Source organism: Pseudomonas sp. SMV7 (assembly GCF_052041995.1).
Classification (GTDB): domain Bacteria; phylum Pseudomonadota; class Gammaproteobacteria; order Pseudomonadales; family Pseudomonadaceae; genus Aquipseudomonas.
Genome location: NZ_JBKGGT010000013.1, coordinates 1 through 57,671 on the forward strand (window position 1 = coordinate 1; position 57,671 = coordinate 57,671).

The following is a 57,671-nucleotide window of genomic DNA, read 5'->3' on the forward strand; positions in this document are numbered from 1 at the left end:
CGCGCGCTTAAAAGCAAAAGCAACGGCAACGGCAACGGCAACGGCAACGGCAACGGCAACGGCAACGGCAATTTCCGGGCCTTGCTTAACGCGGTTTCAAGTCCATTCGACGCAGGTGGCAAGTCACTTCCTCACGGTCGTGGTACAGCTGCTTGCAGGCAATCGACACCTTGACCTTGCGCGCCTTGAATGTCGCTTCCATGCGCTCGAGCAACCGCCGTACTTCGGCGTAGCGCTGTTTCATCGGCAATTTCAGGTTGACCACCGCTTCGCGGCATAGCCCCTCGCCCAGCCAGGTTTCGATCAGCGAGGTGGTGCGCGCCGGCTTCTCGACAATGTCACACACCATCCAGTCCACCGGCTGCTTCGGCTGCCAGGTGAAACCATCGGCCATCAGGTGCTGGACCAGCCCGGTATCCATCAGGCTTTCCGCCATCGGCCCATTGTCGATGGCCGTCACCAGCATGCCCCGACGCACCAGCTGGTAGGTCCAGCCTCCCGGCGAGGCCCCCAGGTCGACACCGGTCATGTCATCGCCCAGGCGCTGCGCCCATTGTTCACGAGGAATGAACTGGTGCCAGGCCTCTTCCAGCTTGAGAGTCGAACGGCTGGGCGCCTCGCGGGGAAATTTCAGGCGCGGGATGCCCATCGGCCACAGCGCGCTGTTGTTGCCCGGGGCGACGCCGGCGAACACACGGCGGCCGCTGAGGAAGGTAAGCAGCAGGCGTGGACGGCTGGCGTCGTCTACCAGGCGACCAGCCTTTTCCAGGGCCTTGCGCAGCGGCACCTCGAATTTGCGGCAGAAGGTAGACAATTCCTTGCCTTCGTTGCTGTCCAGCACTTCCAGCCACAGGCTGCCGAACACCGGAAAACCGGCCAGGTGCGCCTGCAGCACACTGATACGGTCGCTTTCCGGCAGTTCGACATAACCGCCACGGGCCCATTGCCGAGGGAAAATCAGCTGGTTGAAGCGCAGTTCCCCCATCAGACGCTCGGCACCGCCCTCCTCGCTGCAGACAAACTCGGCGCTGGCACTGTGCGGCTTGCCCTTGGCATAACCGGCGATGCCCAGGCGCGCGGCATGTTCGCTGATTTCGGCGCAGACCTCGCCCTCGAAACCGGGCCGGCAATGCATGAACAGGGTATTCATTTCTCACTCCACTACGGCGGGCGCACCACAGGCGCCGGCAGGGCGGCGATGATAAAGGAAGATTGGAACCCGCGACACGCCCCGCCGGTCCAGAAAAGGGTCAGGTGGCGCAAAGCGGTCTAACCTGACCTTTCAGCCAGGTCCGCAGCGTGCGGGCCGATACAGAGCGGTGCCCGGCAGGCCTGAGCCATTGCCGGCCACCGGCGCAGAAGGAGTTGGCAATGCCCTCGCTCGATAGCCTGAACACCCTCAAGTCCCTCACGGTGGGTGACCAGACCTACCACTACTTCAGCCTCCCCGAAGCTGCCCGACAGCTGGGCGACCTGCAGCGCCTGCCGATGTCGCTGAAGGTACTGCTGGAAAACCTGCTGCGCTGGGAGGACGGCAAGACGGTCACCGGCGACGACCTGCGTGCCCTTGCCCAATGGCTGGGCGAGCGGCGCTCCGACCGCGAGATCCAGTACCGCCCGGCGCGGGTACTGATGCAGGACTTCACCGGCGTGCCGGCCGTGGTCGACCTGGCCGCCATGCGCGCCGCCATGGCCAAGGCCGGTGGCGACCCGCAGCGAATCAACCCGCTGTCCCCGGTGGACCTGGTGATCGACCACTCGGTGATGGTCGACCGCTACGGCACGCCACAGGCCTTCAGCGAGAACGTCGACATCGAGATGCAGCGCAACGGTGAACGCTATGCGTTCCTGCGCTGGGGCCAGAGCGCCTTCGACAACTTCCGCGTGGTACCACCAGGCACCGGGATCTGCCACCAGGTCAACCTGGAATACCTGGGCCGCACCGTCTGGACCCGTGAGGCCGACGGCCGCACCTACGCTTTCCCGGACACCTTGGTCGGCACCGATTCACACACCACCATGATCAATGGCCTGGGCGTGCTCGGCTGGGGCGTGGGCGGCATCGAAGCGGAGGCGGCCATGCTCGGCCAGCCGGTGTCGATGCTGATCCCGGAAGTGATCGGCTTCAAGCTGACCGGCAAGCTGCGCGAAGGCATCACCGCCACCGACCTGGTGCTGACGGTGACGCAGATGCTGCGCAAGAAGGGCGTGGTCGGCAAGTTCGTCGAGTTCTATGGCGATGGCCTGGCCGAGTTGCCCTTGGCCGACCGCGCGACCATCGCCAACATGGCCCCGGAATACGGTGCCACCTGCGGCTTCTTCCCGGTCGACCAGGTAACCCTGGACTACCTGCGCCTGTCCGGCCGCCCCGAGGCGACCGTGCAACTGGTCGAGCACTATTGCAAAGCCCAGGGCTTGTGGCGGCTGCCAGGGCAGGAGCCGCTGTTCAGCGACAGCCTGGCGCTGGACATGCACGAGGTGGAGGCCAGCCTGGCCGGGCCCAAGCGGCCGCAGGACCGAGTGGCCTTGGGCCAGGTGCGCCAGGCCTTCGACCACTTTATCGAACTGCAACCCAAACCCCTGGCCAAGGAAGTCGGCCGCCTGGAAAGCGAGGGTGGCGGCGGCGTGGCGGTGGGCAACGCCGACCAGGCCGGGGAAATCGACTACAGTCACCAAGGCCAGACCCATACCCTGCGCGATGGCGCGGTGGTGATCGCTGCGATCACCTCCTGCACCAACACCTCCAACCCCAGCGTGATGATGGCCGCCGGGCTGGTGGCAAAAAAGGCCCTGGAAAAAGGCCTGCAACGCAAACCCTGGGTCAAGAGTTCGCTGGCGCCGGGTTCCAAGGTCGTCACCGACTATTTCAAGGCCGCCGGGCTCGACACCTACCTCGACCAACTGGGGTTCGACCTGGTCGGCTATGGCTGCACCACCTGCATCGGCAACTCCGGCCCGCTGGATGAGGCGATCGAAAAGGCCATTGGCAGCGCCGACCTCACCGTAGCCTCGGTATTGTCGGGCAACCGCAACTTCGAAGGCCGCGTGCACCCGCTGGTGAAGACCAACTGGCTGGCCTCGCCGCCGCTGGTGGTAGCCTATGCCCTGGCCGGCACCGTGCGCCTGGACCTGACCAGCGACCCGCTGGGCATCGGCAAGGACGGCCAGCCGGTATACCTGCGCGACATCTGGCCCAGCCAACAGGAAATTGCCGCGGCCGTGGCCAAGGTCGATACGGCGATGTTCCACAAGGAATACGCCGAAGTGTTCGCCGGCGATGCGCAGTGGCAGGCAATCGAAGTACCCCAGGCGGCCACCTATGTGTGGCAGGCCGATTCCACCTATATCCAGCACCCGCCTTTCTTCGACGGCATCGGCGGGCCACCGCCGCAGGTCACGGATATCCGCAACGCACGAATACTGGCGTTGCTGGGCGACTCGGTGACCACCGACCACATTTCCCCGGCCGGCAACATCAAGACCGACAGCCCGGCCGGGCGCTACCTGCGGGAACAGGGCGTGGAACCACGCGATTTCAACTCCTACGGCTCGCGGCGTGGCAACCATGAAGTGATGATGCGTGGCACCTTCGCCAACATCCGTATCCGCAACGAAATGCTGCCGGGCGAAGAAGGTGGCAACACCCTGCACGTGCCCAGTGGCGAGAAACTGTCGATCTACGATGCCGCCATGCGCTACCAGCAAGCAGGCACTGCGCTGGTAGTGATTGCCGGGCAGGAATACGGCACCGGTTCCAGTCGCGACTGGGCGGCCAAGGGCACCAACCTGCTGGGCGTCAAGGCGGTGCTGGCAGAAAGCTTCGAACGCATTCACCGTTCCAACCTGGTGGGCATGGGCGTGCTGCCGCTGCAGTTCAAGGCCGGGCACAACCGCAAGCAACTGGGGCTGACCGGCAAGGAACAGATCGATGTCCTGGGCCTGACCGGTGCAGAGCTCCACCCAGGCATGAGCCTGCCCCTGCGCATCACCCGCGAGGATGGGCAGCAGGAGCAGATCGAGGTGCTGTGCCGGATCGATACCCTGAACGAGGTGGAGTACTTCAAGGCAGGGGGAATCCTGCATTATGTGTTGCGTCAGTTGATCGCCAGCTGAACCGGGTATGCTTGGGCCGCTCCGACAGGCGACGGGTAGCGGCCCGTTTCCATTGACCCGAGAAGGACCACCCGTGCCTCGCCTCCACCTGATCGCGCTCCTGTTTCTGGCCCTCGGTTATACCCTGGCCCTGAGCCACGGCAACCTTGGCATCGCCACCCTGCCCAGCTTCCTCGCCCTGCTTGCCAGCGCCCTGCTTGCTCGTTGCCCGCAGCGCTGGCTACAAACCCTGGGCCATACGGTGTTCATCCTGCTGGCGATCGCCCTGGCACTGCACTGGCTGCCCGGCTTCAACGCAGCCAAGGTCATCGACAGCGCCACCTTCAGCCCCGGCGCCCAGCCCTTCACGATGTACCTGAACCTGGACAAACCGCTGATTGGCGCCTGGCTGCTGCTGGCCTGTCCTTGGCTGATGTTGTGGCGCAGCCAGGGCCTGCCGGCCAGTCTGCTATACGCCCTGCCCCTGACCTTGCTCGCCTGCCTGGGGGGCGCCTGGTCCCTGGGCATGGTCGCATGGGCGCCGAAATGGCCCGAACAGGCGTGGCTGTGGCTGCTGAACAACCTGTTGTTGGTCAGCCTGACCGAAGAGCTGCTGTTTCGCGGTTATCTGCAAGGCAGCCTGCAGCGCTTGCTGCGCCATCAGGGGCTGGCGTTGTTCGCCGCCGCCATGCTGTTCGGCCTGGCCCACCTGGGGGCTGGCTGGCAGTGGGTATACCTGGCCACCCTCGCTGGCGTGGGCTACGGCCTGGCGTACCGCTGGGGCGGCGTGGTGGCTGCCGTGCTCTGCCATTTCGGCCTGAACCTGGTGCATTTCTCGCTGTTCAGCTACCCGATGCTGGCTCTTGGCTAGCTATTCGGTCATCATTTGGCTTCTACGTCATTAATCCGCAGTAAAAACGTAATAATGACGCAAACAAGCTTGAACGTGCCCGGCGACTAACCCAGATTGCATAATGGCCCATTGCCATGGATCAAGCCTTGCAAATATTCACTCAATAAAACCAGGGCCTTGCCGATAGCTTTGGAAAGCCCTGCGGACTATCAACCCATGCGTAACAACCAGCCGATTACCCAGAGAGAAAGGACTTTCCCTGCCCAGCAGCGGTTGATCTCCACCACCAATGCCAAAGGGGTGATCACTTACTGCAACGATGCTTTCATCGAGATAAGTGGTTTCACCCGCGAAGAACTGACCGGTGCGCCGCATAACCTGGTGCGCCACCCGGACGTGCCGCCAGCCGTGTTCGCGCACATGTGGCAAACCCTCAAGCAGGGCCAGCCGTGGATGGGTATCGTCAAGAACCGGTGCAAGTCCGGCGACCACTACTGGGTCAACGCCTACGTCACGCCGATCTTCGACAATAACCAGGTAGTTGGCTTCGAATCGGTGCGGGTCAAACCCACTGCCGAACAGATTCGTCGCGCCGAGGCGCTCTACCAGCGCATCAACCAGGGCAAGCCGCCCGTACCACGCCGCGACAAGTGGCTACCGGTGCTGCAGGACTGGCTGCCGTTCATCCTCATCAGCCAGGTGGGTTTCCTGATCGGCAACTGGCTCGGCCATTCCTGGGGCTTCGCCCTGGCCGCCGGGCTTTCCGTACCCCTGGGCCTGCTCGGCCTGGGCTGGCAGCAGCGCGGCCTCAAGCGCCTGCTGCGCCTGGCCGAGCAGACCACCTCCGACCCGCTGATCGCACAAATGTACACCGACAGCCGCGGGGTACAGGCACGCCTGGAAATGGCCATGCTGAGCCAGGACGCACGCATGAAAACCTGCCTGACCCGCCTGCAGGACAGCGCCGAACACCTCAGCGAACAGGCGCGCCAGTCCGACGCCCTGGCGCACAAGAGTTCTTCGGGGCTGGAACGCCAGCGCGTGGAAACCGAGCAAGTTGCTGCCGCAGTCAACCAGATGGCCGCCACCACCCAGGAAGTGGCCAACCACGTGCAGCGCACCGCCGATGCCACCCAGGAAGCCAACCGCCTGACCAGCCAGGGCCGGCAGATCGCCGGGGAAACCCGCGAAGCCATCGAGCGCCTGTCGGCTGCGGTCGGCGAAACTGGCCAGACGGTCACCCAGCTGGCCAAGGACAGTGACGAGATTGGTGGCGTGGTCGATGTGATCAAGGGCATCGCCGATCAGACCAACCTGTTGGCATTGAACGCAGCCATCGAAGCGGCGCGTGCAGGTGAAATGGGCCGTGGCTTTGCCGTGGTGGCCGACGAAGTGCGCCAGCTGGCACAGCGCACCGCCGAGTCCACCGGGCAGATTCACGGGCTTATTGCCAAGCTGCAACAGACTGCCAGCAATGCCGTCCTGACCATGGAAACCGGCCACCGCCAGGCGCAGGAAGGCGTCGACCGCGTGATGCAGGCCGACGAGGCACTGGTCGGGATCAGCGAAGCGGTGGCCAATATCACCGACATGGCGACCCAGATCGCCGCCGCGACAGAAGAGCAGACGGCGGTAGCCGACGAAATCAGCCGCAACATCAGCACCATTGCCGAGCTTGCCGACCAGACTGCCGAACAGGCTCAGCATTCGGCGCTGCTCAGCGAAGAGCTGACCAGCACAGCGGGTACCCAGTACTCACTGGTGGAGCGTTTCAACCGCTAAGGCGGTTTCCAGGGGTACTGCGTCGGCTTGTAGGAACGGCTTCAGCCGCGATCAGCGGCACAGCCGGCGCAGTCACCAGATTACCAATCCAGGCGCAAGCGGCTCTCGAAATAGCGCGCTTCGCCACTCAGTGGGTCCTCGAAACGCAAGCTTTGCGCCAGCAGTTTCAACGGCCGCTGGTAGTCATCCTCTTCATTGAGCAACTGCGGATAGAACGGATCATTGCTGATCCCCGCACCCAATGCCGCCATGTGCACACGCAACTGGTGGGTCTTGCCGGTGACCGGTGACAACCCATAGCGCCACAGGTCGCCATGCTTCTCCAGCACTTCGGCCCAGGTTTCACTGTTGGCCTCCCCTTCCACTTCGTGCATGCGGAAAAACGGCTCGCCATGCACCAGGCGGCTTTTATGCACCAGCGGAAAATCGTGTTGCGGCATGGCTGCGGCAATCGCCTGGTAGCGCTTTTCGATGCGCCGCTCGGGGAATAGCCGCTGATAGGCACTGCGACTTTGCGGATTGGCAGAAAACAGCACCAGCCCGGCTGTATGCCGATCGATACGGTGCAACGGCACCAGGTGCGGGTTGCCGAGGCGGTGGATCAGGCGGCGCAGCAGGGTCTGCTCGACGTATTCTCCGGTCGGCGTCACCGGCAGGAAATGCGGCTTGTCCGCCACCACCAGGTGCTCATCCACGTGCAACACCGCCTCAAGCACCGGAATCGGCCGCTCGTTCGGCACTTCCCGGAAGTAATGCAAACGCATGCCCCGTTTGTACGGCAGCTCGGCCGCGACAACGCGCCCCTCGGCATCCAGCACCCGCCCGCGGGCAAAGCGATCAAGCCATTGAGCCCGGTCGATGGCCTTGAAATGGTCACACAGGCAATCGAGTACCGTCGCCCAGTTTCCGGGTGGCAGGCACACCGTGCTGGCTTGCTGGCGGGCGGGGTCGAAAGGCGTGCTCATGGCGGGGCTCGAAACATTCACGGTCGCGCATTATCGCCCAAGCCCACGCCCTCAACCAGCCTTGGCCATCGCCTCGCTACGGTCCTTCAGCCAACGCAGTACCTGCACCGGCTCCCAGCGGCCGGGGTCATACAGGGCATACAGCAACCCCTGGTAACCCACCACATCCAGCCCGCGGTGATAGCCGGCACGCTGAAACAAGGCTTCAATTTCTGCAAAGCAGGTATTGAAATGGACCTTGCCGAACGGTGTACGGTCGTCGGTGACCAGGCCTTCGAGGCGCAGTTCCAGAACGGCGTCCGCCACCCGTTCGACGGGCATGCGGTTGACGCTGTACTTGAGTTGCTCGACATTGAGCATGGCTTCACCTCGATACTGTATTTATATACAGCATACGAACATCCCCTTGCCTTCGTCAATGCGCTTCATTGCAGCCCCTCCTCGTAGCCGCTACCTCTGCGAATCGTCAGCACCTGTCGTCTTGGCGTGCCCGGCGTCACCGACAGATGTACCCATTGGTCGAACTCGAGGATCAGCTGGTCGAAGGGAATGGCGCTTTCGCTGATGCGGCGCACGACTTCGCGCGGGCTTGCTTCGACCACCGTAAAGTCGGCGGCCAGCCCTTGCAGATGCTGGCTTGACGGCGCCCCGCCAATGCGGCTGTTGACTGCCGGGCTGCGATAGCCACTGCTGATGATGACCGGCGCGCCGAACAGCGCGCGAACCTGCTCCAGGACATTGCACAACAGTTGCAGGTTGGCACGCGCCTCGGCTGGCGGGTCGTTGTCGAGCCCTTCCCTGGCGGCGAGCTGCGAAAAGGTCATTTCAGCAAGGGTGAAATGGGGGGAAATGAGCATGTTGGAGTCCTGATGATCGGTAGAAAAGGCCGGCCTCAGCATGCCGGCAGAAGATCATCACGACGCAGCGCGCCACATGGAGCAGGGATGCGCCTCCCCTGGTGCCGTCATTGCGCGAGAAACGCCACGACCTGCTCGGCATCGAACGGCCAATGCAGCTCGGCGCCGTTGTCGCAGCGCCGCAGCACTGGAATGATCAGGCCGTAACGCTCGAACATGGCCTCGTTTTCGGCAATATCGACCAGTTCCACCAGCAGGCCGTGATCGACGAAGGGCATCAGCACGGCCTCGGCCACTTCGCACAGGTGGCAGCCGAGGGTGCCGAACAGTTGGCATTCAGGCAGCATGGGGCAGGTTCCGGTTTTGGCATGGAGGGAAGCCTATTCTAGGCCGCTCCTGCCCCATGCGCACCTGAGCAGGTTCAATCCTGACTGGTCGCGCCGATACGGTGCAACGACAGGTCGGCCCCCTGGAACTCCTGCTCATGGCTCAAGCGCAGGCCATGCAACGCGCGGATCGCACCGTACACGGCAAAGCCACCGGCCAGCGCCACCAATACGCCCAGCAGGCTGCCCAGCAACTGGCTGACCAGGCTGACACCGCCCATGCCGCCCAGGGCCGCCTGGCCGAACACACCACAGGCAATGCCGCCCCACACACCACACAGGCCATGCAATGGCCACACGCCCAGGACATCGTCGATCTTCCAGCGGTTCTGTGCCGCGGTGAAGGTCCAGACGAACAGCCCGCCCGCGACCAGCCCGGTGACCAGCGCGCCGATCGGGTGCATCAGGTCGGAACCTGCACACACCGCCACCAGCCCGGCCAGCGGCCCGTTATGCAGGAAGCCCGGGTCGTTACGCCCGGCCAGCAAGGCCGACAGGGTGCCACCGACCATGGCCATCAACGAGTTGATCGCCACCAGGCCACTGATCCCCTGCAGGGTCTGCGCACTCATGACGTTGAAACCGAACCAGCCAATGATCAGGATCCACGACCCCAGCGCCAGGAAGGGAATGCTTGACGGCGCAAACGCCACCAACCGGCCATCGCGATAGCGCCCGCGTCGCGCGCCCAGCAGCAGCACCGCCGCCAAGGCCAGCCAGCCGCCCATGGCATGAACCACCACCGAGCCGGCAAAGTCATGGAACGGCGCGCCAAAGCGGGCCTGCAACCAGGCCTGCAGGCCCAGGTTGCCGTTCCACACCAGCCCTTCGAAGAACGGGTAGACAAACGCCACGATCAGCGCCGTGGCACACAACTGCGGCACGAAGCGCGCCCGCTCGGCAATGCCCCCGGAGATGATCGCCGGGATCGCTGCGGCAAAGGTCAGCAGAAAGAAGCACTTGACCAGCGCATACCCCTGGTCGGCCGCCAGCGCGGCGGCCGGCTGCAGGAAACTGACCCCATAGGCGATCCAGTAGCCGACGAAGAAGTACACCAGCGCCGAAATGGCAAAATCGCTGAGAATCTTCGACAAGGCATTGACCTGGTTCTTGTGGCGCACCGTGCCCACTTCCAGAAACGCGAAGCCGGCATGCATGGCCAGCACCAGAATGGCGCCCATGAGAATGAACAGGGTGTTGGAACCGTGGACCAGAGTGTCCATCGCGCTGTGCGTGTTTTCCATGAAGTAGGCAGACCTGCTGAAAAAGGCACCAGAACAGTTCAAGAACCTGCATCCATGCACCTTGTCGGTGCCAGCCCCTTGCCCTGTTTCGGTGAGCCTGGCGGAGCCTGCGCGGTTTTTTCTTGGGTTTGTCGTGGATTGGGTTAAGGTTTATCGGTAGCCGCTGCGCTGACGCCCTGAATCGGCGCAATACCTGCCTGGAGCGCCCCGCAACGTGGCAAAACCTTAGCAAGGCCCATACCAGCAGCGGCACTTGAACCTTCGGCGTGTGCTATCACTCGAACTACCAACATTCATCGACAGGGAGACACCCATGGCCAGCAAATCGGCAAAGACTGCACAAGAGATATTGATGGCTGACTTCCAGGCGCTGGTGCGCGACACTGAGAAGCTGCTGGCTGACACCGCCAACCTGGCCGGCGACCAGGCGGACGAGTTGCGCGGGCAGATTCACGAGCGCCTGGCCCAGGCCCGCGAAACCCTGCAGTTGACCCAGGACTCGGTGCGCGAGCGCGGCCAGGCAGCGTTGGGCAGCGCCGAGCAGTACGTGCAGGAAAACCCGTGGCAGGCGATCGGCATCGCAGCGGGCGTCGGGCTGTTGATCGGCCTGCTGGCCAACCGCCACTGAGGGGATAACATGGATAACGACGCCAACAGCGCCAGCGCCGCAGGCAAGCGCCTGGGTGCGGCCGCGCTGGGGCTGCTGCACAGCCATATCGAACTGTTCGGCATCGAACTGCAAGAGCAGAAGGGCCGCACCTTGAGCCTGCTGTTGTTCGCCGGCCTGGCCCTGGTGTTCGCCTTGCTGCTGCTGACGGCCCTGTCCGGGCTGCTGCTGGTGCTGCTGTGGGACAGCTATCGCCTGGCTGGCATTATCGGCCTGTGCGTGTTCTACGGGATTGCCGCGCTGTACTGCGGATTGCGCCTGAAAGCTGCGGTGTTCGATGAGTCATCACCCTTCGGTGCCACCCTCGAGGAACTCGCCAAGGACCGGGAGCGCCTGTTGCCATGAGCCTGCCAGAACTGCCAAACACGCGTAACCCGCGTGAATTGCGCAAGGCACTGTTGCGCCTGCGCATGGAAATGCACCGCCAGGAAATCCGCCATGAGTCCGGGCAGTTGCTCGAGCCGCTGCGCCGCGTGCGCGGCATGGGCAACTCTTTGCAGGACGGGCTGGGTATCAAGCATGCACCGTTGTGGGGGATTGGCGCCGTGGTAGCGCTGGGCTTCCTCACCGGCAAGGGCGTTCGCAGCGGTAACCTCGCGCGGCTGTTGCGCCTGGGCAGCACCTTGCTACCGTTGGTGCGCCTGTACCTGCAAGGCAGCCGCCGCCCCTGACGGGGTCAATCTATCCTGTGGCCTCAGCCCCCCGTGGAAGCGGGTTGATTCGCGAATGCGCAGTTCAACCACCGGCGCATTCGCGGATCAGGCCGCTGCCACAGCCCCTGTATGCAACTGCCCCTTGCGCAAGGACGCACGACACAGGAAGCTATCGCCTTCGAAGCACAGGAGACCGCGCCTTGGACTGGCACACCCTGCTCACCCGCGAACGCCTGGGCAAAGCGCTGTACAGCGCCGATGAGCTCGGGCGCAGCCCCTTTCACAAAGACCACGATCGCATCATCTTCTCCGGCGCTTTCCGCCGCCTCGGGCGCAAGACCCAGGTGCATCCGGTTTCCAGCAATGACCATATCCACACACGCCTGACCCACTCGCTGGAGGTCAGCTGCGTGGGACGCTCGCTGGGCATGCGCGTCGGCGAAACCCTGCGTGACTACCTTCCGGACTGGTGCGCCCCGAGCGACCTGGGGATGATCGTGCAATCGGCGTGCCTGGCTCATGACATCGGCAACCCTCCGTTTGGCCACTCCGGCGAAGACGCCATCCGCCACTGGTTCCAGCAGGCCGCCGGACGTGGCTGGCTGGATGACATGAGCGACGACGAACGCGCCGATTTCCTCAACTTCGAAGGCAATGCCCAAGGCTTTCGCGTACTCACCCAGCTTGAGTATCACCAGTTCGACGGCGGTACCCGGCTGACCTATGCCACCCTCGGCACCTACCTGAAATACCCGTGGAGCGCCCGCCACGCCGACGCCCTGGGCTACAAGAAACACAAGTTCGGCAGCTACCAGAGCGAGCTGCCGCTGCTCGAGCAGATCGCCCGCAAGCTTGGCCTGCCGCAACTGGAGCATCAGCGCTGGGCGCGCCACCCGCTGGTGTACCTGATGGAGGCCGCCGATGACATCTGCTATGCGCTGATCGACCTGGAAGACGGCCTGGAAATGGAGCTGCTGCAATACGCCGAAGTCGAAGCGCTGCTGCTCGACCTGGTCGGCGAAGACCTGCCGGAAACCTACCGCCAGCTCGGCCCGGGCGATTCCCGCCGGCGCAAGTTGGCCATCCTGCGCGGCAAGGCCATCGAACATCTGACCAACGCCGCCGCTCGTGCCTTCGTCGAGCAACAGCAGGCCTTGCTGGCCGGCCAGCTGATGGGCGACCTGGTCGAACACATGCATGGCCCGGCCAAACGCTGCGTGCTGCAGGCCAAGGCCATGGCACGCAACAAGATCTTCCAGGACAAGCGCAAGACCTTGCACGAGATCGGCGCCTACACCACCCTGGAAATTCTGCTGAACACCTTCTGTGGCGCCGCCCTCGAGCAACACGGCGGGCGCACGCCCTCGTTCAAGAGCCGCCGCGTGCTGGACCTGATCGGCAACAACGCCCCTGACCCGCACGGTTCTCTGTACAGTGCCTTCCTGCGCATGATCGACTTCATCGCCGGGATGACCGACAGCTATGCCAGCGAAATGGCGCGCGAGATGACCGGGCGTTCCAGCCCGGCCTGAACCGCGCCGCTGCAGCCCGGGCCCTGCCCGGCGCTGCCAGCGCTGGAAACTTCCTACATATACAATCGGCAATATAAACAATGCGATTAAACATTTAAAATTAGTTACCAAACTTGCCTTGACATTCGGCAGAACATCCATATTTCGTAGCCATAGTTGCATAATGGTGTAAGCCATTTCCCATATAGGGCTAATAGCCCTTCCTCGCGTCCCCGATGACTTCCAACTGCGATAAGGTGCCGCCTGTCACCTCAATAACCCGCAGGGAAGTTGAACATGCAATCCATATTTATTGTCGACGACCATCCTGTCATTCGCCTGGCCGTGCGCATGTTGCTGGAAAACCAGAACTACAAGATTGTCGGCGAGTCCGACAACGGCGTGGATGCCATGCAGATGATTCGCGAAACCAACCCCGACCTGGTCATTCTCGACATCAGCATCCCCAAGCTGGACGGGCTGGAGGTGCTTTCCCGCTTTCAGGCCATGGCGTTGCCCCTGAAGGTTCTGGTGTTGACTGCGCAATCACCGGCATTGTTTGCCGTGCGCTGCATGCACTCGGGTGCCGCAGGCTATGTATGCAAGCAGGAAGACCTGAGCGAACTGCTGAGTGCAATCAAGGCCGTGCTGGCCGGTTACAACTATTTCCCCAGCCAAGCCATCAAGCACAACCAGGCAGTGGATGCCGACCTGAAACTTTTCCGACAGGTGAATGACCGTGAACTGATGGTGCTGCAACTGTTCGCCCAGGGGCGCAGCAACAAGGAAATAGCCAAGGGCATGTTTCTCAGCAGCAAGACGGTCAGCACCTACAAGAAGCGCCTCATGCACAAACTTCAGGCCGACACGCTGGTCGACCTGATCGAAATGGCCAAGCGCAACGCTTTGGTCTGAGGTTGCCATGGCGTGTCACATCGCTCGCCTGCTACTCGCCCTGCTGCTGTTCAGCAGCGTGGCACAGGCTACCCCTCCAGGGGCTTCGTCCTACACATTGCTGGCCCGATCAACCGCCCGGCCCGCCCAGCCAGCGCTCACCGCCGAACAACGGCAGTGGCTGGAAACCCGTCAGGAACTGGTGCTGGGCACCTCGGCACCGGACTACCCGCCGTTCGACATCACCAGCGGCGGCCGTGAATACCAGGGCCTGACAGCCGAATACGCCAGCCTTATCGGCAAGGCTCTGGGCTTGCCGGTCAAGGTGCTGCGCTTTTCCAACCGGCAGGCGGCGGTGAAAGCGTTGCGGCGTGGCGACATCGACCTGCTTGGCAGTGCCAATGGCTACGAGGCAGCTGCCGACGGCCTGGCGCTTTCGCTGCCCTATGCCGTCGACCAACCGGTGCTGGTAACACGGGAAGACGAAAGCCGCGCACTCGACAAGGGGCTGCCCGGCATGCGCCTTGGCATGCTCTACCATTACCTGCCCAGGCGGGAGGTGCTCAGTGCCTATCCCCAGGCTGAATTGCTGGCCTTCGGCTCGTCCAGCGAGGCCTTGAACGCGGTTGCGTTCGGCCAGGCCGACGTGTTCATCGGCGATACCATTTCCACCCACTACCAGCTGAACCGCGGCCACTTGCCGCGCCTGCGCATGGCCAGTTTCGGCAAGCACGAGGCCATCGGCTTCGGCTTTGCCCTGCGCCAGCAGGACAAGCTGCTGATGGAGCTGGTGAATGGCGTGCTGGATAGCCAGCCCTCGGCCATACGCGCCAGCATCTTCAAGCGCTGGGGCGCCGGTGGCGATCCGCTGCTGAGCGAGCGCAAGCTGCAACTGACCGAGGCCGAGGAACAGTGGTTGCGGGACCACCCGGTGATGCGCGTGGTGATCGACGATACCGCCGCGCCGTTGTCCTACTTCGATGCTGCGGGCTATTTCCGAGGCATTACCGCCGACCTGCTGGAACTCATTCGCCTGCGTACCGGCCTGCGCTTCGACGTGCAGCGCGCCAGTGGCATAGCCGACATGATTGCCCGCCTGAAGGATGGCCGCGCCGACGTCATCGCCGCACTGACCACTGGCGGCCAGGCCGAGGGCAACCTGCAAATCAGCCGCCCCTACCTGGAAAGCGCCTACGTGCTGGTCAGCCGCAAGGACAACGAAGCGCTGACCTCGCTGGAGCAGATGCAAGGGCGCCGCATTGCCATCAACCGCTACAGCGCCATGGACGCCATGCTGTCGCGCAATTATCCGCAGGTTGGCTGGGTAGAGACAGAAAGTACGTTCTATTCCGTGGCCTTGCTCAACAGTGGCGCGGTCGACGCACTGATCACCCCCCTGGTCGACGCCAACCACGCCCTGGCCAGCAACCCCGAGCTGGTCATCCGCACCACCGTTGGCAGCGAACCGGCCAATTTCGCCATGGCCTCCAACCCCTCCTCCGCGGTGCTGGTATCGATCCTCGACAAGGCACTGATGAGCATCTCGCCAGAGGAGCTGGGGGTGATCAACAACCGCTGGCGCGGCTTCGGCGTGCACGATGACGGCAACGGCCAGGACTACCGTCGGCTCGCAGTGCAACTGGTGCTGGGCGCTGCCGTGCTCTTGTTGCTGGCCTTGCTGTGGAATGCCCGCCTGCGCCTGCAGATCAGTCAACGTCAACGCGCAGAACGTGCGCTGAACGACCAGCTGGCGTTCATGCGTGCCCTGCTCAATGGCACGCCCCATCCCATGTACGTGCGTGACCGCGACGGCTGCCTGCAAAGTTGCAACTCCAGTTACCTGGTAGCTGTGCAGGCCTGCTCCGACGAGGTCATAGGCAAACGCCTGAATGACAGCCTGTTCGCAGAGTACGAGCATGTCCGCCAGATCGAGGCGGATTACCAGAGGGTGATGGCAGCCGGCACCCCGCTGATCATGGACCGGCCGTTACGGATCAAGGGCCGCGAGATGACCATCTATCACTGGATACTTCCGTATCGCGACTCGCTGGGCGAGGTGCAGGGCATCATTGGCGGCTGGATCGACATCAGTGACCGCCGCCAGCTGGTGATGGAGCTGCGCCAGGCCAAGCAGCAGGCCGACGATGCCAACCGCGCCAAGAGTACCTTCCTGGCGACCATCAGCCACGAGATCCGGACCCCGATGAACGCGGTCATCGGCATGCTGGAACTGGCCGTCAAGCGTGCCGACCAGGGCCGGGTGGACCGCAGCGCACTGGAGCTGGCCCACCATTCGGCCAAGGACCTGCTGGGCCTGATCGGCGACATCCTCGATATCGTGCGCATCGAGTCCGGGCACTTGAACCTTGCCCCCGAGGTGGTCGACCTGGCGGGCCTGGTCGAATCGGTGGGGCGCATCTTCGAGGGGCAGGCACGGCAGAAAGGCCTGGCCCTGGAAGTACTGATCGCCCCCGCCGCACGCTGCCATGCACAGCTCGACCCGCTGCGTTTCAAGCAGGTGCTGTCCAACCTGGTGAGCAACGCCATCAAGTTCACCGAACACGGCCAGGTGCGCATCAACGTCAGCCTGGATGAGGCCAGCAGCCCCCCTGTGCTGGAGCTGGAAGTGCGCGACAGTGGCATCGGCATACCGGCTGACGACCTGCAACGCCTGTTCAACCCGTTCATCCAGGCCAACCCGCACAGCCAGGGTGCCCGCGCCGGCACCGGCCTCGGCCTGGCCATCTGCCGCAACCTGTGCGAAATGATGGGCGGCACCCTGAGTATCAGAAGCCTGGAAGATGTCGGCACCCAGGTACGCCTGAAGATGCCGCTGCAGCGGGTCGACGGTGCAGCGCTGGCGGCTCCGCTGCCCGAGGAGCTCGAGGTGCCTGACCCACGGCTGAGCGTGCTGGTGATCGACGACCATCCGGCCAACCTGCAACTGATGGCACAGCAGCTTGGTTACCTGGGCCTGGAACATGCCAGCGCATCCGACGGTCACGAAGGCCTGGCCACCTGGCGGGCGGGCGACTTCGATGTGCTGGTGCTCGACTGCAACATGCCGCACATGAACGGCTATCAACTGGCGTCCGCGGTACGGGCCGAGGAAAGCCACGGCAAACGCCCGCGCTGCACCATTCTCGGCTACACCGCCAACGCGCAGCCCGAGGTACGGCGCAAATGCCTGAACGCCGGCATGGATGACTGCCTGCTCAAGCCCATCAGCCTGAGCACCCTCAGCCAGCGCCTGGCCGGCATTCGCCCGCGCCGTGCGCAGCCACGCCGGCGCAAGCTGTATTACCTGGATGGCCTGGCCGCGGTGGTCGGGCACGACCCCAACGACCGCCAGCGCTTCCTCGAGGCCTTGCGGCAAAGCCTGCAGGCCGACCTGGCCACGTTGATGGCGCTGGATCCGCAGCACGACAGCAGCGCCATCGCCGAACAGGCCCACAAGGTGCTCAGCGCCGCACGCATGCTGGAAGCGCCCGAGCTGATGGCAGCCTGCGAAGCCCTGGAGGCCAGCGGCCTGTCCACCGCCCAGCTGCGCCTGCGACGCCAGGCACTGGCGCGGCACATGGGCCGGGTGGAACGAGCCCTGGCCAGGGAACTGGCCGCAGATACCTGTACACAGGCAGGCAGCCAGGCGTGTTAACTGGTAGACTGCGCGGCGTTATTACCTAAGAGGATTGTTTCATGGCCACAAACCGCTCCCGTCGTCTGCGCAAGAAGCTGTGTGTCGACGAGTTTCAGGAATTGGGCTTCGAGCTGAACCTGGAATTCAAGGAAGATCTGGACGACCAGGCAATCGATGCTTTCCTCGACGCGTTCCTGGCAGAAGCCATGGACGCCAACGGCCTGGACTATGTAGGCGGTGACGATTTCGGCCTGGTGTGCTCGGTCAAACGCGGCTCGGTCAGCGAAGAACAGCGTGCAGCCGTTGCAGCCTGGCTCAAGGGCCGCAGCGAACTGACCAAGATCGAAGTCAGCCCGCTGCTGGACGCCTGGTACCCGGAAAAGCCGATCAACAAGGCCGAGTAATACCGGCCCGATCGCTGAAAAGGCCACCTACGCGGGTGGCCTTTTTTTTTCGGGCCGTGCCTTACCCGGGAGGGTGCTTTTCTGTCGAACCTGGCGCATCGTCGCTGCGCTTGGGGCATAATGCGCATTCTTTCGTCCTGGGGCCATCATCCTGTACAGCCCCAATGCCCTTTCCCCTCGCCGCAGGGTGTTTACTGACCATGATCAAAACGCTTCGTCCCCTCGTACTTGCCGGCCTGCTGCTGCCATTCGCCCTGCCCAGCCAGGCCGCTGCCGTGAATACCACCCTGCCCGCCAAAGTGCAGCAAGCCCTCAAGGCCAGCAAGCTGCAGGACTCGGCGCTGTCGCTGGTGATGCTGCCGCTGGACGGCCCCGGCACACCGACCGTGTTCAATGCCGACGTGTCGGTGAACCCGGCCTCGACCATGAAGCTGGTTACCACCTACGCAGCCCTTGAACTGCTTGGCCCGACCTTCCAGTGGAAGACCGAGTTCTACACCGACGGCACCCTCAGCAATGGGGTGCTCAACGGCAACCTGTACCTCAAAGGCGGTGGCGACCCGAAACTGAACATGGAAAAGCTGTGGCTGTTGATGCGTGACCTGCGCGCCAATGGCGTGCGCACTGTCACCGGCGACCTGGTGCTGGACCGCAGCCACTTCGTGCAACCCAACCTGCCGCAGTTCAACGATGACGGCGGCGACGTGAACAAGCCGTTCCTGGTCAAGCCGGATGCCTTGATGGTCAACCTCAAGGCCCTGCGCTTCGTCGCCCGCAATGACGGCGGCAAGGTCACCGTCGCGGTCGAGCCACCGATTGCCAGTATCCGCATCGACAACCAGGTCAAGGCCGTCGCCTCCAGGCAGTGCTCAGGTGACGTACGCTACAACCCGGTGCAACAGGCCGATGGCATCAGCGTAACGGTCAGCGGCCAGCTGGGTGAGGGCTGCAACTCGCAAACCTACCTGTCGCTGCTTGACCACCCCACCTACGCCGCCGGTGCCGTACGCGCGATCTGGAACGAGCTGGGCGGCAGCATCCAGGGTGGCGATCGTTTCGAGAACGTGCCCAAGAGTGCGCGCCTGCTGGCACGGGCCTTCTCGCCAGACCTGGTGGAAGTAATCCGCGACATCAACAAGTACAGCAACAACACCATGGCCCAGCAGTTGTTCCTCAGCCTCGGCGCGCAGTTCCGCACCGATGCCGATGGCGACGATGCCCGCGCTGCCCAGCGCGTGGTGCGTCAGTGGCTGGCGAAGAAGGGCATTACCGCACCACACCTGGTCATGGAAAACGGCTCCGGCCTGTCGCGTGCCGAACGGGTCAGTACCCGGGAAATGGCCGCCATGCTGCAGGCTGCCTGGAAAAGCCCCTATGCGGCCGAGTTCATCAGCTCGATGCCGCTGGTGGGCATGGACGGCACCATGCGCAAGCGCCTGAAACGCACGGCAATGACGGGTGAAGGGCACATCAAGACCGGCACGCTGAACACCGTGCGGGCGATCGCCGGCTTCAGCCGTGACAGCAACGGCCATACCTGGGCGGTGGCGGCAATCCTCAACGACCCGAAACCATGGGGCGCCTCGCAGGTGCTCGACCAGGTGCTGCTGGACCTGTACCGCCAGCCGAAACTGGCCGACAGCACAGCGGCCAACTGACAGCTAGCCAGTACCGGCCCTTTTGCGGGCTTGCCCGCTCCCACAGGTACTGCACCAGGTTCAATAACGGTGCAGTACCTGTGGGAGCGGGCAAGCCCGCGAAAGGGCCGGCACTGACAACTGACAGCTGTCAGGCCTACTCCCCCTCCACCCGGTCGCGCCCGGCCTGCTTGGCCGCATACACTCCGGCATCGGCGCGCAACAGCAAGGCATCGGCCCCCTCCCCCGGCCGCCACCCCGCCACGCCAAAACTCGCGGTCACCCTGCCCACACCTTCCACCGGCACATTGCGCAGCCCTTGCCACAGCTCCAGCGCCAGCAACCGCGCCTGCTCGGCATCGCTGCCGGGGCACAGCACCATGAATTCCTCGCCACCCAGCCGGCAGAACACGTCGGTACGCCGCAGACGCTGGCTGATGCGCAGGCACAAACTGCGTAGCACGCGGTCGCCGACAGCATGGCCGTAACGATCGTTGACGCGTTTGAAATGATCGATGTCGAGCATGATCACCGCCAGCGCCAGGCCGTCGCGCTGGGCCCGCTCCAGCTCGTATTTCAACCGTTCCTGGAAGTAGCGGCGGTTATGGATACCCGTCAGCGAGTCGGTCACCGACAATCTTCGCAACTCCTCCTCGACGCTTTTCAGGTCAGAGATATCGGTCAGGTAGCCATGCCACAGGGTGCACCCTTGCTCGCCCACTTCCGGCGTCGCCTCGCCACGTACCCAGCGCAGTCCGGCGCGCGGCAGGCAGACCCGATACTCTTCGCGCCAGGGCGACAAGTGCTCGGCCGAATACCGTACAGAACGGCGCACCCGCTCCAGGTCATCGGGGTGGATGCGCTCGAACACCACCGTCGCGTCCTCGCGCAACTGCTGCAGGTCGATTTCGTAGATGTCGTACAGGCCCATGCTGGCATAGGGAAAACAGGAATGGCCGTTGCCATCCAGGCGGTACTGGTAGATGCCTCCCGGCACTTCGGCACTGAGTTTTTCCAGAAGGCGGTCACGCGCCGCCAGCGCCTCGTGCACCCGACGCCGTTCCGTGACATCGATGCAGATCGCCAGGTAGCCCGTCCACAGCCCCTGTTCATCGAGCATGGCGGTGACCAGCATGTTGGCCACCAGTTGGCTGCCATCGGCACGCAACAAGGTCCACTCCACCGGTTCGGCGCCGTGTGCCTGCACCGTTTCGGCGAACATGGCCTGGCCAGCAGCGATCGGTCGGCCGTAATGCAGGCTCAAGGCGTGGGCACGCTGGCTCAACTCCTCGGGCAGTACCAGGTCCTCGAGGCGCAATCGGCCGATCGCCTCGCTGGCCTGGTAACCGAGCATGCGCTCGGCGCCAGCGTTGAACGTGCAGACCACACCCTTGAGGTTGGTGGCAATGATCGCCACCTGGGTCGCGGCATCCAGCACGCTGCGCAACTGGTTATGGGTATCTCGCAGTGACTGCTCGCTGACCCGCAGCTCGGCAGTACGCTGCTCGACCAGGGCCAGGGCGCGCTGGTGCTGGCTGAACAGGCTGTAGAGCAAAACGCTGAGCAGCAGGCTCAACGTTCCGCCGAGCAAGCTCACCGTCAACGCTGCCAGGGAGCGGTTGCCCTGCAAGAACACCAGGCTCGGCCTGATGCTCAACTGGAAGTGTTGGTCGGCCAGATGCAACAGTTGCGTGCTGGCAAACGCCAAGGGGGCGACCGGGTTCTGCGAATCGAACAGCACTTCGGGGCCGTGCAAGCCGGCGGGGTCGACGATGCGCACGACCAGGCTGTCATCTGCCGCGACCGGTCGCCCGTCACTGACCAGCTCACGCATGCTCAGCAAGGCCGTGACATAGCCCACTGCCACGCTGGTGGGCCTGGCATCGGCAAATACCGGCGCCACCATCAACAGGCCCCGCGCATCCGTGCTGGTATCGAACATGGCCAGCGGCCCGGAAATCGCCATGCTGCCAGGCCCCAGCGCCCGCGCCAGCGCCGCCTGCGACGTAACCTCGGCAGCGAGGTCCAGCCCAATGGGCAGCCCGGGCAATTCGCCGGACTGGCTATAAAGCACCGGGAAGTAATGGTCACGCAATGGAGCGGGGTGCCAGCGGCCATGCTCGTCCTGATCGCGGATCACATAGCCCTGCCCGTCATGCGCACCCACCTGACGCTCGAACTCGGCGCGTTGCGCAGCTTCGACACGCGGCGCCCAGGCATAGCCCAGGGTGCGGTGCAACAATGGCCGGGTGTAGCCATTGAACTCGCGCGGCGTGACGAGCCTGGAAAAGCTGAAGAACCGGCGCAGCCCGTCCAGGCGCTGCTGCTGTTCGTCAAAGCGTTCGGCGATGCGGCTGAAGCGTTCGCTGGCCAGCAGCTCGAAGCGCTGGCGCAACTGCTGCTTCTGGAAGGTTTGCGCAGCCAGCGCCAGGACGGCCGTCAGCAGGCCGCCCAACAGCAGGGCGACCAACGCCGCTGCCCAGGCGGGCACCCGTTCTGTGCACAGGCCAAGCAACCGCGCACGCACGCCACGCTTCGACATACACCCGTCTCGTCACATCGGCGTCCTGCGGATTATCCTGCCCTGCTGTCAGTTATAGCTATTGGCCATTAGCCGCGCAATGTACCTCGTCGCCTCACCGCAGCTGCAAACGCCAGGCCCGGTGAATGCGGTTGTTGCGGGCGAAATCCGGGTCCAGTGTCTGGGCAGTGATTTCCTCTACCGCGTACCGCGTCATCAGGTGTTCGTCCAGCTGGAACTTGCGGAAGTTGTTGGAGAAGTACAGCACGCCGCCCGGGGCCAGGCGTGCCATGGCCAGGTCCAGCAGTTGCACGTGGTCACGCTGCACATCGAACACGCCTTCCATGCGCTTGGAGTTGGAGAAGGTCGGTGGGTCGATGAAGATCAGGTCGTAGCTGTCGCGGTTGCCTTCCAGCCAGGCCATCACATCGCCCTGTTCCAGGCGGTTACGCTCGGAGAAACCGTTGAGCGCCAGGTTGCGCCGCGCCCAGTCCAGGTAGGTTTTCGACAGGTCGACGCTGGTGGTACTGCGCGCCCCGCCCTTGGCGGCGTGCACGGTGGCCGTGGCGGTGTAGCAGAACAGGTTGAGGAAGCGCTTGCCGGCGGCCTCGCGCTGGATGCGCATGCGCATCGGGCGGTGGTCGAGGAACAGCCCGGTGTCGAGGTAGTCGGTGAGGTTGACCAGCAGCTTGACGCCACCTTCGCTGACTTCCTGGAAGCGGCCTTCGGTGGCCTGGCGCTCGTACTGGCGGGTGCCACTCTGCCGTTCGCGGCGCTTGAGCACCACACGCTGCGGCGCGATGCCCAGCGCCTGGGGGATGGCGGCCAGTGCATCGAGCAGGCGCGCCTGGGCCTTGTCCGGGTCGACCGAACGTGGCGCGGCATATTCCTGCACGTGCACCCAGTCCTGGTACAGGTCGACCGCCAAGGCGTACTCGGGCATGTCGGCATCGTACAGACGGTAGCAGTCGACCTGTTCGCGGCGGGCCCACTTGCCCAGTTGCCGCAGGTTCTTCTGCAGGCGGTTGGCGAACATCTGCGCCCCTTCCGACAGGCGCGCCGGCTCGCTGGGCAGCGCTGCCTGCAGGTCGATGTCCGCCCCTGACGCGGCAGACTCACGGCGCTCGCCAGTCACGAACTGATCAGGCTGCACCTTGAACAGCAGCAGCTTGCACGGCAACGCGCCGTTCCAGAATGCGTACTGCTTGTGGCTGCGAATGCCCATGCGCTTGCCCAGCTGCGGCGCGCCGGTGAACACCGCGGCCTCCCAGCCCATGCAGGCCTGGCGCAGGCGTTCGCCGAGGTTCTGGTAGAGGTACAGCAGGCTGGCCTCGTCACCCAGGCGCTCGCCATAGGGCGGGTTGCTGATGACCAGGCCTTTCTGGTTCTGGTCCGGGCGCGGTTCGAAGGTGCTGACTTCACCCTGGTAGATCTTCACCCAGTCGCCCAGGCCGGCACGCTCGACGTTGTTGCGGCCCGGCTGGATCAGCCGTGGGTCGGCCTCGTAGCCACGAATCCACAGCGGCGGCCTGGCCAGGCCGGCCTCGGCCCGCGCCTGCGCGTCTTCATGCACCTTGCGCCACAGCGCCGGCACGTGGCCGAGCCAGGCACTGAAGCCCCAGCGTTCACGCTTGAGGTTGGGCGCGATGTCGGCGGCGATCATCGCGGCTTCGACCAGGAAGGTGCCGACACCACACATCGGGTCGGCCAGCGCGCCACCTTCGGCGGCGATGCGCGGCCAGCCAGCACGGATCAGCACCGCCGCCGCCAGGTTTTCCTTCAGCGGCGCAGCGCCTTGCTGCAAACGGTAGCCACGCTGGTGCAGGCTGTGCCCGGAAAGGTCGAGGGACAGGATGGCTTCGCCGCGGTCCAGGCGCAGGTGCACGCGTACGTCAGGGTCGATCTTTTCCACCGACGGGCGCAGGCCTTCGCGGTTGCGCAGCTTGTCGACGATCGCATCCTTGACCTTCAGCGCACCGAAGTGGGTGTTGTCGATGCCCGAGCCGTGACCGCTGAATTCCACCGCCAGGGTGCCGTCGGCAGCCAGGTGGTCGGCCCAGTCGACCGCGTGCACGCCGTCGTAGAGATCGTCGGCGTTCTTCATGGAGAAGCGCTTGAGCACCAGCAGCACCCGGTTGGCCAGGCGTGACCACAGGCACAGGCGGTAGGCGGTTTCCATGTCGGCGGCGCCGCGAATGGCCGAGGTGTGCTCACGCACCTCATCCAGGCCGAGGCTGCGGGCCTCTTCGGCAAGCAGGCCTTCCAGGCCTTTGGGGCAAGTGAGATAGAGTTCGAAACGGTCCGACATGAGTAATCCAGCGCCTTGGGCTATTTGACTGACGGGGCAACGCATCACCCCGCGATGTTTGCCGCACCCCTTTCCAGCAGGTGTGCGGGTGGCCTTCCCCGACACGCGAGCGTGCGGTGAACGGCCGGGCCGCCTGACCAATCTGCGCCTGGCCCAGTGGCAAGGACAGCTTAGATCATCAGGCAGTACGTAAAATTCTGGCGATGCCGGGGCAGATGTGACCCTTCGTCGCATTTCAAATTATTTCTGTCATCTGCCAGCAGCGCTGGCGAAATGACGTCAAGGTTCGGCAAACCCTGATCATAGCGGGCTCAACGTTAAACAAGGTTGAGTCGCATTTATTTACTTATCCCCTCACCCTCGGAAAGGTTACGTCCTTATGACAAATCGATCATTCACACCGTGACCTGCATTCGATAGAACTGGTCTCAGGCCGCATCGCAACGAGGCGGCACTTTCAGCTCGCCACGCCGGCAGCGAGCGCACACCGGCAGAAAGACTCTGCCCGGCCTCGGAGAGGCCGACGGGACATTACAGTCAACAAGTGAGGGCAACACCCTATGAGAAGACTTAAGCGTGATCCGTTGGAAAGAGCATATTCACGTGGCTACCAATACGGGGTCACCGGCAAATCCCGCGAACTTTGCCCCTTCAATCTTCCATCAGTTCGCCAAGCCTGGATCAACGGCTGGCGCGAAGGTCGCGGTGATAACTGGGACGGAATGACTGGCACCGCTGGCATCCATAGACTCAACGAAAATCACGCCGTTGGCTGAACGAGGACACTGAATTCGATTTACCATGCACGCCCTATCCGGGCGGCGGGCGAAGGCCCAGGGGCCCCTTGAAGGGGCCCTTTTTTTGCCCGCCGATCAAACCCGTGGCATCGCCGCGATAGCGTCCACCGCTTCGCGAATCAGCGCAGGCCCCTTGTAGATGAAGCCCGAGTAGATTTGCACCAGGCTCGCCCCGGCGGCGATCTTCTCGGCGGCATGCCGGCCTTCGGTAATGCCACCGGCAGCGATGATCGGCAGCTTGCCACCCAGTTCACCCGCCAGCACCTTGACGATGTGCGTGCTCTTCTGCAGAACCGGCGCGCCCGACAGGCCGCCCGCCTCGCCACCCTGCGGCAGCCCCTCGACACCTTCACGGCCCAGCGTGGTGTTGGTGGCGATCACCGCATCCATGCCCGACTCGATCAGCGTGGCAGCCACCAGGGCGGTTTCCTCGTCGCTCATGTCCGGGGCGATCTTGATCGCCAGCGGCACGCGCTTGCCATGTATGCCAGCCAGTTGCTCGCGACGCTCGGCCAGGGCATCGAGCAGTTGCTTGAGCGAGTCACCGAACTGCAGGCTGCGCAGGCCCGGGGTGTTCGGCGAACTGACATTGACCGTGATGTAGCTGGCGTCGGTGTAGACCTTGTCCAGGCAGATCAGGTAGTCATCGACGGCGCGCTCGACCGGGGTGTCGAAGTTCTTGCCGATGTTGATGCCCAGCACGCCTTTGTAACGTGCCGCGCGCACCCGGCCGAGCAGGTGGTCGACGCCCAGGTTGTTGAAGCCCATGCGGTTGATGATCGCCGTGGCTTCCGGCAGGCGGAACAGGCGTGGCTTGGGGTTGCCCGGCTGCGGGCGCGGGGTGACCGTGCCGATTTCGACGAAGCCGAAGCCCAGCTGGGCGAAACCGTCGATGGCCGCACCGTTCTTGTCCAGGCCGGCCGCCAGGCCTACCGGGTTGGCGAAGTTCAAGCCCATGACCGTGACCGGCAGGGCCGCCGGCTGCTTGCACAGCACGGCGTTGAGGCCGAGCCGGCCACCGGCACCGATCAGGTCCAGGGAAAGGTCGTGGGAGGTTTCCGGAGAAAGCTTGAACAGCAGCTGGCGGGCCAGGGTATACATGGGCGGCGAGGCTCGGGGTGGATGAGGGGGCGATTATAGCCAGCGCGCAGCCGGCATGACAGCAAATCGTGGGGCAGCTGCTCCAGTACTGCCGTCAGATGGCACATCGGTTGCACCAGACAAGCCCACAGCCTTATCAGTACGGGCGAGGAACCTTGTGAACACAGCACTCCGAGCAACGCCCCTGGCCTGGGTCAACGGCAGCGACGCACCGGAAAAGCCCAGCCTGAACATCGGCTACATGGCCCTGACCGACTGCGCCTCGGTGGTGGTCGCCGCCACCCAGGGTTTTGCCCAGCAACATGGCCTCACCCTCAACCTCCAGCGCCAGGGTTCCTGGGCCGGGCTGCGTGACAAACTGGTCAGCGGCGAGCTGGATGCCGCACATTGCCTGTATGGCCTGGCCTACGCCGTGCACCTGGGCATCGGTGGCGTACCGGCCAGTGCCATGGCCGTGCTGATGGGGCTGAACCAGAACGCCCAGGCGATCAACTTGTCGCCGGCCCTGCAACGCAAGGGCGTGACCAACCCCGAGGCACTGGCGCGCCTGGTGCACCAGCATGGCGCACGCCTGACCTTCGCCCAGACCTTCCCCACCGGCACCCATGCCATGTGGCTGTATTACTGGCTGGCCAGCCAGGGCATCCACCCGTTGCGCGACGTCGACAGCGTGGTGGTGCCGCCCGCGCAGATGGCCGCGCACATCCAGGCCGGGCGCATCGACGGTTTCTGCGTGGGCGAACCCTGGGCCGCCGACGCGGTGGCCAGGGGCCAAGGCTTCACCCTGGCCACCAGCCAGTCGATCTGGCCGGACCACCCGGAAAAGGTCCTGGCCTGTGCCCGCGCCTTCGCCGAGCAGTACCCCAACAGCGCCCGCGCGCTGATCAAGGCGATTCTCGCCGCCAGTCGCTTCATCGAGCAAAGCCCGGAGAACCGCCGCAGCACCGCCCAGCTGCTCAGTGGCAGCGCCTACCTGGACACCCCGCTGGAGCGCATCGAGCCGCGCCTGCTCGGCCATTACCAGGATGGCCTGGGCAACCACTGGCAAGACCCGCATGCCCTGCGCCTGCACGACCACGGCAAGGCCAACCTGCCCTACCTGTCCGACGGCATGTGGTTCATGACCCAGTTCCGCCGCTGGGGCCTGCTGCGCGCGGACCCCGACTACCTTGGCGTGGCCAGCCAGGTCCAGCAACTGGCCCTGTACCGTGAAGCGGCACAGAGCCTGGGCGTGGCCTGCCCCGAGCAGGCAATGCGCAGCAGCCTGCTGATCGACGGCACCCGCTGGGATGGCAGCGACCCTTACGCCTATGCCCGCAGTTTCAGCCTGCATGCCCTGGGCGAGCTGCCCGATGCCCGTGTCGGCGCGTGAGGGAGACGAGCATGTTGCGTATCCTGCTGATCGACGATACCCAGAACAAACTCGGCCGTCTCAAGGCGGCACTGAGCGAGGCCGGTTTCGAAGTCATCGAAGCCCCAGGCCTGACCATCGACCTGCCTGCCTGCGTCGAAACAGTGCGCCCGGACGTGGTGCTGATCGATACCGATTCACCAGACCGTGATGTGATGGAACAGGTGGTGCTGGTCAGCCGGGACCAGCCACGCCCCATTGTGCTGTTCACCGACGAACACGACCCTGCGGTGATGCGCCAGGCGATCCAGGCGGGCGTCAGCGCCTACATCGTCGAGGGCATCCATGCCGCGCGGCTGCAGCCGATCCTGGATGTGGCCATGGCCCGCTTCGAAAGTGACCAGGCGCTGAAGGCGCAGTTGCTCGCCCGCGACCAGCAGCTGGCCGAGCGCAAGCGTGTCGAGCAGGCCAAGGGTTTGCTGATGAAGATGAAGGACTGCAACGAGGAACAGGCCTACACCCTGATGCGCCGCCAGGCCATGAGCCGGCAGCAGAAGCTGATCCAGGTGGCCGAGCAGATCATCGCCATGCACGAGATGCTCGGTTAGCAGCCTGCCTTACGCGCTCCTACAAATACCAGGTCGCCTGGCAAGGTTGGCCCATCTCTTGCTGAACGAATTGCACCGGTAACCAACGGCGGTTGCCCACTTGATCCCGACAAAGACGTCGCTCTCCCCTCCACGGCCGTGGAGCGGGAAGCGGCGTCTTTTTCGTTCCGCTGCATTGCCAAGTGAGGTGTTCGATGAGTACCAGCTTCTGGAAATCCGGGCATGTGCCCACCCTGTTCGCCGCGTTCCTGTACTTCGACCTCAGCTTCATGGTCTGGTACCTGCTCGGCCCGCTGGCGGTGCAGATTGCCGCCGACCTGCAGCTGAGCGCACAGCAACGGGGCCTGATGGTGGCTACACCGATCCTGGCCGGGGCGATCCTGCGTTTTGTCATGGGCGTGCTGGTCGACCGCCTGTCACCCAGGACTGCCGGCCTGATCGGCCAGGTGGTGGTCATCGTCGCGCTTGCGGCGGCCTGGCACCTGGGCGTGCACAGCTATGAACAGGCGCTGCTGCTGGGCGTGTTCCTCGGCTTTGCCGGTGCCTCGTTCGCCGTGTCGCTACCGCTGGCCTCGCAATGGTACCCACCGCAACACCAGGGCAAGGCCATGGGCATCGCCGGTGCCGGCAACTCCGGTACGGTGTTCGCCGCCCTGTTGGCACCGGCGCTGGCCGCAGGCTTTGGCTGGAACAATGTGTTCGGCTTCGCGCTGATCCCGCTGGCGCTGACGCTGCTGGTGTTCGCCCTGCTGGCACGCAATGCCCCGCAGCGGCCCAAGCCGAAAGCCATGGCCGACTACCTCAAGGCCCTGGGCGACCGCGACAGCTGGTGGTTCATGTTCTTCTACAGTGTCACTTTCGGCGGCTTCATCGGCCTGGCCAGCGCCCTGCCCGGCTACTTCAGCGACCAGTACCGCCTGAGCCCGGTCACCGCCGGCTACTACACCGCCGCCTGCGTGTTCGCCGGCAGCCTGATGCGCCCGCTCGGCGGCGCGCTTGCCGACCGTTTCGGCGGCATCCGCACGCTGCTGGGCATGTACAGCGTGGCGGCCATCTGTATCGCTGCGGTCGGCTTCAACCTGCCCAGCGCAGCCGCCGCCCTGGCGCTGTTCGTCAGTGCCATGCTGGGCCTTGGTGCCGGCAATGGCGCGGTGTTCCAGCTGGTGCCGCAGCGCTTCCGCCAGGAGATCGGCGTGATGACCGGGCTGATCGGCATGGCCGGCGGCATCGGTGGCTTCCTGCTGGCGGCCGGCCTCGGCACCATCAAGCAGCACACCGGCGACTACCAGCTGGGACTGTGGCTGTTCGCCAGCCTGGGCCTGCTGGCCTGGTTCGGCCTGCATGGTGTCAAGCAGCGCTGGCGCACCACCTGGGGCTCGGCAGCCGTTACTGCGGCGCGGGTCTGAGGCGCGCCGATGAGCCTGCAACTGCGTTTCGCCCAGGCCAGCGCCACCGGGCCGCGCGAGGAAAACCAGGATGCCCTGCGCCTGGTCACCCCGGCGCCGGAGCTGGCCGCCAGCAAGGGCTACCTGTTCGCGCTTGCCGACGGTGTCAGCCAGTGCGCCGACGGTGGCCTGGCGGCACGTGCCAGCCTGCAGGCGCTGGCCCTGGACTACTACGCCACGCCTGCGACCTGGAGCGTGGCCCAGGCCCTCGACCGCCTGCTGCTGGCGCAAAACCGCTGGCTGCGAGCCCAAGGCAGCGGCCAGCCGTTGCTGACCACCCTCAGCGCGCTGGTACTGCGTGGCCGGCGCTTTACCCTGGCCCATGTCGGCGACTGCCGGGTGTACCGCTGGTACGCCGGGCGCCTGCAATGCCTGAGCGAAGACCATGTGTGGGACCAGCCCGGCATGCAGCATGTACTGAAGCGTGCGCTGGGCCTGGACCAGCACCTGCTGGTGGATTACCTGGAAGGCGAGCTGCAGGCGGGTGAATGTTTCCTGCTGCTCAGCGACGGGGTCTGGGCCAGCCTGGGCGACCAGCACATCCAGGCGGTGTTGCGCGAGCAACCCGACCTGCAACTGGCCGTCGATACCCTGGTCGCCAGCGCGCACCTCAACGGCAGCCAGGACAACGCCAGTGCCTTGCTGGTGCAGGTCGAGCAGCTGGGCACGGCCAACCTCGGCGACACCCTGGACCAGTTGCAGCAATGGCCGCTGCCCGGCCCGCTGCGCGAGGGCCAGCTGATCGATGGCTGGCACGTGGATAAGCTGCTCGCCCACAGCCGCCAGTCGCTGCTGTACCGGGTACGCGATGGCCATGGCCAAGCCTGGCTGCTCAAGACCCTGCCCGCCACGCGCGAGCAGGAGCCCGGCGCGGCGCAAGGCCTGCTGCTGGAGGAGTGGTTCCTGCGCCGGGTCGTCGGCCGCCACTTCCCCGAGCTGCACCCGGCCAGCCAGCGCCAGCAGCTGTACTACGTGATGCGCGAATACCCCGGCCAGAGCCTGGCGACGCTGCTCGCCGAGCAGGGCCCACTGCCCCTGTCGCGGTGGCTGGAGCTGGCCCGGCAACTGCTGCAGGCGGTCGGCGTGCTGCACCGGCGCAACCTGCTGCACCGCGACATCAAGCCGGAGAACCTGCACCTGGGCAGCGACGGCCAGCTGCGCCTGCTGGACTTCGGCCTGGCCTACTGCCCGGGCCTGTCCGAGGACCCGCCGCATGAGCTGCCGGGCACGCCCTCGTACCTTGCTCCGGAAGCGTTCGATGGCCAACCGCCCAGCCCACGCCAGGACCTGTATGCCGTGGGCGTTACGCTGTACCACCTGCTGACCGGGCATTACCCGTACGGCGAGGTCGAGGCGTTCCAGCGCCCGCGCTTCGGCCAGCCAATCAGCGCTGCGCGCTATCGCCCCGACTTGCCGGAATGGCTGCAGCACAACCTGCAGCAGGCGGTGGCGGCCGACCCGGCGCAACGTTTCGAAACCGCCGAACACTGGTTGCTGCTGCTCGAGCGCGGCGACCGCCAGGAACTGCCCGACCGGCCCCGACCACTGCTGGAACGCGAGCCACTGAAGGTATGGCGCACCCTGGCCCTGCTGTCGTTGCTGTTCAACCTGATCTTGCTGCTCGCCTTGCTCAAGGGCTGAGTGCACCTTGCCGATGAGGAAATGCTGATGAATGCGAAAGTCTGGCTGGTCGGTGCCGGCCCTGGCGACCCCGAGCTGCTCACCCTCAAGGCCGTACGCGCCCTGCAGCAGGCCGCCGTGGTGATGATCGACGACCTGGTCAACCCGGCAGTGCTGGAGCATTGCCCCCAGGCCCGGGTGATTGCCGTGGGCAAGCGCGGTGGCTGCCGCTCCACGCCGCAGGCGTTCATCCAGCGCCTGATGTTGCGCCATGCCCGGCAAGGGCGTTGCCTGGTGCGACTCAAGGGCGGCGACCCGTGCATTTTTGGCCGGGGTGGCGAAGAGGCGCTGTGGCTGCAGCAGCATGGCATCGAGGTGGAAGTGGTCAACGGCATCACCGCCGGCCTGGCTGGCGCCACGCAATGCGGCATTTCCCTGACCTCACGGGGTGTGAGCCGGGGCGTGTCGCTGGTAACGGCGCATACCCAGGACGACAGCGAACTGAACTGGGCAGCCTTGGCCCAGGGCGGAACGACGCTGGTGGTGTACATGGGCGTGGCGCGGCTGGAGCAGGTGCGCCAAGGGCTGCTTGAGGGCGGCATGGCAGCGGGGATGCCGGTGGCGATGATCGAGAATGCCTCGTTACCCCAACAGCGGGTGTGCTGGAGCGATGTGCAGGGGATGGTGGAGGCTGCGCGGGGGTTTGGCTTGCGTAGCCCGGCGATATTGGTGATTGGCGAGGTGGTTGGGGAACAGGCGGTTCAGCCATTGGTGGCAGCAGCCGGCTGAGACACGGTCCCTTGTAGGAGCGGCCTTGCGTCGCGAAAGGGCTGCAAGGCAGCCCCAGCGACTTGTGCACCTGCGCGGAAATCCTGGGGGCTGCTACGCAGCCCTTTCGCGACGCAAGGCCGCTCCTACAACGGACCGTGCGGACCGGCTTGGTGGAAGGGCCGGTGCGGGCAAGACAAATTCCTGGCAAAGAAAAACCCGGCCGAGGCCGGGTTTTTCGTGAAGCTTCAAACCAATTACTTGGCCTGGGCTTCTACCTGAGCTTCAACGCGACGGTTGATAGCGCGGCCTTCTTCGGTGGCGTTGTCGGCAACCGGACGGGTTTCGCCGTAGCCTACCGAGTCAACACGGCTAGCTTCTACGCCGTACTGCTGGGTCAGGACCTGCTTGACAGCGTTGGCACGACGCTCGGACAGCTTCTGGTTGTAAGCGTCTGGGCCGACGGAGTCAGTGTGACCTTCCACGGTGGTGGTGGTCTGTGGGTACTGCTTCATGAAGTCAGCCAGGTTCTTGATGTCGCCGTAGCTGTTTGGCTTGACGACCGACTTGTCGAAGTCGAACTTGACGTCCAGCTCAACGCGAACGACTTCGGCAACAGCCGGGCAGCCATCAGCGTCAACGGTAACGTTGGCCGGGGTGTCCGGGCACTTGTCAACGTTGTCGCAAACGCCGTCGTTGTCGGAGTCGGAGCAGACTTCAGCAACAGGAGCCGGAGCAGCTTCAGCTTGCTTCGGGCTACCGCCGAAGTTCAGGCCAACGCCAACGCTCGGGGCCCACTCGGTGTCGCCCTGGTCGATGTTGTACTGAGCTTCAACGCCAGCACGGGCGTAGAACATGTCGGTGATGTACCACTTGGCGCCAGCGCCAACGTTGGCGAAGGTGGAGTGGTCACGACCGCCACGGCCGGTCTGGCCCAGCGACTGGTGCGAGAAACCAGCGGAAACGTACGGACGGATAGCGTCGTACGGGTTGTTGAAGTGGTAAACGGCGTCCAGGGCGGTGTTCGAGCCCTTGATGTTCTTGCCGTCTTCGCCACGAGCGTTGTGAACTTCGTCGTAGCCCAGACGCAGCTCAACGTCGTCGGTCAGGAAGTAACCGATCGAACCGCCGAACAGGTTGCCGTCGTTCTTGAAGTCGCGCTGGCTGTCGAAGAACTCTTTCTTGTAGAAGACTTCAGTTTCGACGGCGCCTTGGCCTTGCGCCATAGCGCCAATCGAAGTGGCGGCTACAAGCGAACCAATGGCCAAGCCCAAGGTGTTTTTCAATTTCATCCGTTAAATCCCCATCTGGTGATAGTTAAGCAGTCCCACCACAAACAAGGGGGACAACTCGACGGCAAGTCTAGCAGAACTCGCCGGTTCGTTAGAGATATTTGCATGCCCCTAAGTTTCATCAAGGCCGGCAAATTTCTCCCGAAGCTTGTCTAGCGCGCGCTTGTAGCGCATTTTCGTCGCGCTCAGGCCCATGTGCATGATGTCGGCAATTTCCTGAAATTCCAGCTCTGCGACAAATCGTAGCACCAGAATTTCCCGGTCAATCGGGTTCACATGCACCAGCCACTTGTCCAGCCCGCCTTTTTCTTCCGGCTTCGGCGCCTTTTCTTCGGACGCCTCTTCCACCGGGTCGAGGCTCAAGGCATCCATCAAGCGCCGCTTGCGGCGCTCCTTGCGGTACTGGGTAATGCATTCGTTGTAGGTGATGCTGTAGAGCCAGGTCTTGAACTTGGACTTGCCCTCGAAGTTCTTCAACCCGTACAGCACTTTCAGCATGACCTCCTGACAGACATCGTCCGCGTCACGGTCGTTCCCCAGATAACGCGCACAGACGTTGAACAGGGTCCGTTGATAGCGCCGCATGAGCTCCTCATAGGCGCGGGTAACGTGGTACAGCTCCTCATGCGAACGCGCCACCAACTCTTCGTCGGTGAGCTCGCGGGGGTCATAGCGCATGGGCGGCGAATGAACTTTATTCAAAACGGATCTGGCCGACAGTCAGGTCAATGTCGCCGCGCGACCCCGTGGGTCGATTTTCGCGGCGGCATACATTAACAGCTTTTGTGCGGTTAGCGGCTATTGACTCGCTGTTCCAGCAGCTCACGGTTGGACAGCGACACCAGTTCGCCATCATCGGTCAGCAGCGTGGTCTTCACCGTACCGATCTCCTCGATCTGCCCTTCGACCTCGCCAATCCGCACCTGCTGGCCGACCTGGTACAGCTCGCGCACGTAGATGCCGGCCAGGATCTGCCCGGCAATTTCCCGGCTGCCAAGGCCCATCGCCAGCGCAACGGCCAGACCAACGGTAATCAGCCCGATCACGATCACGTGGTTGAGCAGGTCGGTTTTCACCTCCAGCTGGCTGATGGCCACCGAGATACTGATGATGATCACCAGGCCTTGGGTGATACGCCCCAGGCCTGCCGAATATTCCAGGCCAATGCCTTCGGCAGCGCCACGCACCAGGCCGTTGGCGACCTGGGCCAGGAGCACGCCGGCGAGCAGCACCAGGGCCGCGCCGAACACCTTCGGCAGGTACAGGGCGAGCATGTCGAGGGTCGCCGAGACCCGCTCCAGGCCCAGCGACTCCGCCGCCGAGACCAGGAAGATGAGCAGCACGAACCAGTACACGACCTTGCCAATCAAGGTCGAGATCGGCACCTGGATGCCGACCCGGCCAAGCATCTTGGTCAGCCCGGTACCGGCCATCAGGCGGTCCAGGCCGAACTTGGCCAGCAGTTTGGACAACAGCGTGTCGAGCAGCTTGGCCACCACGAAACCGAGCAGCACCACGACCAGCGCGCCGAACAGGTTGGGGATGAAGTTCGCTACCTTGGTCCAAAGGGCAGTCATGGCAGTGACCAGGCTCTGGGTCCAGAGATCGAGTTCCATATTCAATCGGCCTTATCTGCTTTGCTGCCATTGGCAGCGTTGCGGGAAGAGTGTCGACGCACCGGCGCAACATGCGCCGCGCCATTGTTCACGGCAATCAGCAGCGCCTGGCTCCAGCGGCCAAGCAGGCTGAACAGATCACCGGCACCAACCTGACGGTTGGCAGTTTTCAGCACGCGCCCCAGGCAGGCGGCGTCATCCCGGTCGTCCCGGTCATTGCCGGAGGGTGACGCCTTGAGCAGGTCACGCAGGGATTCTTCAAACGGATCGTGCATGGGCACCTCGCGCAGTGTCAGTCAGAGACGAGATGGCCGGGCGATGGGTCACACATTCATACCCACCGCAATCGGCGGAACAGCCACCACTGCCCCACCGCCAGCCCTAGCACGACGATGCAGGCGAACAGGAAGCCATAGGGGTTTTCCGCCCCCGGGATGCCGCCGACATTGATGCCCAGCAGCCCGGTGACGAAACTCATGGGCAGGAAGATGCAGGTGATGATGCCGAAACGGTACATGGTCCGGTTCATCCGCTCGCTGCGCCGACGGTCCTGGCTTTCCAGTACCAGCGCGGCACGTTCGCGGGCCAGTTCCAGCTCTTCGAGGTAGCGGATCAGGCTGTTGTTCAGTTCGTTCCAGTAATCGGCGTCGGCATTGGCGAACCAGCTCCATTTGCTGCGCGACAGCTGGGCGTAGATTTCCCGCTGCGGGGCGAGAAAACGGCGCAGGCTGGCAGCGCGCCGGCGGATCTGCTGCAGGCAACCGTTCTCCGGTGTATACCGCTCGTCGGATTCGACCTTTTCTTCCTCCAGGTCGACCTGCTCGGACAGGTCGCTGACCAGCGCCTGGACCTTTTCCGTCAGCAGTTCGCCCATCAGCAGCAAGAGCTCGGAAGCCGATTTCGGCCCCCTGCCCTCTTCGAGCTGCTGGAGAATTTCATCACTGGCACGCAAAGGCCGCAGGCGCAGCGAAATGACCCGCTGCGCTTCGGCAAAGATGCGCACCGAGACCATGTCTTCGGGCTCGGCCCCCGGGTTGAGGTTGACCCCACGCAGGAACAGCAACAGCTGTTCTTCCGCCAGGGGCAGCAGGCGCGGGCGGGTGTTTTCCTCGAGCAGCAGCTCGCAGGCGAACTCGCTGAGCCCGCTGTCATGCAGCAGCCAGGTACGGGTTTGTGGATGGCTGCGGTCCCAGTGCAACCACAGGCTCTGCCCGGGTTGCAGCTGCAGGCTGTCCAGTTCGGTACGGGCAATCGAGCGCGCGCCGCCTTTACCATCGAGCACCAGGGCATGCACCAGCCCCCACTGCGCGTTGTCTTCCTCGAACATCAAAGCTCCATCAGCGCGACTGGCGCATTACGCCGGCATTTCCAGCGGGCTTGGCGAGACCAGCACGCCATTGTTGTCGGCATATACATACTCGCCCGGGCGGAAGGTCACCCCGGCGAAAGTCACCGGCACATTGAGGTCACCGATGCCGCGCTTGTCGGTCTTCATCGGGTGGCTGGCCAGGGCCTGCACGCCGACATCGGTCTGGATCAGCACATCGACGTCACGCACGCACCCGTAGATCACCAGGCCTTCCCAGCCGTTCTTCGCGGCCTTTTCCGCCAGCATGTCGCCAAGCAAGGCACGCCGCAGCGACCCGCCGCCGTCGACCACCAGCACCTTGCCCTTGCCATCGAGCTCGACCTGCTCCTTGACCAGCGAGTTGTCCTCGAAGCACTTGATGGTGACGATCTGGCCACCGAAGGAATCGCGGCCACCGAAATTGCTGAACATCGGCTCCAGCACCTGCACCAGGTCCGGGTAGGCGTCACACAGGTCGGGCGTTACGTAATGCTGCATGGGAAACTCCTGTCAGTCACAACGAAAGCGGTTATCGGCCAAGGCTACACCCTGGAGGCCGTCGCAGTCATCCAGGACCGAGCAGTCAGCCGAATCAACCAGCGGGTACAGGCTGCACCGCCACCGTGGAGGCATGCACCGGCAGCAACGGCTCTCGCAACCAGCGCTCCACCAACGGCCACACCTGCACCTGTGCGGCCTTGCTCACCAGCATGTCGACATGCCCGAAGGCCTCGAAGCCTTCCTCGCGGCCCAGCCGCAGAAACTGCTTGCGCTCCCCGCCCATCTGCTCGAACAGCTTGCGACAGGCCCACACCGGGTCCTGGAAGTCGCCGGCGCCGGCCACTGCCAACAGTGGCACATCCACCTCGGCGAGGCCGGCCCACCAGTCGTTGTGCTCGTCACCAAAGCGCCCGAACAGGCCATGCCAGCGCATGCTCTCCAGGGCCAGGCCAATCGGTTCGTCCTCCGGCCCACGCTTGAAACGCGGCCCGGAGATCTGCCCCCAGCGCTTGAGCAGCAGCTTCGCGCCCCAGGTCAGTGGCGGCACCTTCAGTGGCCAGTACACACGGCTGATCTGGGTACCGAACAAGGCCACGCTGGCGACCTGGCCGGCCTCGAGAAAAGCGCCGCCCAGCGCTGCTGCCAGGGTCGTGCCGCCCAGCGAATGACCGAGCCAATGCGGCGCCTGGCCGGACTGCTCGCGCACGAACGCGGCAATCAGCGGCAGGTCATCCCGGGCATAGGCGGCCACGTTGTTGTGCTTCCAGTCGCGGTTGCGTGGCGACAGGCCGTGCCCGCGCATTTCCGGGATCCACACGTCGAAACCGGCGCGGGCAAGAAACGCCCCCAGGCCAACCCCTTTGGGCGAATACCAGAAGCGACGGTTGGAAAAGCTGCCGTGCAAAAGGATCACCGGCACCCCCTGGGCCTGCCCCTGGTCGGCCAGCCCAAGGCGGGTCACGGCCAGCTCGACGGTAGGATCGGGGCCGTTGCCGGCCTTGATCCGGTACACGTCTTCACTGAGGTCGCCGCGGCGTTCGGCACTTAGCAGGGCTACGGGGAATAGAGTGCTGCTGCTTTGCATAATTTTGCTTGGTGCACAAAAAAGGGCGGGATCCATTGCTGGAGCTCGCCCTGGAAAAACCAGGCGGGGGTACGCCAGACGCCCCCCCCGCGTCCTACTGCGTCAGGCCTCGCCCTGGCCCTCAGCCAGGTAGAACCAGGTTTCGAGTACCGAATCCGGGTTCAGCGACACGCTGTCGATGCCCTGCTCCATCAGCCACTTGGCCAGGTCCGGATGGTCCGATGGGCCCTGACCGCAAATGCCGATGTACTTGCCGGCCTTGTTGCACGCGGCAATGGCATTGGCCAGCAGCTTCTTCACCGCAGGGTTACGCTCGTCGAACAGGTGGGCGATGATGCCCGAGTCGCGGTCCAGGCCCAGGGTCAGCTGGGTCAGGTCGTTGGAGCCGATCGAGAAGCCATCGAAGTACTCGAGGAATTCTTCGGCGAGGATGGCGTTGGACGGCAGCTCGCACATCATGATCACGCGCAGGCCGTTGTCGCCGCGGGCCAGGCCGTTTTCGGCGAGCAGGTCGACGACCTGGCTGGCTTCGCCCAGGGTGCGCACGAACGGCACCATGATCTCGACGTTGGTCAGGCCCATCTCGTTGCGCACGCGCTTCAGCGCGCGGCATTCGAGTTCGAAGCAGTCACGGAACGACTCGCTGATGTAGCGCGAGGCACCGCGGAAGCCCAGCATCGGGTTCTCTTCTTCCGGCTCGTACAGCTTGCCGCCGATCAGGTTGGCGTACTCGTTGGACTTGAAGTCCGACAGGCGCACGATGACCTTTTTCGGGTAGAAGGCCGCCGCCAGGGTACTGATGCCCTCGACCAGCTTCTCGACATAGAAGCCGACCGGGTCGTTGTAGCCGGCGATGCGCTTGTCGACGCTGTCCTTCAGGTCGGCAGGCAGGCCGGCATAGTTCAGCAGCGCCTTGGGGTGCACGCCGATCATGCGGTTGATGATGAACTCCAGGCGGGCCAGGCCGACACCGGCGTTGGGCAGCTGGGCGAAGTCGAAGGCACGGTCCGGGTTGCCGACGTTCATCATGATCTTGAACGGCAGGTCGGGCATGGCATCGACCGAGTTCTGCTTGACGTCGAAGCCCAGCTCGCCCTCGAAGATGAAGCCGGTGTCGCCTTCGGCACAGGATACGGTCACGCCCTGGCCGTCTTTCAGCACCTGGGTGGCGTTGCCGCAACCGACCACGGCCGGGATACCCAGCTCACGGGCGATGATCGCCGCGTGGCAGGTGCGCCCGCCACGGTTGGTGACGATGGCGCTGGCGCGCTTCATCACCGGTTCCCAGTCCGGGTCGGTCATGTCGGAAACCAGCACGTCGCCCGGCTGGACCTTGTCCATTTCCGAGACGTCGTGGATCACCCGGACCTTGCCGGCGCCGATGCGCTGGCCGATGGCGCGGCCTTCGACCAGGACGGTGCCCTTTTCCTTCAGCAGGTAGCGTTCCATGACATTGGCGCTGGAGCGGCTTTTCACCGTTTCAGGGCGGGCCTGGACGATATACAGCTTGCCGTCGTCACCGTCCTTGGCCCACTCGATGTCCATCGGCCGCTGGTAGTGCTGCTCGATGATCATGGCCTGCTTGGCCAGCTCGCTGACCTCGGCATCGGTCAGGCAGAAGCGTGCGCGCTCGGCGCGGTCCACTTCCACCGTCTTGACCGAACGGCCGGCCTTGGCTTCGTCGCCATAGACCATCTTGATCGCCTTGCTGCCCAGGTTACGGCGAAGGATCGCCGGGCGGCCGGCCTGCAAGGTGCTCTTGTGCACGTAGAATTCGTCAGGGTTGACCGCGCCCTGCACCACGGTCTCGCCCAGGCCGTAGGCGCCGGTGATGAACACCACGTCGCGGAAGCCCGACTCGGTGTCGAGGGTGAACATGACGCCGGCAGTACCGGTTTCCGAGCGGACCATGCGCTGCACGCCGGCCGACAGGGCGACCAGCTTGTGGTCGAAGCCCTGGTGCACGCGGTAGGCGATGGCGCGGTCGTTGAACAGCGAGGCGAACACTTCCTTGGCCGCGCGGATCACGTTGTCCACGCCGCGAATGTTGAGGAAGGTTTCCTGCTGCCCGGCGAACGAGGCGTCCGGGAGGTCTTCGGCAGTAGCCGAGGAGCGCACGGCAACGGCCATGTTGTCGTTACCGGCGGCCATTTCGGCGAAGGCCGCGCGGATCTCGCTGTCAAGGCGCGGCGGGAAGTCGGCTTCCATGACCCACTGGCGAATCTGTGCGCCGGTCTTGGTCAGGGCGTTGATATCATCCACGTCCAGGGCGTCGAGTGCCGCATGGATACGGTCGTTGAGACCACTCTGTTCGAGAAAATCGCGGTACGCCTGCGCCGTAGTGGCAAAGCCGCCCGGCACCGATACACCAGCACCTGCGAGGTTGCTGATCATCTCGCCCAGGGATGCGTTCTTGCCCCCCACATGCTCCACATCATGGACGCCGAGCTTATCGAGGGAAACTACGTACTCTACCAAGGTGATCTCTCCACTAACTGTGTTGGAAAAGCTCAAGGGCGCCCGCCTGCCTTCATTGACTTGGCCGGACGCTTGTGGCCTGTACATGGAAAATAAGTGAGAATGCCGACAGCCGCATTCGGCAAACCGAACTTATCATATCCAAGAAACGTCATCAGCTTAAGGCCCAGATCGCAAATGAAACGAACCGCGTTCTTCATCTCCGACGGCACCGGCATTACTGCCGAAACCCTGGGCCAGAGTCTGCTCGCTCAATTCGAGAGCATTCCGTTCAATAAATTCACTCGTCCCTACATCGATTCGCCGGACAAGGCACGCACCATGGTCCAGCAGATCAATGCCGCCGCCGAGCGCGACGGTGTGCGCCCGATCATCTTCGACACCATCGTCAATCAGGACATCCGGGAAATCCTGGCGACCTCGAACGGCTTCATGATCGACATCTTTTCTTCGTTTTTATCCCCGCTCGAACAGGAATTGACTGCCCATTCGTCGTATTCCGTCGGTAAATCGCACTCGATTGGCGGTAATTCCAACTATATGGAGCGCATCGAGGCGGTCAACTTCGCCCTCGACAACGACGATGGCGCGCGCACCCACTACTACGACAAGGCTGACCTGATCCTGGTAGGCGTGTCGCGCTGCGGCAAGACCCCGACCTGCCTGTACATGGCCATGCAGTTTGGCATCCGTGCCGCCAACTACCCGCTGACCGAAGACGACATGGAGCGCCTGCAGTTGCCGGCCGTGTTGAAAAAGCACCACAACAAGCTGTTCGGCCTGACCATCGACCCCGACCGCCTCACCGCCATCCGCCACGAGCGCAAACCCAACAGCCGCTATTCGAGCTTCGCCCAGTGCGAATTCGAAGTGCGCGAGGTGGAGAGCCTGTTCCGCCGGGAGAACATTCCACATATCAATTCCACGCATTTCTCGGTGGAAGAGATTTCGGCGAAGATCCTGGTCGAGAAAGGCGTGGAGCGCAGGTTCAAGTAGGGCGGAGGGCGCGCCACAAGATTTTTTTATCGCCAGTGAGACCGAGCGCCGCGCGGGCGGCGCTCGATTTGCGCACCCCACAAAATCCGCGCCAGGCACCTATGAAAAAGCCCCGACATCGCTGCCGGGGCTTTTTTTCAACGCACTACCAGACTCAGGACGGCACCACCGCCGCCTGCCCGCTCATGGCCAGGTCGACCAGCTCGCGGTTGGCCACCGCGTACATCGCATAGTCGGTAGCGGTGGCGTTACGCAGGTCGTCGAGCATGGCGCGCCAGCGCTCCACCATCACCCGGTGCTGCTCGGCCCACAGCGCCACACGGGCGTCCATGTCTTCCGGCCCGTCGGCCATCTGCAGTACCGAGATGGTGATCGCCCGCTGCTGCAGGTCGATATCGTCGCGGAAGGCTTCGCGGGCCAGGGCCTGCCAGTTGTTCTCCACCGGCAGGTTGCTGATCTCCTGCAGGTACCAGGTCAGGTCCAGCGCGCTGCCCACGGCGAAGAACGCCTTGGCCACCTGCGCCGGGTCATGCCCGGTGACATCAGCCGCCTCGATGATCGGCAGCAGGGTGTACAGATGGCTGGTACCCGCCACCATGCGCGCCAGCAGCTCCGGCACCCCAGCCTCGACGAAGCCCTGGTAACGCACCATCCAGCGCTCGCGGGTCGGCCCTTCGAGCAGTTCGTCGAGCTTGAGCCCCAGCTGCGCGATCTTCGGCCCGAAGTGCGCGGCGTCGCGCCCGGCGTCCTGCTCGTTGCGGCGGCTGCGCAGGAACCAGCGGGTAGCCCGGCGGCCCAGGCGCATCAGCTCGTCCATCAGGGTCAGCTGGACTTCCGCCGGCACCTGGTAGTCGAGTGCCTCGATCTGGCGGAACCAGTGCGGCAGGTGGAAGATGTCGCGTACGATCACATAGGCCCCGGCCACGTTCGCCGGGCTCATGCCGGTCGACTCCTTCAGGCGCTGGACGAAGGTGATGCCCATGTTGTTGACCAGGTCGTTGGCGATCTGGGTGCTGACGATCTCGCGCTTCAGGCGGTGGCGGCGCATGGCCTCGGCGAACTTGCTGACCAGCGACGGCGGGAAGGCGGTTTCCATGTCGCGGGTCAGGTAGTCGTCGTCCGGCACCAGCGACTTGAGCAGTTGCTCCTTGAGGTCGATCTTGCTGTACGAGATCAATACCGACAGCTCGGCGCGGGTCAGCCCCTGGCCAGCAGCCAGGCGTTCGGCCAGTTGCTCTTCGGACGGCAGGAACTCGATGGCGCGGTCCAGCTTGCCACGCGCCTCCAGGTCGGCCATCAGGCGCTTGTATTCGGCAATCCGCTCGCGGGCACGGCGGGCTGCCAGCGACAGTGCCTGGGTCTGCTTGTAGTTGTTGCCCAGCACCAGGCCGGCCACTTCGTCGGTCATGCTGCCCAGCAGCTGGTTGCGCTGCTTCTCGGTCATGTCGCCACCCTGCACCACTTCATTGAGCAGGATCTTGATGTTGACCTCGTGGTCGGAGCAGTCCACGCCGCCGGCGTTGTCGATGAAGTCGGTGTTGGTGGCACCGCCGTTAAGGCCGAACTCGACCCGGCCAAGCTGGGTCATGCCCAGGTTGCCGCCCTCGCCCACCACCTTGCAGCGCAGTTCGTTGCCGTTGACCCGCAGTGCATCGTTGGCCTTGTCGCCGACATCGGCGTGGCTTTCGGTGCTGGCCTTGACGTAGGTACCGATGCCACCGTTCCACAGCAGGTCCACCGGCGCCTTGAGCAGCGCGTTGAGCAGCTCGGTCGGGGTCAGGCGGTCGGCTTCGATGGCGAAGCGCTCTTTCATCTGCGGGCTGATGGCGATGCTCTTGGCACTGCGCGGGAAGATCCCGCCGCCTTCGGACATGATGCTGGTGTCGTAGTCGGTCCAGGCCGAACGCGGCAGGTCGAACAGGCGCTTGCGTTCGGCAAAGCTGGAGGCCGGCTCCGGGTTCGGGTCGATGAAGATGTGCAAGTGGTTGAAGGCAGCCACCAGTTGCAGCTTGTCGGACATCAGCAGGCCGTTGCCGAACACGTCGCCGGCCATGTCACCAATGCCGATCACGGTGATCGGGTCTTCCTGCACATTGATGCCGCGCTCGCGGAAGTGGCGCTGCACGCCAACCCAGGCGCCGCGTGCGGTAATGCCCATCTTCTTGTGGTCGTAACCGGCCGAACCGCCCGAGGCGAAGGCGTCGCCCAGCCAGAAGCCGTAGTCGATGGCAATGCCGTTGGCGATGTCGGAGAAGGTCGCGGTGCCTTTGTCGGCCGCCACCACCAGGTACGGGTCGTCATCATCATGGCGCACCACGTTGGCCGGCGGCACCACGCCACCGTCCTTGAGGTTGTCGGTGATGTCGAGCAGGCCGGAAATGAAGATGCGGTAGCACGCCACGCCTTCGGCCGCGATCTCGTCGCGGCTGCCGCCCAGCGGCAGGCGGCGCGGCAGGAAGCCGCCCTTGGCGCCGACCGGTACGATCACCGAGTTCTTCACCTGCTGGGCTTTCACCAGGCCCAGCACCTCGGTGCGGAAGTCTTCCTCGCGGTCGGACCAGCGCAGGCCGCCGCGGGCCACGTTGCCGAAGCGCAGGTGCACACCCTCGACCCGTGGCGAGTAGACGAAGATCTCGAACTTGGGCACCGGCTTGGGCAGCTCGGGGATCAGCTTGGGGTTGAACTTGAAGCTGAAGTACGACTTGTTCTGGCCGTTGGCATCCGGTTGGTAGAAGTTGGTGCGCAGGGTGGCCTTGATCAGGTCCAGGTAGCGGCGCAGGATGCGGTCTTCGTTGAGCACCTGGACGTCGTCCAGCGCGGCCAGGATGGCCTGCTCCAGGCGCTGTTGCTTGTCATCCAGGTCTTCCTGGGTGAGCTTGCGCGCCAGGTAGAAGCGGGTCTTGAACAGCCGGGTCAGCTCGCGGGCGATGTCGGTGTGGTTGTTCAGGGTGCTGGCGATATAGCCAAGGTCGAAGCCCAGGCGGATCTGCTTCAGGTAGCGGGCGTAGGCGCGCAGCAGCGCCACGTCACGCCAGGGCAGGCCGGCGGTCAGCACCAGGCGGTTGAAGGCGTCGTTCTCGGCATCGCCACGGACGATATGGATGAAGGCGTCCTGGAGGATGTCATTGAGCTGCTGGATATCCAGGCTCAGGCCTTCGCTGTAGGTGAAGGCGAAGTCGTGGATCCAGTACTCGCGGCCGCTGGCATGGCGCAGCCGGTAGGGGAACTCGCCGAGCACGCGCAGGCCGAGGTTTTCCAGGATTGGCAGCACATCGGACAGCGCCAGCGGCGTATCGGCGTGGTACAGCTTGCAATGCAGGATGCGCTCGCCGACCTGGGTCAGCGGCTGGTAGAAGCTCATCGCCAGCGGCTTGCTTTCCGAGAGGTTCAGCACGTGCTGCAGGTCGACCACCGCCGAGTGCGCGGCGAAGCGTTCACGGTAGCCCGCCGGGAAGCCCTTGGGGAAATCGGCGAGGATGTTGGTGCCCTGGGCTTCACCGAAGTTCTCGATCACCAGCGCGGAGTAGTCGTCGTGCCAGGAGCGGCAGGCCTGGATCACTTCGCGCTCCAGCTGCTGCGGGTCGATGTCGATGCGGTTCTTCGGGTCTACCCGCAGGATCAGCTGCACGCGCGCCAGCACCGACTCGGAGAAGAAGGTCCAGAACTCGCAGTCGCTGGCCTTCAGGCGCTCCATCAGGACCTGTTGGATCTTCTGCCGCACTTCGGTGGAGTAGATCTCCCGCGGCACGTAGGCCAGGCAGTAGCAGAAGCGGCCGTACGGGTCCTTGCGCAGGAACACGCGGATCTTGTTGCGCTCCTGGATCTGCACGATCGACATGACGGTGCTGAACAGCTCGTCGATCGGTGTCTGGAACAGGTCGTCGCGCGGCAGCACTTCCAGCACCTGGGCCAGTTCCTTGCCCAGGTGGGCCTTGGGGTCGAAGCCCGAGCGGCGCTCGACTTCGTTGACCTTGACCCGGATATACGGAATGGCATGCACGCTTTCGCCATACACCGACGAGGTGTACAGGCCCATGAAGCGGTGTTCCTTGATGACCTTGCCATCGGCGTCCAGCTGGCGGATCGACACGTAGTCCGGGTAAGCCGGGCGGTGTACGCGGCTGGGCAGCGCGGCCTTGGCGAACGACAGCAGCAGCGGCTCGTTGAGGTAGGCCACGGCGTAGTCTTCGATGCGCAGCTCGTCGCTGGTCAGGCCTACGCGCAGGCGGCGTGGCAGGCCGAGGAACGACTGCTCGTCGTAGACCATCTGGCCGCCATCGGCGTTGCCCTGGACGGTAAATTCTTCATAGCCGAGGAAGGTGAAGTGGTTGTCCAGCAGCCATTCGAGGAAGGCCTTGACTTCGCCCTTTTCGTGCTGCGCCGGGGCAAAGGCGGTCTGCTCCACCTGCGCCAGCACTTCGCGCAGCTTGGCCTTCATCGGTTCGAAGTCGGCCACCACCACGCGCACCTCGGCCAGCACCTGCTCGATCTCGCGGGCCAGCACCGTCAGCTCGGCGGCATTGGCGCAACGGTCGATCTCCAGGTACATCAGCGATTCATGGCGCACGCCCTCGCCCTGGGTACCCTTGGGCAGCAGTTCGAGCAATTCGCCCTTGGCACCACGACGCACGCTGAGCACTGTGGTCTGCAGGGTATGAATGCTGTAGCCACGGCGGTTGAGCTCGGTGCGTACCGAGTCGACCAGGAACGGCAGGTCGTGGTGCAGCACCTCGACCACCGAGTGCGTCGACTGCCAGCCATTGCGCTCGTAATCGGGGTTGTACACCCGCACTTGCGGGTACTCAGGGTCGAAACGTTCGATGATGCGCCAGGCTGAAAGGGTGCAGCCGGCCAGGTCGGAAAGCCTGCGCTGGGTGAGTTCGTCCAGAGAGATGATGCCGAAGAACTGCTCGGCGAACAGCGCCACTTGTGGCAGGGACTGTTCGCTGATGTGCTGCGCCAGGGCCGCTTGCAGTTGATGCTGGAAGTCGGCTTTGCTGGCTGCGGTGAAGAACGCCATCTGTGGTACTCCGCTTGGGCTTTGTAATAGTTGAAGCGTCGCTGCGTGCGCCATGTACGGATCAACGATAGCCAACCCGTGGCAAGGCGAACGGTAAAACCAGGCGTTGAACGTGCGCAGGCACGCCCAGGGCTCGCCGAAGCTTACCGACTGATCGGTCATTCAGGCTTGCAGCGCTGCGACAATTTCGGTCAAGGGCCGGTAACTTTACGTTTATGCCTGGCGACAAGACTGTCAGAATTCCATTCCGTTTCCTTTCATCCGAGCCTTGTCCATGCAAATCAATACTGCCCTGCTGTTCGCCACCCCTTGCGATGACGAGGAAGACAACATGGCGACCCTGTGCTGCCACAGCGACAAGGGCCAGATGTTCCTGCTGACCCGCTACCCGGACGAAGACACCGTCGACCTGACGTTGGACGACGAACCGTCGACACTGGATGGCTTGAAAGTGACCTTGAGCGGCAAACGCCTGCTGATCGAAGTGGCGGCCGGCGACCGCGATGCGCTGAAGGGGGATGAAACGCTGGAGATCAACCTGACCAGCGAGCTGAGCGACATGGATGAGGTGAAGCAGACCCTGGAGAACATCCTGGCCGGGACCGGCACCTTGGTCTGCGAGCTTTGAGCCACCAGGCAGGCACCGTGGTGGATGGCACCGGCTTTGCCGGTGTTCGCGGCTAAAGCCGCTCCCACAACGACCGCGTGAGGCCCGAACCTGCGCGATCCCTGTGGGAGCGGCTTTAGCCGCGAAGCAGGCGCCGCGCAGGCTCGGCGGGCGCTACATCAACGCCGCCTGCATTTCCTGTGCCTGCACCCGCAACGCCTCACAGAACGGTTCCACCGCCGCCGACGCTGGCCGGTGGTCCGGGCGTATCAACATCACCTGGTACGGCACCGATACCCGCAGGCGGCGGATCGGCAAGCCACCCTGCGCGGCCTCCAGCCCGCTCAGCGGGTTGATGATCGCCACCCCGAGGCCTTGCCTGACCATCGCGCACACCGAGGCGGCACTGGTGGTCTCGATGACCGTGCGGCGGTTCACCCCTGCCGCCCGGAAGTGCTGGTCCAGGCGCTGCCGGTAGGTGTCCAGGCTGGCCAGGTTGATGAAGTCGACCTCGTGGAAATCGCTCAGCTCCAGTTCGGCCTTGGCCTGCAGCGGGTGCGCCGCCGGCAGCACGCAGACCATGTTGGCGCTGAACAGCAATTCGCCGTAGGCGCCGCGGGGTATCTGCTCGACCTCGGTCAGGCCCAGGTCATGCTGCTGGGCGACCAGCGACTCCTCCAGCAACGGCGACTCCTGCGCCACAATGCTCACGCTCACGCCCCGGTGCTGCTGGTGAAAGCGCTGGCAGGCCCTGGGCAACAAGGTCTGGGAAAACAGCGGCAAGCACGTGATGGCCAGCCGGCCTTGCTCGAAATTGCGAATGGCCTGGGCGAAGCGCTCGATCCGCTCCAGCCCGAGGTAGGCGCGCTCCACCTCCTCGATCAGCAGCAGCGCCTGGGCGGTCGCCACCAGGCGCCCGGCCTCGCGTTCGAACAGGTTCAGGCCGGTCACCTGCTCCAGCCGCGCCAATTCCCGGCTGACGGTGGGCTGCGAGGTGAACAGCAGGCGCGCCGCGCCGGTGACACTGCCCGCGGCCATGATGGCGCGGAACACTTCGATATGGCGAACGGACAATTTCACGGCAGCACCCGGCAAGTCGGCTAGGGGTATATCAGATATGAATGGCCAGCAGAAAAATAGCTATTTTTCTGAATTCCCGCTTTGCGCCATCCTCGGCGCCTTCCTTACATGAGTAGCGCCACCATGACCGCACCCTTCCCCCTCCTGGCCGCAGCGGCCCGCCAGCACGGCACGCCGCTGTGGGCCTACGACGCCAGCACCATCGCCGAACGGGTCGAACAACTGAAGGTGTTCGACACCGTGCGCTTCGCCCAGAAGGCCAACCCCAACCTGCACGTGCTGCGGCTGATGCGCGCCCACGGCCTGGTGCTGGACGCGGTATCGCTGGGCGAGATGGAGCGGGCCTTCGCGGCCGGTGCGAGCGTGGCTGGCGACCCCGCCGGCGTGGTGCTGACCTGCGATGCGCTGGACCGGCCGACCCTGGAGCGGGTGGTGGCGTCGAAGATCGAAGTCAACGCCGGCTCCATCGACATGCTGCGCCAGCTCGGTGAACGCTCCCCCGGCCACCGCGTGTGGCTGCGCATCAACCCTGGTTTCGGCCACGGCCACAGCCGCAAGACCAACACCGGCGGCGAAAACAGCAAGCACGGCATCTGGCATGAGCAGCTGGACGAGGCGCTGGCCTGCGTGAAGGCCCATGACCTGCATCTGGTGGGTGTGCACATGCACATCGGCTCCGGGGTGGATTACCAGCACCTGGAGCAGGTGGCCCGGGCGATGGTCGGGCTGGTTGGCCGGCTGGGCGTGGACATCGAAGCCTTCTCCATCGGCGGCGGGCTTTCCACCCCGTATCGCAGCAGCGACAAGCCGGTCGACCTGCAGCGCTACGCCCGCACCTGGGCCGTGGCGCGCCAGGAAATCGAAGCCATGCTGGGCCACCCGGTGCGCATGGAGATCGAGCCCGGGCGCTTCCTGGTGGCAGAATCGGGCTACCTGGTGGCCGAAGTGCGTGCCGTGAAGCAGGCCGGCCGCAACACCTTCGTCATGATCGATGCCGGTTTCAACGACCTGATGCGCCCGGCCATGTATGGCGCCTACCACCGCATGACCCTGCTCGACGCCAACGGCCAGCCGGTGGAGGGCCCGCGCCAGCCAACCGTGGTCGCCGGGCCGCTGTGCGAGTCGGGTGACGTGTTTACCCAGGATGACCAGGAACTGACCCCGCACGACCTGCCCCAGGCACAGGTGGGCGACCTGCTGGTGATCCACGACGCCGGCGCCTATGGGGCATCGATGTCATCGAACTACAACAGCCGGCCACTGCTGCCGGAGTTCCTCATCGAGCAGGGCGCGTTGCGCATGATTCGCCGCCGGCAGACCGTGCAGGACTTGCTGGGCCTGGAGTGACAGGCAGCGTAACCCGCAGCGTCGGGGGGCTCTGTTAAACTGCCCAGCTTTCATTTGCCGACAGGGCAAGGCATGAACCCGACGCGCTATGCCCGTGTGGCAAAGGACCTGATGCACGGCATCACCAGCGGCCGTTACCCGGTGGGCAGCCTGCTGCCCACCGAACTCGAGCTGTGCGACCTGTACGGTGTCAGCCGGCACACGGTGCGCGCGGCCATCGACCAGTTGCTCGGCCAGGGGCTGGTGTCGCGGCGCAAGCGCGTGGGCACCCGGGTCGAGGCCAGCAGCCCGCGGGGTGGTTATTCCCAGTCGCTGGCCAGCGTGGCGGAGCTTGCACAACTCGGGCAGAACCAGCACCGGCAGATACAGGACGTGCGCCAATTCGTCGCCGACCTGAACGAGGCCGAGCGGCTGGGCCTGGTAGCGGGTGAGCACTACCTGTGCGTGTCGAGCACCCGCGTCGGTCGCGTGCAGGATGGCTTACCGCAGTGCTGGAGCGATGTCTACATACCGCGCGACTATGCCGAGGTCATCGCACTGGCCCGCGAACACCCTGAGCAGGTAATCGCAGGGTTGATCGAGCAGCGCTATGGCCGGGCAATCGCGGTAGTCGAGCAACAGGTGCGAGCGGTCCTGCTGACAGCGCCAGTAGCCCAGGCGCTGAAGGCCGAGGCGGGTTCGCCCGGGCTGCACATCATCCGCCATTACCGTGAGGAAAACGGCGACCTGATGGCGGTATCCGAGACCGTGTATCCAGACGACCGCTTTACCCTGGTTACCCAGTTGCGTCGGGATCGTCCAGCGGGTTGAACCGATCATCGCGGTACTCCCGAAGAAATACGCATCAGTTTCCGCAGGTCAAGGTGAGGCCAACAGGCATGGCAGTAGAAAGCACACGAATGCTAACGGTAGGTGAAGTGGCCAGGCGCAGCGGCGTGGCCGTGTCTGCGCTGCATTTCTACGAAACCAAGGGGTTGATCGCCAGCACCCGAACGGCAGGCAACCAGCGCCGCTATCCCGCGCTGGTGTTGCGGACCTTGGCGATCATCAAGGTGGCGCAGCGCACTGGCATTCCCCTGGAGGAAATCAAGCAGGCGTTCAGCCGGTATCCGCCGAACAGCAAGCTGACGGCGGCGCAATGGGCGGAAATGTCCAGTGCCTGGCGCGAGGACCTGAATGCGCGCATCCGCACGCTGGAGGCGTTGCGCGACAGCCTGGACAACTGCATCGGTTGCGGTTGCCTGTCGCTGGAGGAATGCCCGCTGCGCAACCCTGAGGATGTGTTGGGCAAGCAAGGCACCGGCGGGCGGATTCTGGAGAACAAGGCCCGATAAGGCAGGGGCCCGCAGGCAACGCGGTGGATGGCACCGGCCATGCCGGTGATCGCGAATGAATCCGCTTCTACCGGTGCAGCCGCAAGCTGAAGCCGTTCACCCTGGTAGGAGCGGATTCATCCGCGATGCAGGCGACACGCTGCGCGACTGAAGCCCGGCCCCTTACCAGATGGCGATATCGTAGGTCAGATAAAGGCGATTGCTGTCCCGTCCCCGGGCAAAGTCCGAACGGTAGACATAATTGCGCAACTTCACCCCCAGGCCTTTCAATGGCCCGGCCTGCACCACATAGGCAAGCTCGGCGTCACGCTCCCACTCCTTGATCCCCTCGCTACCGGAGCGGCCATTGTCGCCACTCAGGTAGCGCGCCATGAAGGTCAACCCAGGCACACCCGCGGCGGCAAAGTTATAGGCGTAGCTGGCCATCCAGGTCTTCTCCTCTTCCTCGATGAACTTGCCGATACCGACGTTGCTGAACGAATACACCGTCGCCCCGCTGATATACGGCAACCCCGCTTCGCCATCGAGCACCTGGTAGCCCGCACCCACGGTATGGCCGGAATGGGCATAGGCCAACTGCCCGCTGAACATGTCGTTGTCGATGGCGCCGCCGTAGGCCGCCCCGCTGTCGCGGCTCTTGAAATAGCGCAGGTCGGTAGTCAGCACCCCGCCGGCCAATGGCAGGTCGTGGACCAGCCCGGCGAAATCCTGGCGATAGAAATCCTCGAGCTGGCCATGGTAGTAGCTCAGCCGCAGTTGTTTGTTCAGCGCATAATCAGCACCGGCGAAGTTGAAATCACCCGACTTGTCGCCCCCATAGCCATCCAGGTAAAGGCCGGTGCTGTCGGAGGAATCACGCTGCTTGAAGCGGTCCAGGTGGGCAGCAGTCAAGGCCAGCCCGTCGATGTCGGTACTGGTCAGCTGCGTGCCCTGGTAGGTTTGCGGCAACAGCCGCGCATCGTTGTACACCAGCAACGGTGTCTTCGGCAGCAAGGTGCCGTGCTTGACCACCGTCTGGCCGAGGCGTGCCTTGGCGGTCACCCCGGCGCTGGCGAACTCGTCCGCAGCGCGGCCGTCGTCATGCACCGGCAGCAGCCCCGTGCCACTGCGCCCACGACCGGAATCGAGGCGTACCCCCCACAGGCCAAGGGCATCCAGCCCCACGCCCAGGGTGCCGTTGGTAAAGCCCGACTGGTAGTCGAGCAGGAAGCCCTGCGCCCACTCCACCCGCTCGCTCTTGGCGCTGGCTGCGGCACGGGCGCTCATGCCCTGCTCGTCACGGAAGTTCTCGTTGAAATAGACATTGCGCAGTTGCAGCTTGAGCTTGCTGTCATCGACGAATCCAGCGGCGCCGGCAACGGGCAGCCAGCCGCACAGCAGGCCACAGGTGGCCCCACGGAACACAGCTCGGGACATGATCGGTACTCTGTTGTTGTTTTCAGAATGAGTAGTGGCGGGCGCCTGGCAGCGCCCGGTAACGCTTAGACGAAGAAGGACAAGGCCCCGGTAAGCAGTGCCAGTGCGGTGATGACCAGCGAGGTGAGCACCGCCCATTTCACCGTGGCTTTCTGGAAGTCGCCGATATCGCGGTCGACCATGCCCACCAGCAGCAGGGTCGACGCGACCAGTGGGCTCATCAGGTGCACCGGCTGGCCGAGCACCGAGGCGCGGGCGATTTCCACCGGGTCGATGCCATAGGCCGCCGCAGCATTGGCCAGGATCGGCACCACGCCGAAGTAGTAGGCGTCGTTGGACAGCACGAAGGTCAGCGGCATGCTGGTCAGCGCCACCACCAGCGGGAACCAGTGGCTCCAGGCTTCAGGGATCCAGTCCACCAGGGTTTGCGCCAGCGCATCGACCATTTTCGTGCCGGAGAAAATGCCGGCGAAGATGCCCGCGGCGAACACCAGCAGCACCACGGTCATCGCATTGCCCGAATGAGCAAGAATGCGCTCTTTCTGCAGCTCCAGCTGCGGGTAGTTGATCATCAGCGCGGCGACGAAACCGATCATGAACAGGATGGCCGCGTGCATCAGGCCCAGCACCAGCGCGGTCATCACCGCAATCACCAGCACCAGGTTCACATAGGCAAGGCGCGGGCGCTTGTGCGGGCTATCACCCAGGATTTCCTTGATGTAGCAGTTGCCACCACCGGACTCCAGCGCGATGTTGCCGATACGCCGGCGTTCGGCGCGGCCCAGCAGGAAAGCGGTGAACACGACCCACGCGGCGCCACCGATGACGGTCGGCAACATCGGGATGAAGTATTCGGTGGCATCCAGCCCCAGCGCGGCAATGGCACGCGTGGCCGGGCCGCCCCAGGGGCTCATGCCGCTCATGATGCTCAGCGACAGCATCGACACGGTGGCCAGGATCATCGGGTTCATGCCGATGCGCTTGTACAGCGGCAGCATGGCGGCGCAGGTGATCATGTAGGTAGTGGTGCCATCGCCGTCGAGGGCCACCAGCAGCGACAGCAGCGCGGTGCCGATGGCGATCTTCACCGGGTCGCCGTTCACCCGCTTGAGGATCTTGCGGATCAGCGGGTCGAACAGGCCGGCGTCGATCATCAGGCCGAAAAACAGGATGGCGAACAGCAGCAGCGCAGCAGACGGCGCGACCATCTTCAGCCCGTCGAGCATCATCTTGCCCAGCTCCGGGGCAAAGCCGCCGATCAGGGCGAAGACGATCGGCACGACGGTCAGTGCGACGATCGGGGACAGGCGTTTACTCATGATCAGGTAGGTGAAGGTCACCACCATGACCAGGCCCAGAAGTGCAAGCATGGTTTGTTCTCTTGTTGTTATTTTCCAGTGTGGCCGAGTGCAGCGCAGACGGCCCCCTGCCCCACCCGGCAGAAGCGGGTGGGGGGACGTATCGACAGAGGTTCAGGGCTCCGCAGTTCAGCCGTGACGATGCGGCTCGGCGGCCCATTCAGGCGTTTCGGCAACCGGGCTGGCCAGCGCTTCGCCATTCAGGCGGCTGAGCAGGGTCTGGCGGTCACAGGCGTTTTCCGACAGCGACACCACCACCGTTGCCACCGCGTTGCTGGCAAGGCTGGTCAAGGCCCGGGCTTCCGACATGAAGCGGTCGATGCCGATCAGCAGGGCCAGGCCGGCCAGGGGGATATCGTGGATCACGGTCAGGGTCGAGGCCAGCGCCACGAAGCCGCTGCCGGTCACGCCGGCGGCGCCCTTGGACGACAGCAGCATGATCGCCAGCATGGTGACCACCTGGCCCAGGCTCAGGTCGATGTTGCAGGCCTGGGCGATGAACACTGCGGCCAGCGACAGGTAGATGGCGGTACCGTCCAGGTTGAACGAGTAGCCGGTGGGCAGCACCAGGCCGACCACGCCCTTCTTGCAGCCCAGCTTCTCGAGCTTCTCGAGCATGCGAGGCAGCACCGGCTCGGTCGAGGAGGTGCCCAGCACCACCAGGAACTCTTCGCGGAAGTAGCGCAGCAGTTTCCACAGGCTGAAACCGTGGGCACGGCAGATGCCACCCAGCACGACCAGGACGAAGAACGCGCAGGCGATGTACAGCGTGCCCACCAGCTTGGCCAGCGAACCGAGCGAGGTGATGCCGTACTGGCCGACGGTAAACGCCAGCGCACCGAAGGCACCGACCGGGGCGAACCGCATCAGGTAGCCGAAGATACGGAACACCATGGTCGACGCCGACTCCAGCACGTCCAGTACCGGCTTGCCCTTCTCGCCCATCGACGACAGGGCGAAACCGCTGAGCACGGCAATGAACAGCACCGGCAGCACCTCACCCTTGTTGAAGGCACCGATGAAGGTGTCCGGGATGATGTGCATGAAGAAGTCCACCACGCTCAGCTTGGCGGCCGACGCGGTGTACTGGCTCAGGCCAGCGGTGCTCAGGGTGGCCGGGTCGATGTTCATGCCGACGCCGGGCTTGAACAGGTACACCGCCGCCAGGCCGATCACCAGGCTGACCACGGTCAGGCCGAGGAACAGCAGCAGGGTCTTGCTCATCAGGCGCCCCAGGGAGCGCTTGTCGGTCATGCCGGCGATGCCGGTGACGATGGTGCAGAACACCACCGGGGCGATCATCATCTTGATCAGCTTGATGAACGCATCACCCAGCGGCTTCAGGGCCACCGCCTGTTGCGCCCAGAAATGGCCGACCACCACGCCCAGCAGGACGGCGCAGAGGATCTGGAAATACAGCGATTTGGCGAGTTTCATGTGGCATCACCCATTGTTGAAATTGTGCGGATGCGCTTGTTGCGATTGTGCAGGTCTGGATAACGCCTGGGCTTACCCCGCCAACCTGCGGAATGTAGGGGCGTAGACGAACCCTGAGAAGAGCCGCCGGGCGGTTCGCACCACCGAGGCCTGGATCGTCTTGCCATCGGCGCCGCTGCGCGACAGCGCGACATCGATGCCGCCGCTCGGGTGTTCCAGGCGCACCTCGGTGAGTTGCCCGGCGCCCTCGCCCAGCAGGTCGGCGATCACCGTACCAGGGCTGACGCAGGCAGTCGCCAGGCCTACCGCGCCGGTAATCGCCAGGGCGCGATGGCAGTTGTGCGGCATGAAGTAGCGAACCTGCACGGTGCCGTCGTAGCGCGGTTTGGACACCAGCACCGGCTTGGGGATGACCATGCCGCTGACGTCCCCCAGGCCCATGGCCTTGCCGGCCTTCAGGCGCAACGCCTCGAGGCGTTCGAGCAGCGCGCCGTTGGCGTCGAGTTCGGCCGGGGTTTCCGCGCCGCTGACCCCCAGTTCGCTGGCTTGTACCACCATCATTGGCATGGCCATGTCGATGCAGGTGACAGGCACACCATCGATCACATCCTTGGCCTGGCCGGTGGGGAACAGCTTGCCGGTCTTGCTGCCGACCGCATCGAGGAAGGTCAGGTGCACCGGGGCGGCAGTGCCCGGTACGCCATCAATCGCCGTACGGCCTTCGTAGCGCACGATACCGCCGGGGGTCTCGACCAGCGAGTTGACGAAGGTACCGGTGTTGAGGTTGCGAATGCGTACCAGGGTCTTGCCGTCCTGGCCCTTGACCAGCCCCTGCTCGATGGCGAACGGGCCCACGGCGCACAGCATGTTGCCGCAGTTGGGGGCAGTATCGACCCGGCGCTGGGCGACCATCACCTGGACGAACAGGTAGTCGACGTCGGCGTCGGCATGCAACGACGGGCTGATGATGGCGACCTTGCTGGTCTGCGGGCTGCCGCCACCGATGCCGTCGATTTCCAGCTCATGGCCGGAGCCCATCAGGTTGATCAGCAATTCGTCGCGCTCGACCACATTGGCAGGCAGGTCCCAGGCGTGGAAGAACGGCCCCTTGGAGGTGCCACCGCGCATGAGTACGCAAGGAATTCGTTGCATGATTTCGCACTCTTGTTGATCAATGGACATCATTGATGCTGTGAGCAAAAGAGTGACAGGGATGGATAAATCAATCCAATGCAAATATCGTAGCCATTATTGCTTTTCACAAAATAATTCTCCGTCGAACGGGCTGTGGTTTATTTATGGAATATGAGCTGCAAGACATCCGATCTTTCGTGAAAATCGCCGAACTCGGCAGCTTCCATGAGGCCGCCGAAGCACTGCACCTGTCGCAGCCGGCGCTGAGCCGGCGGATCAAGAAGCTCGAAGAAGGGCTGGGCACCTCGCTGCTCGAGCGCACCACCCGTCGGGTCAGCCTGACCGGTGTCGGGCGCGATTTCCTGCCCAAGGCCAGGCGGCTGCTGGATGATTTCGAAGACTCGATCCTCAGCATCCGCGAGCTGGCCGAGCGGCAGACCGGCCAGGTCACCCTCGCCTGCATTCCCACCGCCGCGTTCTACTTCCTGCCGTCGGTGATCCGCGACTACAACGAGCAGTACCCGAAAATCCGTATCCGCCTGCTCGACCTCAGCGCCAATGACGGCCTGGAAGCCGTGCTGCGCGGCGAAGCCGACTTCGGCATCAACATGATGAGCGGGCAACACCCGGACATCGAATTCGTCTCGCTGGTGCAGGAGCACTTTGTCCTGGCCTGCCGGCGCGACCACAAACTGGCGGGGCGTGAGGCCGTGACCTGGACCGAACTTGCCGACTACCGGCTGATCGGCGTTGGCCGCCTGAGCGGTAACCGCATGCTGCTCGACCATGCCCTCTCCGGCCTCAACCTGCGCCCCAAGTGGTTCTACGAGGTGCAGCACCTGTCCACCTCGCTGGGGATGGTCGAGGCCGGGCTGGGGGTGTCCGCCATGCCCAGCCTGGCCATGCCCAGCGCCGACCACCCGACCCTGGTCAGCGTGCCGCTGATCGAACCCCAGGTGACGCGCACCCTGGGCCTGGTGTACCGGCGCGGTGCGTCGCTGTCGCCTGCTGCGGAAAAGTTCGTTTCGATCCTGCTGGAGAAGTGGCCCAACCGCTGAGCGGGCGCGGCCATCAGGCTGCTGCCCGAGCCAGGCAGATACCAGTGCCGCGCCCATGCCTCAGTCCCCACCCAGGCCATGCGGGTCGGGCCGGCGCTTCTCGATGGCAAACTTCAGCAATGCGGCGCTGCGGAACAGGCCGTGGGCGAACTTGCCATAGGGCAGCGTGAGGAACAGCGCCATCACCGTGCCCAGGTGGATGGCCAGCAGGATGGCCATGGCTCCGCTGTCGCGCAGCGCCAGCAGTGCCAGCCCGGTGCCGCTGACCAGCAACAGCAGCAGGATGAATGCCCGGTCCATCGGCCTTTGCCGGGCATCGCCGTGTTCCGGCGCCCGGCGCAGGTTCAGCGCCAGCAGCCCGAGCGGGCCGATGACCAGGCCAACCCCACCGGCCGTGCCCAGCAGCACCGGCAGGCTCAGCAGCGGGTAAGGCGCCGCCAGGCCGAGCAGGTAGTGATAGCCGG

The 57,671-nt window shown here is 64.2% G+C and carries 47 protein-coding genes (1 of these 47 running past the window's edge); 23 read left to right on the forward strand and 24 right to left on the reverse strand.

What is annotated here, in order from left to right; genetic code table 11:
- Positions 1-85: 85 nt before the first annotated feature.
- The gene (gene rlmM / locus ACLEJP_RS16620; RefSeq protein ID WP_440808086.1) at positions 86-1,150 is read right to left on the reverse strand and encodes a 23S rRNA (cytidine(2498)-2'-O)-methyltransferase RlmM; all 1,065 of its coding nucleotides are present in this window, start codon (positions 1,148-1,150) and stop codon (positions 86-88) included.
- 221 nt (positions 1,151-1,371) lie between these two features.
- Between rlmM and acnA the strand changes: the two genes are divergently transcribed.
- The 3 genes from acnA (at position 1,372) to ACLEJP_RS16635 (ending at position 6,727) form a co-directional block, all read left to right on the forward strand.
- Positions 1,372-4,113: an aconitate hydratase AcnA gene (gene acnA, locus ACLEJP_RS16625; RefSeq protein WP_440808087.1), complete on the forward strand. Its 2,742-nt coding sequence runs from the start codon at positions 1,372-1,374 to the stop codon at positions 4,111-4,113.
- A gap of 73 nt (positions 4,114-4,186) precedes the next feature.
- Complete coding sequence (locus ACLEJP_RS16630) at positions 4,187-4,963, forward strand: lysostaphin resistance A-like protein (RefSeq protein ID WP_440808089.1); 777 nt, start codon at positions 4,187-4,189, stop codon at positions 4,961-4,963.
- Between the two features lie 198 nt (positions 4,964-5,161).
- A complete protein-coding gene (locus tag ACLEJP_RS16635; RefSeq protein WP_186679299.1) occupies positions 5,162-6,727 on the forward strand; it encodes a methyl-accepting chemotaxis protein in 1,566 nt (521 codons plus the stop codon).
- Between the two features lie 80 nt (positions 6,728-6,807).
- On the opposite strand, the gene ACLEJP_RS16640 is transcribed toward ACLEJP_RS16635, so the two are convergent.
- From ACLEJP_RS16640 to ACLEJP_RS16660, 5 genes are all read right to left on the reverse strand, one after another.
- On the reverse strand, positions 6,808-7,692 hold the full coding sequence (locus ACLEJP_RS16640; RefSeq protein ID WP_440808091.1) for a pseudouridine synthase: 885 nt from the start codon (positions 7,690-7,692) through the stop codon (positions 6,808-6,810).
- Positions 7,693-7,743: 51 nt separating this feature from the next.
- Complete coding sequence (locus tag ACLEJP_RS16645) at positions 7,744-8,052, reverse strand: transcriptional regulator (protein ID WP_225777006.1); 309 nt, start codon at positions 8,050-8,052, stop codon at positions 7,744-7,746.
- A 65-nt stretch (positions 8,053-8,117) separates the two neighbouring features.
- A complete protein-coding gene (locus ACLEJP_RS16650) occupies positions 8,118-8,549 on the reverse strand; it encodes a D-Ala-D-Ala carboxypeptidase family metallohydrolase (protein ID WP_440808095.1) in 432 nt (143 codons plus the stop codon).
- A gap of 107 nt (positions 8,550-8,656) precedes the next feature.
- The gene (locus tag ACLEJP_RS16655) at positions 8,657-8,896 is read right to left on the reverse strand and encodes a glutaredoxin family protein (RefSeq protein WP_440808097.1); all 240 of its coding nucleotides are present in this window, start codon (positions 8,894-8,896) and stop codon (positions 8,657-8,659) included.
- A 74-nt stretch (positions 8,897-8,970) separates the two neighbouring features.
- The gene (locus ACLEJP_RS16660) at positions 8,971-10,179 is read right to left on the reverse strand and encodes an ammonium transporter (RefSeq protein WP_440808099.1); all 1,209 of its coding nucleotides are present in this window, start codon (positions 10,177-10,179) and stop codon (positions 8,971-8,973) included.
- Positions 10,180-10,492: 313 nt separating this feature from the next.
- On the opposite strand from ACLEJP_RS16660, the gene ACLEJP_RS16665 reads away from it, so the two are divergent.
- From ACLEJP_RS16665 to dacB, 8 genes are all read left to right on the forward strand, one after another.
- The gene (locus ACLEJP_RS16665) at positions 10,493-10,807 is read left to right on the forward strand and encodes a DUF883 family protein (protein WP_170029062.1); all 315 of its coding nucleotides are present in this window, start codon (positions 10,493-10,495) and stop codon (positions 10,805-10,807) included.
- A 9-nt stretch (positions 10,808-10,816) separates the two neighbouring features.
- Positions 10,817-11,191: a phage holin family protein gene (locus tag ACLEJP_RS16670; protein WP_440808102.1), complete on the forward strand. Its 375-nt coding sequence runs from the start codon at positions 10,817-10,819 to the stop codon at positions 11,189-11,191.
- Positions 11,188-11,517 carry a hypothetical protein gene (locus tag ACLEJP_RS16675; RefSeq protein ID WP_440808104.1) on the forward strand — a complete coding sequence of 110 codons (330 nt, stop codon included), beginning with the start codon at positions 11,188-11,190 and terminating at the stop codon, positions 11,515-11,517. Before ACLEJP_RS16670 ends, ACLEJP_RS16675 begins: the two co-directional genes overlap by 4 nt.
- 182 nt (positions 11,518-11,699) lie before the next feature.
- Positions 11,700-13,031, forward strand: coding sequence for a deoxyguanosinetriphosphate triphosphohydrolase (locus ACLEJP_RS16680; protein WP_440808106.1), 1,332 nt, complete (start codon positions 11,700-11,702; stop codon positions 13,029-13,031).
- Positions 13,032-13,307: 276 nt separating this feature from the next.
- Positions 13,308-13,925, forward strand: coding sequence for a response regulator transcription factor (locus ACLEJP_RS16685; protein ID WP_225776998.1), 618 nt, complete (start codon positions 13,308-13,310; stop codon positions 13,923-13,925).
- Between the two features lie 7 nt (positions 13,926-13,932).
- Positions 13,933-17,559 carry an ATP-binding protein gene (locus ACLEJP_RS16690; RefSeq protein ID WP_440808109.1) on the forward strand — a complete coding sequence of 1,209 codons (3,627 nt, stop codon included), beginning with the start codon at positions 13,933-13,935 and terminating at the stop codon, positions 17,557-17,559.
- Between the two features lie 41 nt (positions 17,560-17,600).
- Positions 17,601-17,945, forward strand: coding sequence for a YggL family protein (locus ACLEJP_RS16695; RefSeq protein WP_440808111.1), 345 nt, complete (start codon positions 17,601-17,603; stop codon positions 17,943-17,945).
- A gap of 200 nt (positions 17,946-18,145) precedes the next feature.
- A complete protein-coding gene (dacB, locus tag ACLEJP_RS16700) occupies positions 18,146-19,603 on the forward strand; it encodes a D-alanyl-D-alanine carboxypeptidase/D-alanyl-D-alanine endopeptidase (RefSeq protein ID WP_289130186.1) in 1,458 nt (485 codons plus the stop codon).
- A 136-nt stretch (positions 19,604-19,739) separates the two neighbouring features.
- On the opposite strand, the gene ACLEJP_RS16705 is transcribed toward dacB, so the two are convergent.
- Positions 19,740-22,124 (reverse strand): sensor domain-containing diguanylate cyclase, encoded by a 2,385-nt coding sequence (locus tag ACLEJP_RS16705; protein WP_440808115.1) that lies wholly within the window; start codon positions 22,122-22,124, stop codon positions 19,740-19,742.
- Between the two features lie 94 nt (positions 22,125-22,218).
- The gene (gene rlmKL, locus ACLEJP_RS16710) at positions 22,219-24,411 is read right to left on the reverse strand and encodes a bifunctional 23S rRNA (guanine(2069)-N(7))-methyltransferase RlmK/23S rRNA (guanine(2445)-N(2))-methyltransferase RlmL (RefSeq protein ID WP_440808117.1); all 2,193 of its coding nucleotides are present in this window, start codon (positions 24,409-24,411) and stop codon (positions 22,219-22,221) included.
- Between the two features lie 560 nt (positions 24,412-24,971).
- Here rlmKL and rmf point away from each other — a divergent pair.
- Positions 24,972-25,187 carry a ribosome modulation factor gene (gene rmf, locus ACLEJP_RS16715; RefSeq protein WP_003248687.1) on the forward strand — a complete coding sequence of 72 codons (216 nt, stop codon included), beginning with the start codon at positions 24,972-24,974 and terminating at the stop codon, positions 25,185-25,187.
- A 96-nt stretch (positions 25,188-25,283) separates the two neighbouring features.
- On the opposite strand, the gene ACLEJP_RS16720 is transcribed toward rmf, so the two are convergent.
- A complete protein-coding gene (locus ACLEJP_RS16720) occupies positions 25,284-26,309 on the reverse strand; it encodes a quinone-dependent dihydroorotate dehydrogenase (protein WP_440808119.1) in 1,026 nt (341 codons plus the stop codon).
- Positions 26,310-26,466: 157 nt separating this feature from the next.
- On the opposite strand from ACLEJP_RS16720, the gene ACLEJP_RS16725 reads away from it, so the two are divergent.
- The 5 genes from ACLEJP_RS16725 (at position 26,467) to cobA (ending at position 32,122) form a co-directional block, all read left to right on the forward strand.
- Positions 26,467-27,681 carry a CmpA/NrtA family ABC transporter substrate-binding protein gene (locus tag ACLEJP_RS16725; protein ID WP_440808121.1) on the forward strand — a complete coding sequence of 405 codons (1,215 nt, stop codon included), beginning with the start codon at positions 26,467-26,469 and terminating at the stop codon, positions 27,679-27,681.
- Between the two features lie 11 nt (positions 27,682-27,692).
- The gene (locus ACLEJP_RS16730; protein ID WP_225776991.1) at positions 27,693-28,268 is read left to right on the forward strand and encodes an ANTAR domain-containing response regulator; all 576 of its coding nucleotides are present in this window, start codon (positions 27,693-27,695) and stop codon (positions 28,266-28,268) included.
- A gap of 194 nt (positions 28,269-28,462) precedes the next feature.
- On the forward strand, positions 28,463-29,674 hold the full coding sequence (locus tag ACLEJP_RS16735) for a nitrate/nitrite transporter (RefSeq protein WP_440808123.1): 1,212 nt from the start codon (positions 28,463-28,465) through the stop codon (positions 29,672-29,674).
- Positions 29,675-29,683: 9 nt separating this feature from the next.
- Complete coding sequence (locus tag ACLEJP_RS16740) at positions 29,684-31,354, forward strand: protein kinase domain-containing protein (RefSeq protein ID WP_440808126.1); 1,671 nt, start codon at positions 29,684-29,686, stop codon at positions 31,352-31,354.
- A gap of 27 nt (positions 31,355-31,381) precedes the next feature.
- Positions 31,382-32,122, forward strand: coding sequence for a uroporphyrinogen-III C-methyltransferase (cobA, locus tag ACLEJP_RS16745; RefSeq protein ID WP_440808127.1), 741 nt, complete (start codon positions 31,382-31,384; stop codon positions 32,120-32,122).
- 236 nt (positions 32,123-32,358) lie between these two features.
- Here cobA and ACLEJP_RS16750 read toward each other — a convergent pair whose 3' ends face one another.
- The 8 genes from ACLEJP_RS16750 to ppsA form a co-directional block, all read right to left on the reverse strand.
- On the reverse strand, positions 32,359-33,393 hold the full coding sequence (locus tag ACLEJP_RS16750; RefSeq protein ID WP_170029049.1) for an OmpA family protein: 1,035 nt from the start codon (positions 33,391-33,393) through the stop codon (positions 32,359-32,361).
- Between the two features lie 111 nt (positions 33,394-33,504).
- Complete coding sequence (sigX, locus tag ACLEJP_RS16755) at positions 33,505-34,071, reverse strand: RNA polymerase sigma factor SigX (protein ID WP_033696348.1); 567 nt, start codon at positions 34,069-34,071, stop codon at positions 33,505-33,507.
- 113 nt (positions 34,072-34,184) lie between these two features.
- The gene (locus tag ACLEJP_RS16760) at positions 34,185-35,009 is read right to left on the reverse strand and encodes a mechanosensitive ion channel family protein (protein ID WP_170029048.1); all 825 of its coding nucleotides are present in this window, start codon (positions 35,007-35,009) and stop codon (positions 34,185-34,187) included.
- A 2-nt stretch (positions 35,010-35,011) separates the two neighbouring features.
- Positions 35,012-35,284 (reverse strand): hypothetical protein, encoded by a 273-nt coding sequence (locus tag ACLEJP_RS16765; protein WP_004376140.1) that lies wholly within the window; start codon positions 35,282-35,284, stop codon positions 35,012-35,014.
- 56 nt (positions 35,285-35,340) lie between these two features.
- Complete coding sequence (locus ACLEJP_RS16770) at positions 35,341-36,336, reverse strand: zinc transporter ZntB (RefSeq protein WP_440808133.1); 996 nt, start codon at positions 36,334-36,336, stop codon at positions 35,341-35,343.
- A gap of 27 nt (positions 36,337-36,363) precedes the next feature.
- Positions 36,364-36,855, reverse strand: a complete 492-nt coding sequence (rraA, locus tag ACLEJP_RS16775) for a ribonuclease E activity regulator RraA (RefSeq protein ID WP_186687468.1) — start codon at positions 36,853-36,855, stop codon at positions 36,364-36,366.
- A gap of 94 nt (positions 36,856-36,949) precedes the next feature.
- Positions 36,950-37,942, reverse strand: a complete 993-nt coding sequence (locus ACLEJP_RS16780) for an alpha/beta fold hydrolase (RefSeq protein ID WP_440808135.1) — start codon at positions 37,940-37,942, stop codon at positions 36,950-36,952.
- A gap of 102 nt (positions 37,943-38,044) precedes the next feature.
- Positions 38,045-40,420, reverse strand: coding sequence for a phosphoenolpyruvate synthase (gene ppsA / locus ACLEJP_RS16785; protein ID WP_289130206.1), 2,376 nt, complete (start codon positions 40,418-40,420; stop codon positions 38,045-38,047).
- Positions 40,421-40,597: 177 nt separating this feature from the next.
- Between ppsA and ppsR the strand changes: the two genes are divergently transcribed.
- Positions 40,598-41,416: a posphoenolpyruvate synthetase regulatory kinase/phosphorylase PpsR gene (ppsR, locus tag ACLEJP_RS16790; protein ID WP_225776982.1), complete on the forward strand. Its 819-nt coding sequence runs from the start codon at positions 40,598-40,600 to the stop codon at positions 41,414-41,416.
- Positions 41,417-41,570: 154 nt separating this feature from the next.
- Here the strand turns inward: ppsR and ACLEJP_RS16795 are convergent, their stop codons facing one another.
- Positions 41,571-46,436 carry an NAD-glutamate dehydrogenase gene (locus ACLEJP_RS16795; protein WP_440808139.1) on the reverse strand — a complete coding sequence of 1,622 codons (4,866 nt, stop codon included), beginning with the start codon at positions 46,434-46,436 and terminating at the stop codon, positions 41,571-41,573.
- A 274-nt stretch (positions 46,437-46,710) separates the two neighbouring features.
- Here ACLEJP_RS16795 and ACLEJP_RS16800 point away from each other — a divergent pair, with 274 nt between their 5' ends.
- Positions 46,711-47,064: a hypothetical protein gene (locus tag ACLEJP_RS16800; RefSeq protein WP_440808141.1), complete on the forward strand. Its 354-nt coding sequence runs from the start codon at positions 46,711-46,713 to the stop codon at positions 47,062-47,064.
- A 153-nt stretch (positions 47,065-47,217) separates the two neighbouring features.
- Here the strand turns inward: ACLEJP_RS16800 and ACLEJP_RS16805 are convergent, their stop codons facing one another.
- Complete coding sequence (locus tag ACLEJP_RS16805) at positions 47,218-48,123, reverse strand: LysR family transcriptional regulator (protein WP_440808143.1); 906 nt, start codon at positions 48,121-48,123, stop codon at positions 47,218-47,220.
- Between the two features lie 123 nt (positions 48,124-48,246).
- Here ACLEJP_RS16805 and lysA point away from each other — a divergent pair, with 123 nt between their 5' ends.
- From lysA to soxR, 3 genes are all read left to right on the forward strand, one after another.
- Positions 48,247-49,470, forward strand: coding sequence for a diaminopimelate decarboxylase (gene lysA, locus ACLEJP_RS16810; RefSeq protein ID WP_440808145.1), 1,224 nt, complete (start codon positions 48,247-48,249; stop codon positions 49,468-49,470).
- 72 nt (positions 49,471-49,542) lie between these two features.
- The gene (locus tag ACLEJP_RS16815) at positions 49,543-50,280 is read left to right on the forward strand and encodes a GntR family transcriptional regulator (protein ID WP_440808147.1); all 738 of its coding nucleotides are present in this window, start codon (positions 49,543-49,545) and stop codon (positions 50,278-50,280) included.
- A 68-nt stretch (positions 50,281-50,348) separates the two neighbouring features.
- Positions 50,349-50,804 (forward strand): redox-sensitive transcriptional activator SoxR, encoded by a 456-nt coding sequence (gene soxR, locus ACLEJP_RS16820; protein ID WP_440808151.1) that lies wholly within the window; start codon positions 50,349-50,351, stop codon positions 50,802-50,804.
- A gap of 162 nt (positions 50,805-50,966) precedes the next feature.
- Here the strand turns inward: soxR and ACLEJP_RS16825 are convergent, their stop codons facing one another.
- The 4 genes from ACLEJP_RS16825 to ACLEJP_RS16840 all read right to left on the reverse strand — a co-directional run bounded on the left by ACLEJP_RS16825 (position 50,967) and on the right by ACLEJP_RS16840 (position 56,167).
- Positions 50,967-52,220 (reverse strand): OprD family porin, encoded by a 1,254-nt coding sequence (locus ACLEJP_RS16825; protein ID WP_440808153.1) that lies wholly within the window; start codon positions 52,218-52,220, stop codon positions 50,967-50,969.
- Between the two features lie 65 nt (positions 52,221-52,285).
- Positions 52,286-53,590, reverse strand: coding sequence for a CitMHS family transporter (locus tag ACLEJP_RS16830; protein WP_440808156.1), 1,305 nt, complete (start codon positions 53,588-53,590; stop codon positions 52,286-52,288).
- Positions 53,591-53,707: 117 nt separating this feature from the next.
- Positions 53,708-55,015 carry a dicarboxylate/amino acid:cation symporter gene (locus tag ACLEJP_RS16835; RefSeq protein WP_440808158.1) on the reverse strand — a complete coding sequence of 436 codons (1,308 nt, stop codon included), beginning with the start codon at positions 55,013-55,015 and terminating at the stop codon, positions 53,708-53,710.
- Positions 55,016-55,087: 72 nt separating this feature from the next.
- Positions 55,088-56,167: a 4-oxalomesaconate tautomerase gene (locus ACLEJP_RS16840; protein WP_440808161.1), complete on the reverse strand. Its 1,080-nt coding sequence runs from the start codon at positions 56,165-56,167 to the stop codon at positions 55,088-55,090.
- Positions 56,168-56,313: 146 nt separating this feature from the next.
- On the opposite strand from ACLEJP_RS16840, the gene ACLEJP_RS16845 reads away from it, so the two are divergent.
- Entirely contained in the window at positions 56,314-57,207 is an 894-nt protein-coding gene (locus ACLEJP_RS16845; RefSeq protein ID WP_440808164.1) for a LysR family transcriptional regulator, read from the forward strand.
- Between the two features lie 60 nt (positions 57,208-57,267).
- Here ACLEJP_RS16845 and tcuB read toward each other — a convergent pair whose 3' ends face one another.
- Positions 57,268-57,671, reverse strand: the final stretch of a protein-coding gene (gene tcuB, locus ACLEJP_RS16850) for a tricarballylate utilization 4Fe-4S protein TcuB (RefSeq protein ID WP_440808167.1). 778 nt of this gene lie beyond the right edge of the window; only the last 404 of its 1,182 coding nucleotides appear in the window; its start codon lies off the right edge, out of view; its stop codon occupies positions 57,268-57,270.

Excerpts from the sequence above, each read along its gene's own strand:
- rlmM (WP_440808086.1), bottom strand. The coding sequence starts at position 1,150 with ATGAATACCCTGTTCATGCATTGCCGGCCCGGTTTCGAGGGCGAGGTC.
- acnA (WP_440808087.1), top strand. The coding sequence starts at position 1,372 with ATGCCCTCGCTCGATAGCCTGAACACCCTCAAGTCCCTCACGGTGGGT.
- ACLEJP_RS16635 (WP_186679299.1), top strand. The coding sequence starts at position 5,162 with ATGCGTAACAACCAGCCGATTACCCAGAGAGAAAGGACTTTCCCTGCC.
- ACLEJP_RS16640 (WP_440808091.1), bottom strand. The coding sequence starts at position 7,692 with ATGAGCACGCCTTTCGACCCCGCCCGCCAGCAAGCCAGCACGGTGTGC.
- ACLEJP_RS16645 (WP_225777006.1), bottom strand. The coding sequence starts at position 8,052 with ATGCTCAATGTCGAGCAACTCAAGTACAGCGTCAACCGCATGCCCGTC.
- ACLEJP_RS16650 (WP_440808095.1), bottom strand. The coding sequence starts at position 8,549 with ATGCTCATTTCCCCCCATTTCACCCTTGCTGAAATGACCTTTTCGCAG.
- ACLEJP_RS16655 (WP_440808097.1), bottom strand. The coding sequence starts at position 8,896 with ATGCTGCCTGAATGCCAACTGTTCGGCACCCTCGGCTGCCACCTGTGC.
- ACLEJP_RS16660 (WP_440808099.1), bottom strand. The coding sequence starts at position 10,179 with ATGGAAAACACGCACAGCGCGATGGACACTCTGGTCCACGGTTCCAAC.
- ACLEJP_RS16665 (WP_170029062.1), top strand. The coding sequence starts at position 10,493 with ATGGCCAGCAAATCGGCAAAGACTGCACAAGAGATATTGATGGCTGAC.
- ACLEJP_RS16670 (WP_440808102.1), top strand. The coding sequence starts at position 10,817 with ATGGATAACGACGCCAACAGCGCCAGCGCCGCAGGCAAGCGCCTGGGT.
- ACLEJP_RS16675 (WP_440808104.1), top strand. The coding sequence starts at position 11,188 with ATGAGCCTGCCAGAACTGCCAAACACGCGTAACCCGCGTGAATTGCGC.
- ACLEJP_RS16685 (WP_225776998.1), top strand. The coding sequence starts at position 13,308 with ATGCAATCCATATTTATTGTCGACGACCATCCTGTCATTCGCCTGGCC.
- ACLEJP_RS16690 (WP_440808109.1), top strand. The coding sequence starts at position 13,933 with ATGGCGTGTCACATCGCTCGCCTGCTACTCGCCCTGCTGCTGTTCAGC.
- ACLEJP_RS16695 (WP_440808111.1), top strand. The coding sequence starts at position 17,601 with ATGGCCACAAACCGCTCCCGTCGTCTGCGCAAGAAGCTGTGTGTCGAC.
- dacB (WP_289130186.1), top strand. The coding sequence starts at position 18,146 with ATGATCAAAACGCTTCGTCCCCTCGTACTTGCCGGCCTGCTGCTGCCA.
- ACLEJP_RS16705 (WP_440808115.1), bottom strand. The coding sequence starts at position 22,124 with ATGTCGAAGCGTGGCGTGCGTGCGCGGTTGCTTGGCCTGTGCACAGAA.
- rlmKL (WP_440808117.1), bottom strand. The coding sequence starts at position 24,411 with ATGTCGGACCGTTTCGAACTCTATCTCACTTGCCCCAAAGGCCTGGAA.
- rmf (WP_003248687.1), top strand. The coding sequence starts at position 24,972 with ATGAGAAGACTTAAGCGTGATCCGTTGGAAAGAGCATATTCACGTGGC.
- ACLEJP_RS16720 (WP_440808119.1), bottom strand. The coding sequence starts at position 26,309 with ATGTATACCCTGGCCCGCCAGCTGCTGTTCAAGCTTTCTCCGGAAACC.
- ACLEJP_RS16730 (WP_225776991.1), top strand. The coding sequence starts at position 27,693 with ATGTTGCGTATCCTGCTGATCGACGATACCCAGAACAAACTCGGCCGT.
- ACLEJP_RS16735 (WP_440808123.1), top strand. The coding sequence starts at position 28,463 with ATGAGTACCAGCTTCTGGAAATCCGGGCATGTGCCCACCCTGTTCGCC.
- ACLEJP_RS16740 (WP_440808126.1), top strand. The coding sequence starts at position 29,684 with ATGAGCCTGCAACTGCGTTTCGCCCAGGCCAGCGCCACCGGGCCGCGC.
- cobA (WP_440808127.1), top strand. The coding sequence starts at position 31,382 with ATGAATGCGAAAGTCTGGCTGGTCGGTGCCGGCCCTGGCGACCCCGAG.
- ACLEJP_RS16750 (WP_170029049.1), bottom strand. The coding sequence starts at position 33,393 with ATGAAATTGAAAAACACCTTGGGCTTGGCCATTGGTTCGCTTGTAGCC.
- sigX (WP_033696348.1), bottom strand. The coding sequence starts at position 34,071 with ATGCGCTATGACCCCCGCGAGCTCACCGACGAAGAGTTGGTGGCGCGT.
- ACLEJP_RS16760 (WP_170029048.1), bottom strand. The coding sequence starts at position 35,009 with ATGGAACTCGATCTCTGGACCCAGAGCCTGGTCACTGCCATGACTGCC.
- ACLEJP_RS16765 (WP_004376140.1), bottom strand. The coding sequence starts at position 35,284 with ATGCACGATCCGTTTGAAGAATCCCTGCGTGACCTGCTCAAGGCGTCA.
- ACLEJP_RS16770 (WP_440808133.1), bottom strand. The coding sequence starts at position 36,336 with ATGTTCGAGGAAGACAACGCGCAGTGGGGGCTGGTGCATGCCCTGGTG.
- rraA (WP_186687468.1), bottom strand. The coding sequence starts at position 36,855 with ATGCAGCATTACGTAACGCCCGACCTGTGTGACGCCTACCCGGACCTG.
- ACLEJP_RS16780 (WP_440808135.1), bottom strand. The coding sequence starts at position 37,942 with ATGCAAAGCAGCAGCACTCTATTCCCCGTAGCCCTGCTAAGTGCCGAA.
- ppsR (WP_225776982.1), top strand. The coding sequence starts at position 40,598 with ATGAAACGAACCGCGTTCTTCATCTCCGACGGCACCGGCATTACTGCC.
- ACLEJP_RS16795 (WP_440808139.1), bottom strand. The coding sequence starts at position 46,436 with ATGGCGTTCTTCACCGCAGCCAGCAAAGCCGACTTCCAGCATCAACTG.
- ACLEJP_RS16800 (WP_440808141.1), top strand. The coding sequence starts at position 46,711 with ATGCAAATCAATACTGCCCTGCTGTTCGCCACCCCTTGCGATGACGAG.
- lysA (WP_440808145.1), top strand. The coding sequence starts at position 48,247 with ATGACCGCACCCTTCCCCCTCCTGGCCGCAGCGGCCCGCCAGCACGGC.
- ACLEJP_RS16815 (WP_440808147.1), top strand. The coding sequence starts at position 49,543 with ATGAACCCGACGCGCTATGCCCGTGTGGCAAAGGACCTGATGCACGGC.
- soxR (WP_440808151.1), top strand. The coding sequence starts at position 50,349 with ATGGCAGTAGAAAGCACACGAATGCTAACGGTAGGTGAAGTGGCCAGG.
- ACLEJP_RS16825 (WP_440808153.1), bottom strand. The coding sequence starts at position 52,220 with ATGTCCCGAGCTGTGTTCCGTGGGGCCACCTGTGGCCTGCTGTGCGGC.
- ACLEJP_RS16830 (WP_440808156.1), bottom strand. The coding sequence starts at position 53,590 with ATGCTTGCACTTCTGGGCCTGGTCATGGTGGTGACCTTCACCTACCTG.
- ACLEJP_RS16835 (WP_440808158.1), bottom strand. The coding sequence starts at position 55,015 with ATGAAACTCGCCAAATCGCTGTATTTCCAGATCCTCTGCGCCGTCCTG.
- ACLEJP_RS16840 (WP_440808161.1), bottom strand. The coding sequence starts at position 56,167 with ATGCAACGAATTCCTTGCGTACTCATGCGCGGTGGCACCTCCAAGGGG.
- ACLEJP_RS16845 (WP_440808164.1), top strand. The coding sequence starts at position 56,314 with ATGGAATATGAGCTGCAAGACATCCGATCTTTCGTGAAAATCGCCGAA.